This is a genomic window from Streptomyces sp. NPDC001153, assembly GCF_053598315.1.
Genome location: NZ_JBSFJZ010000024.1, coordinates 11,280 through 67,434 on the forward strand (window position 1 = coordinate 11,280; position 56,155 = coordinate 67,434).

Sequence of the window (56,155 nt, forward strand, 5' to 3'; positions counted from 1 at the left end):
CGGGAGGACGGGGCTGCCGTCCCGACGGGAGGGCCGAGCCACCTTACCGGCAGGAGAAAACCGGCTACCTCACCGGCGAGCAGCCCGGGCTACCGCCACGATGCGCGGGGCGAGTTGCCTCACCGGCGGGCGGGCCGGGACACCGTACCGGCAGGAGGACCGGGCTACCGTCCCGACGGGAGGACGGGGCTGCCGTCCCGACGGGAGGGCCGAGCCACCTTACCGGCAGGAGAAAACCGGCTACCTCACCGGCGAGCAGCCCGGGCTACCGTCCCGATGCGCGGGGTGGGTTGCCTTGCGGGCGCGGCCGCGCGGAGGAGTCCGACGGCACATCCACGTCGAGGGGCAGGGCGGCGCCGCGGTGGTGCGCAATGAGCCGGCCGCCATGTGCGGGCCGGTCGGCACGCTTCCTGCCGAGGCGACCGCGGGTTGCGGCCTGGGCGTGTCCCGCGCCTTCGTGTCCCGGCATCCCGAGCGCGTCATCTGCCTGCCGTGCCGCGGACACGCCCGGGAACGGCGCCGGTGGCTCGCCGGCCGGCCCGGAACGACCGTCGACCGGGCCCGGGTGGAGCGGGCCGCCGCCCATCACCGCGACCTGGCACGGCCGTTCGCCGCGCCGTGAGAGGCCGGACCGGCCGAAATACGCTGGTCCGCCGTTGGGTGGGGCCGGTATCGTCCGACATCCCGACCTGCCCGCCCGGCGCGGCAGGCCCTGAATGGAAACGCGACATCATGACCAGCCCGCCCCTGACCACGACCCTCTGGCGCCCCACGGGCCCCAAGGAGTTGGAACTGGTCCGCGCGCTCGACTGGCGGGCCTGGCCGCCCCGGCTCCCCGAGCAGCCGATCTTCTACCCGGTCCTCAACGAGGACTACGCGATCCGCATCGCCCGGGACTGGAACGTCCAGCACGACGGCGCCGGTTTCGTGACCCGGTTCGAGGTCGACACGGAGTTCCTCGCCCGGTATCCGGTCCGGCAGGCCGGCGGCGAGACGATCCTCGAACTGTGGGTTCCGGCCGAGGAGTTGGACGAGTTCAACGCCCATATCGTCGGACGGATCCAGCTTGTGCGGGAGTTCCGGTGAACGGACTCCCGGTCTTCCGCGCCGGAGCCGGTCGCACCGAGGACGTCGTACGCTCGGGCGACCGGCTCGTACGGGCCGCGGCCGGCCTGTCCGACACGGGACTCCGGGCCCCGTCGGGGCTGCCGGGGTGGACGCGGGGCCATGTGCTCGCCCACGTCGCCCACAGCGTCGACGCCTACGTCTGGCTGCTGCGGCTCGCGCACACCGGCCACGCACCGGGCCCCCGCGCGGACGCGGCGACCCTGGCCGCGGCGATCGAGCGGGACGCGGCGCTGTCCGCCGAGCGACTGGCCACCCGACTGCGCGGGAGCCTCGAGCGATTCGCGGCACAGGCACGCGCGTTGCCCGCCCCCGCCTGGGACCGTCTGGTCCCCGCGCTGGCCGGCTGGCGGCACCCGGCCTGGTACCTCCTGCTGCGCTGCCTGCGGGAGCTGGAGACGCACCACTTCGACCTGGGCGTCGGCCACGGCACCGCGCAGTGGCCCGACAGCTATGTCTCCTGGGCCCTGGACGACACCCTCACCACGCTGCGCGCCCAGGGTTTTCCGGTCGCCTCGGTGGAGACCGTGGATCTCGGTCGGCGCTGGTCCGTGGCGTCGGAGGGACCGTCGGTCGCCGGGGCCGGGCACGAGGTGCTCGGCTGGCTCAGCGGACGAACTCCGGCCGCCGTACTGACGACCGACGGTCCCGCCCCTCTCCTCCCCGCCCCGCCGGCCTGGCCGCAGCCTCCGCTGCCCGGCTGGGGTCGCGTCGACGACGAGGCGTGAGCCCCGGAAGCGAACACATCCGAACGCCCGACAGCCAGTCATTACGTCAAACCCCCCTGTTGTCAACGCTTCTGACGACATATCGAACGGTCGGGGTCACCTCTCTTCCAACATAGTCCGACACGTCCTACCGTAAACGCGCACAGCTGACACATACATGACGCCCAGGCGCCGCCCTGCCGTCAGCCACCTTTCGCGAGTCGGAGGAACGTCAACGATGCGTCACCCTCACACCCGCACGACCCGCCACGCCCGCACACCCCTGCGAAGAGTCGTCGGCGCACTCACCACAGGCCTGCTGTGCGCGGCGAGCCTGGCCGGCCCCGCCCTCGCGGCTCCCGCCCAGCGCCCGGCCGCCCCGGCCCTGGCCGACGGTCTCGCCCTCACCCCGCCCATGGGCTTCAACAACTGGAACTCCACGCACTGCCGCGCGGACTTCAACGAGAGCATGGTCAAGGGCATCGCCGACCTCTTCGTGGCGAAGGGCCTGAAGGACGCCGGCTACCGGTACGTCAACCTGGACGACTGCTGGGCCCTGCCGCAGCGCGACGCCGACGGCAAGCTGGTGCCCGACCCGGCCCGCTTCCCGAACGGCATCAAGGCCGTCGCCGACTACGTCCACTCCAAGGGGCTCAAACTCGGCATCTACACCAGCGCCGGCACCAGGACCTGCAACAGCGCGGGCTTCCCGGGCGCGCTCGGCCACGAGTACAGCGACGCCGGGCAGTTCGCCGACTGGGGCGTGGACTATCTGAAATACGACAACTGCAACAACCAGGGCGTCGACGCCAAGCAGCGGTACACCACCATGCGGGACGCTCTCAAGGCGACCGGACGGCCCATCGTCTACAGCATCTGCGAATGGGGCGAGAACAAGCCCTGGCAATGGGCGGCGGACGTCGGTCATCTGTGGCGCACCACGGGTGACATCAGTGACGACTGGGGCTCGATGCTCTCCATCCTCAAGCAGAACCTGCCGCTCGCGCCGTACGCGGGACCCGGCCACTGGAACGACCCCGACATGCTGGAGGTCGGCAACGGCGGCATGACGGACACCGAGTACCGCTCGCACTTCTCCCTCTGGTCGGTCATGGCCGCGCCGCTGCTGATCGGCACCGACCTGCGCAAGGCCTCCCAGGCGACCTTCGACATCCTGGACAACAAGGACGTCATCGCCGTCGACCAGGACCCGCTGGGCAAGCAGGGCACGGTCGTCTCCTCGGCGGGCGGACGCTGGGTGATCGCCAAGGAGATGAAGGACGGCAGCCGCGCGGTCGCCCTGTTCAACGAGTCCGGCACCGCGCAGCGGATCGCCACCACCGCGTCCGCCGTCGGCCTGCCCGACGCCACCGCGTACACCCTGCGGGACCTGTGGCAGCACCGCAGCTACAACACCGCCGGCACCATCGCGGCCACCGTCCCCGCCCACGGCACGGTCCTGCTGCGCGTCTCGGCCGACCCGCGCTGGGCCGCGCACCCGCCCGCCGTGGAACTGGGCCTGGACGGCAGCCCGTTGCTGGAGGCGGCTACGCCCGCCACGCTGACCAGCACCGTCACCGACCTCGGCCGCACCCCCGCCCGCCGCGTGTCCGTGGCCCTGACCGGCCCCGACGGGTGGACCGTGCGGCCCTCGTCGCCGACCACGGCCACCGCCCTCGCCACCGGCCGGACCCTGCGCACCGGCTGGACCGTCACCGCGCCGGCCGGGACACCCACGGGGTCCTACGGCCTGACCCTCCAGACGCGTTACCTCTCACCGACCGGACAAGGCGTGATCAGCACCCTCCCGCTCACCGCGTCCGTCGTCGTCCGGCCGCCCGCCGGGGCGTCGTACCTCAGCGACCTGCCCTGGCTGTCGGCGACCAGCGGCTGGGGGCCGGTGGAACGCGACACCAGCAACGGGGAGAGCGCCGCGGGCGACGGCCACCCGATCACCATCGGCGGCGCCGTGTACGCCAAGGGCCTCGGCGTGCACGCCGCGAGCGACGTCTCCTTCTACACCGGCAGGGCGTGCAGCAAGGTCACCGCGGACGTCGGCGTCGACGACGAGAAGGGCACGAGGGGCACCGTGACCTTCGAGATCTGGGCCGACGGCACGAAGGTCGCCTCGACCGGCGTCCTGACCAACGCGATGCCCGCCCAGCCGATCAGCGCCGACATCACCGGCGCCCAGGTGGTCCACCTGGTCGTCACCGACGCGGGGGACGGCAACGACTCGGACCATGCGGACTGGGCGGATGCGCAAGTGAGTTGCTGAGGGTGCCCACCCGTCGGGGCGGTTGAGACCGTACGCGGCTGCGGGTGAGTCCGGGCTGGCCGTGCCCACGCGGCGGAGCCACGTGGCAATCCGGCCCCGCGCCCTTTCGGGGCGCTGACCCCGGCTCAGACCCCCGCCGTCGCGTCCGGCCGCCGGGCCAGCGCGGCGGCCGCCGCGCCGACCAGTCCCGCGTCCGTACCCATCTGCGCGGGCACGACCCTCAGGCGCTGGACGAAGGACAGGGTGGCGTAGTCGGTGAGTGCCTTGCGCAGGGGGGTGAAGAGGATGTCCCCCGCGTTGCCGACGCCGCCGCCGATCACGGCAATGTCGATCTCGACCAGGGTGGCGGTGGCCGCGATACCGGCGGCCAGGGCCTGTGCCGCGCGCTCGAAGGAGGCCACGGCGACCGGGTCGCCCTCGCGGGCGGCGGCGGCCACGGCGGCGGCAGAGGTGTCGCCGTCGGGACCGGGACGCCAGCCCTGGTCCAGGGCGCGGCGGGCGATGTTCGGCCCGCTCGCGATCCGCTCCACACAGCCGCGCGAGCCGCACGGGCACGGGTCGCCGTCGAGGTCGACGCTGATGTGACCGATGTGACCGGCGTTGCCGGTCGGCCCGGGGTGCAGCCGGCCGTTCAGGACCAGGCCGCCCCCGACGCCGGTCGACACGACCATGCACAGCGCGTTGTCGTGGCCCCGCGCGGCCCCCTGCCAGTGCTCGGCCGCCGTGATCGCGACGCCGTCGCCGATCAGCTCGACCGGGAGCCCGCCGGTGGCCGCGCGCACCCGCTCGACCAGCGGGAAGTCCCGCCAGCCCGGGACGTTCACCGGACTGACCGTGCCCGCCGAGGCGTCCACGGGGCCGGCACTGCCGATGCCGATGGCGCCTGCGCGTTCCCACAGCGGCGATCCGGCGAGGTCGTCGAGCACCTCCGCGACGGCCCGCATGACCGTGTCGCCGTCCTGCTGCGCGGGCGTGCCGCGCTGGGCCCGTGCCAGGATCCGTCCGTCGCCGTCCACCAGCGCGCCGGCGATCTTGGTACCGCCGATGTCCAGGGCCGCCACGAGGTCGGTGTGCATCAGAGTCAGATCTCCCCGTTGAAGCTTGAGAATCAAAGAGACGCGGGCCGGTCACACGGTGGGGCGCAGGCCGACAGACGACGGTGGACAGTGTCTCGCGCATCTGACAACGTTGTCCAGGCTCTATGCTCGACGCCACATCCTCATACGAACCACGGATCGGCGCATCACCCGGGTGCACCACCGTGTGCGCACCGGCGCACCACCCCGTACGCACCGGCTCCGTGGCCGAGCCGGACGACAGGACAGGACGCCGCATCGTGCCCGAGACCACCCGCCGCACAGACAGCCTTTCCGGCACCCGTTACGGCAACCGCCCGACCATGAAGGACGTGGCGGCGCGGGCCGGGGTCGGCCTGAAGACGGTCTCCCGGGTGGTCAACGGCGAGCCCGGTGTCACCCCGGACACCGAGCGCCGGGTGCAGGAGGCGATCGACGCGCTGGGCTTCCGCCGCAACGACAGCGCCCGGGTGCTGCGCAAGGGCCGTACGGCGAGCATCGGGCTGGTTCTGGAGGACCTCGCCGACCCCTTCTACGGCCCGCTCAGCCGCGCCGTCGAGGAGGTGGCCCGCGCCCACGGCGCCCTGCTGATCAACGGTTCCAGCGCCGAGGACCCGGAGCGCGAGCAGGAGCTGGCGCTGGCGCTGTGCGCACGGCGGGTGGACGGTCTGGTGATCATCCCGGCCGGGGACGACCACCGCTATCTCGAACCGGAGATCAGGGCGGGTGTGGCGACCGTGTTCGTGGACCGTCCGGCCGGGCGCATCGACGCCGACGTGGTCCTCTCCGACAACTACGGCGGCGCCCGGGACGGCGTCGCCCATCTCATCGCGCACGGCCACCGCCGGATCGGCTTCATCGGCGACATGCCGCGCATCCACACCGCGGCCGAGCGGCTGCGCGGATACCGGGCGGCCATGGAGGACGCGGGGATACCGGTCGAGGACGCCTGGATGTCCCTCGGGCAGACGAACCCGGAGCGGGTGCGCCGGGCGGCGGAGGAGATGCTCTCCGGTCCCGAGCCCGTCACCGCGATCTTCGCGGGCAACAACCGGGTGACGGTCACCGTGATCCGGGTCCTGGCCGAGCAGTCCCGCCCGGTCGCCCTCGTCGGCTTCGACGACATCGAGCTGGCCGATCTGCTCCAGCCGGGCGTCACGGTCGTCGCCCAGGACTCGGCAGCCCTGGGCCGTACCGCCGCCGAGCGGCTGTTCCGTCAACTGGACGGCGGGCTCGTCGCACCGGAGCGCATCGAGCTGCCCACCCGGCTGATCACGCGCGGCTCGGGCGAGCTGCCACCGGCCGACTGAGCCGCCCGTGACCGGCCGCACCCTGGCGGAGCTCGGCCTCGCCGACGCTCCCCGCGACCATCCGCTGACCTATCCCGGCGCCTGGCCCGCCGACTCCGGACTGCTGCACGGCGACCGCATGTTGCCACTGGAGCGCCTGGTGTACGACGACCGGGTGCCGGTGCTCGCCGTCGGCTCCAACGCGTGTCCGGGCCAACTGCGGTACAAGATGGCCGAGTCCGGGATCGGCTCGCCCGTACCGATGGTGCGGTCGCGGGTGTCCGGGCTCGGCGTGGGCGTCTCGGCGCACGTCAGCCGCCTGGGCTATGTCTCGGCGTCTCCGGTCAAGTCACCGCGGGAGTCGAGGGAGTTGTTCGTCATCTGGCTGGACCGGCGCCAGCTGGAGGTGATCGACGCCAGCGAGCCCCACTTCCGGCGGGCCTGGCTGCCCGCGCCTCAGGTGCGGATCGAGCTGCCGGACGGTTGCGCGCTCACCGGGGCGTACGCCTACGTCAACCGGCACGGCGTGCTGCGCAACGGCACCGGTGCGCCGCGCCGCCATCCCGGCGACCAGCGGATCCTGCTCACCGAACTCCTCGCGGGGTCCGCTGCGTTACGCGCGCTGTTCGGCGTCACGCCGGAGGAGTTCTGCGCGCGGGCCCGCCGCGACCCGGGGCTGTGCGCGCGCGGCACTCGGCTGTTCGCCGAGCAGAAGTGGGTGACGGAGTCGGGTTTCGAGCCGTACGCCGACGGTCAGCAGACCGGGAGCCCGGGCACAGGTTCGTCGTTGTTCCCGCCCTTGAGGTAGACGTCGCTGACGTAGACGCCGGTGTTGCCGCTGTCGTCGTCGGTCTTCGCCCACCACACGTTCGTCCACCGGCCGTAGGTCTCCCGGCGGCCCGGATTCGCCTGGCAGTAGAAGTAGTCGGTGCCCGCGTTCAGGGTCCCGGCCGGGGTGCCGGAGGCCGTGTAGGACGTGGCGGTGTGCCAGACCCGGCAGTCGTACTTGCCGCCGCCGACGGCCCGGCAGGCGGCCGCCGGCCCTGAGGCTGTTCCCGAACTCCCGGTCGGGACGGGGCCGTTGGAGGACCTGCTCTCGCTGCCGCGCCCATGCGACTTCTTCGGTTGGGTGGACCACCCGGTGCCGGCCCGTTTGGTGGCCGCGGCCCCGGAACGGGAAGCGGCCGGTGCGCTCTTCGGCGCTCCCTGGTCGTGCACCAGGGCGACGGTGACCCCGGCCGCGCCGAGGACGACGGCGACGGCTTCGGCGGCGAGGAGTGCGCGGCTCCTGCGGCGGGGCGAGCCGGTTGCCGTGCTCATGGGCCCGGTGGGGGCGCCGGGGGCGTGGGCGGACGCCTGCCCGGCCGGGCCCGGCTGCGGCGGGCCGAAGCCCGGCGGCACGGGCGGCGCGGTGCGTTGCGTCGGTTCGGGGGTACGGGGCGGCGTCGGGCGCAGGGTGGCCGTCGGCACGTCGGGGGTCCGCGCCTGAGCCACCCGGCGCAGCGCCTCGCATGCCTCCTCGGCGTCCGGGCGGGCGTCCGGGCGCTTGTCCATCAGGCATCGCAGGACCGGCGCGAGCGGCCCCGCCCGGTGGGGTTCGGGCAGCGGCTCGGAGACGATCGCGGTGAGCGTCGAGTAGGTGGACGTACGGCGGAAGGGCGCGGCGCCCTCGACGGCCGCGTACAGGGTGGCGCCCACGGCCCAGACGTCGGCGGGCGGGCCCGGCGCGGCGCCCTGGGCGCGCTCGGGGGCCAGGTAGTCGAGGGAGCCGACGAGTTCGCCGCTGCGGGTGAGACGGGTGGCCGAGCCGTCGCCGGGGTCGTCCATCGTGGCGATGCCGAAGTCGGTCAGGACGACTCGGCCGGAGCGCTCGAGGAGGATGTTGCCGGGTTTGACGTCGCGGTGCAGGACGCCGGCCCGATGGGCGGCGGCCAGGGCGTCCGTCACCGCCGCGCCGATGCGCGCCGCCTCGTACGGGTCGGGGGTGCCGTGCTCGCGCAGGACGTCGTCGAGGGAGGGCCCGTCGATCAGTTCCATGACGATCAGGGGGCGTCCGTCGACCTCGGTGACGTCGTGCACGGCGACGACGCCGGGGTGACGGACCCGGGCGGCGGCCCGGGCCTCGCGCTGCATGCGCAAGCGCAGTTCGGACAGTTCCGGTCCGGCCGTGTCGGTGTAGGTGCGCAGCTCCTTGACCGCGATCTCGCGGCCGAGGACCTCGTCCACGGCCCGCCAGACCACGCCCATGCCGCCGCGCCCGAGCCGCGCGGTGACGCGGTAGCGCCCGGCCAGCAGCCGGCCGGCCCCGTCGTCCGTGTGCCCGTACTCCTCCGGTCCCTGCTCCCCCGAAGACACCGCCGCCCCGTTCCTGTGCCGTCCCGTGTCGCGTCCGCCTGGCCGATGCGTGGCGTCCAGCGTACGGGGGCGGCGGTGCCGGCGTACTCCCCCGGCGGGGGGCTGTGACCGGCCCGCGACCTCTACTTCGCGGAGGCCGTCAGGTCACCGCGCCGGGGTGCGGCGAAGCCCTCCAGGTCGGTGCGGGTCAGGCCGGTGAGGCGGGCGACCTCGGCGATGTCGAGGGCGCCGCAGTCCAGTCCGCGCAGCAGATAGCCGCTGAGGGCCTTGGCGGTGGCGGGCTCGTCCATCACGTCGCCGCCGGCCCGGTTGGCGTAGCGGGCGAGGCGGGCGGCGGCCTGTTCGAAGCCCTCGCGGTAGAAGGCGAAGACGGCGGCGTAGCGGGTCGGGATGTGGCCGGGGTGCATGTCCCAGCCCTGGTAGTAGGCGCGGGCCAGGGCGCGGCGGGTGAGGCCGTAGTGCAGGCGCCAGGCGTCGTGGACCTTCTCGGTGGGGCCGACGGGCAGGACGTTGGTCGAGCCGTCGGAGACGCGCACCCCGGTGCCCGCGGCCGCGACCTGCATGACCGCCTTGGCGTGGTCGGCGGCCGGGTGGTCGCTGGCCTGGTAGGCGGCGGAGACGCCGAGGCAGGCGCTGTAGTCGAAGGTGCCGTAGTGCAGCCCGGTGGCGCGGCCCTCGGCGGCCTGGATCATCCGGGCGACGGTGGCGGTGCCGTCGGTGGCGAGGATGGACTGGCTGGTCTCGATCTGGATCTCGAAGCCGAGGCGGCCGGCGTCCAGGCCGTGCACCTTCTCGAAGGCCTCCAGCAGCCGCACGAACGCGGTGACCTGCTCGGGGTAGGTCACCTTGGGCAGGGTGAGGACCAGGCCGTCGGGCAGGCCTCCGGACTCGATCAGGCCGGTGAGGAAAACGTCGAGGGTGCGGATGCCCCGGTCGCGTACCGCCGCCTCCATGCACTTCATGCGGATGCCCATGTACGGGGCCGCCGTGCCGTTCGCGTACGCGTCCGCGATCAGCCGGGCCGCGCGGGCCGCCGCCCGGTCCTCCTCGGCGTCGGGGCGGGGGCCGTAGCCGTCCTCGAAGTCGACGCGCAGGTCTTCGATCGGCTCGCGTTCCAGCTTGGCGCGGACGCGGGAGTAGACGGGCTCGGCGAGCTCGTCGGACAGGCCGAGGACCGCGGCGAGGGAGGCGGCGTCCGGAGCGTGCTCGTCGAGGGCGGCGAGGGCCTGGCCGCCCCAGGAGCGGATGGTGTCGGCGGCGAAGGCGTCACCGGGAACGTAGACGGTGTGGACGGGCTGCCGGGTGCCGGGATCCCCGGGGTAGCGGCGCTCCAGCTCCGCGTCGACCGGCGCGAGGGAGGCGCTGATCTCCTCGCTGACGGCACCCGCGAGGCTCGTCGCCACCTTCTCCTGCTGACCCATCCCACACCCTCCAATTTTCCGCTGTACGGAATCAACAATCCGTAGAATGAAGTTATCCGGGAGGTTCTTGCTGGTCAACACCCCGTCCGGAGCCTGGTCGGGCGCCCGGCGGATCGTCACCAGGATGCACCGAGGCCCCGGTGACCGCGTCGGTCACCGGGGCCTCGGGTGTGCCGGGTGAGGCTCAGCCCTTGCGGGTCTTGATCTCCTCGGTCAGCTGCGGGACGACGTCGAACAGGTCGCCGACCACACCGAAGTCGACCAGCTCGAAGATCGGGGCCTCGGCGTCCTTGTTGACGGCCACGATCGTCTTCGAGGTCTGCATACCGGCACGGTGCTGGATGGCGCCGGAGATGCCGTTGGCGATGTACAGCTGCGGCGAGACCGACTTACCGGTCTGGCCGACCTGGTTGGTGTGCGGGTACCAGCCGGCGTCGACGGCGGCACGCGAGGCACCGACGGCCGCGCCGAGGGAGTCGGCCAGCGCCTCGATGATCGAGAAGTTCTCGGCGCCGTTGACGCCACGGCCGCCGGAGACCACGATCGCGGCCTCGGTCAGCTCCGGACGGCCCGTCGACTCACGCGGCGTACGCGCGGTGACCTTCGTGCCGGTCGCCTGGTCCGAGAAGGAGACGGACAGGGCCTCCACCGCACCCGCGGCCGGGGCGGCCTCCACGGCGGCCGAGTTCGGCTTGACCGTGATGACCGGAGTGCCCTTGATGACGCGGGACTTGGTGGTGAAGGACGCGGCGAACACCGACTGGGTGGCCACCGGGCCCTCGTCGCCGGCCTCCAGGTCGACGGCGTCGGTGATGATGCCAGAGCCGATGCGCAGCGCCAGGCGGGCGGCGATCTCCTTGCCCTCGGCGGAGGAGGGGACCAGCACGGCGGCCGGGGAGACGGCCTCGTAGGCGGCCTGCAGGGCGTCCACCTTCGGCACGACCAGGTAGTCGGCGTACTCGGAGGCGTCGTGGGTGAGGACCTTCACCGCGCCGTGCTCGGCGAGGGTGGCGGCGGTGTCGGCGGCGCCGGCACCCAGCGCGACGGCGACGGGCTCGCCGATGCGCCGGGCCAGGGTCAGCAGCTCGAGGGTGGGCTTGCGGACGGCACCGTCCACGTGGTCGACGTAGACGAGGACTTCAGCCATGGGATTGCTCTCCTGCGTAACGAAGTTGAGGGGCGGTCAGCGGGGGCGAGCCCTTAGATGAACTTCTGGCTCGCGAGGAACTCAGCGAGCTGCTTGCCGCCCTCGCCCTCGTCCTTGACGATGGTGCCGGCCGTGCGCGCCGGGCGCTCGTTCGCGACCTCGACCTTGGTGAACGCGCCGTCCAGGCCGACCTCCTCGGCCTCGATGTCCAGGTCGGACAGGTCCCAGGACTCCACCGGCTTCTTCTTGGCCGCCATGATGCCCTTGAAGGACGGGTAGCGCGCCTCGCCCGACTGGTCGGTCACGGAGATGACGGCCGGGAGCTGCGCCTGAAGCTGCTCGGACGCGGCGTCGCCGTCGCGGCGGCCCTTGACCGTGCCGTCCTCGACGGAGACCTCGGACAGGAGGGTGACCTGCGGGACGCCCAGGCGCTCGGCGACCAGCGCGGGGACGACACCCATGGTGCCGTCGGTGGACGCCATACCGGAGACGACCAGGTCGAAGCCGGCCTTCTCGATCGCCTTGGCCAGGACCAGGGAGGTGCCGATGGCGTCGGTGCCGTGCAGGTCGTCGTCCTCGACGTGGATGGCCTTGTCGGCACCCATGGACAGGGCCTTGCGGAGCGCGTCCTTGGCGTCCTCGGGGCCGACGGTCAGGACGGTGACCTCGGCGTCGTCCGCGTTCTCCGCGATCTGGAGGGCCTGCTCGACCGCATACTCGTCCAGCTCGGAGAGCAGACCGTCCACGTCGTCGCGGTCGACGGTCAGGTCATCGGCGAAGTGCCGGTCGCCAGTGGCGTCGGGCACGTACTTCACAGTGACAACGATCCTCAAGCTCACGCCGGCTCTCCTACTGCATCGTCATTTCCGGGCTGCCTCTTGCAGGCAGCATAGGCGCCTCAAGCGGCCGATCCCGGTCGGGGCGTCCGCGCGCTCCGACCGAAATATTACTCGTCAGTACACCCAGTTCATGCCCGCTAAGCAAGCGCTTTGAACTGTGACCTTCGCAACGCAGCGTAACCGGAACTCGACGCGCGCGCAGGAGACGACGGCGTGATCAATCCCGCAGGCCGTTGAAGCGGCCCTGGTGGTAGAGGAGGGGGCGGCCCGCGCCCGTGGGGTCGCCCAGGACGACCTCGGCGAGCACGATCCGGTGATCACCGGCCGGGACCCGGCCGACGATCCGGCAGACCAGCCAGGCGAGCACGTCGTCGAGCACCGGTACGCCTTCCGGGCCCTCGCGCCAGGCCGTCGGCGCGCCGAAGCGGTCCGCGCCGCTGCGGGCGAAGGTGGCGGCCAGCTCACTCTGGTGCTCGCCGAGTATGTGGACGCCGACGTGGTCCGTCTCGGCTATCGCGGGCCAGCTGGAGGCGCCCGTACCGATGCCGAAGGAGACGAGCGGGGGCTCGGCGGAGACCGAGGTGAGGGAGGTGGCGGTGAACCCGACCGGGCCGGAGGCACCACGCGCGGTGATCACCGCCACACCGGCGGCGTGCCGGCGGAAGGTGGAGCGCAACAGATCGGGAGAGGCGAGCTGAACAGTGCCGAGGTCGGGCGAGGCCGTCATGGAGTTGTCCTTCTGCTGGAGGTCGCGATCTGGGCAGTCGGGTCTCAACAGCCCGGACAGATGGCGCTCGCGGTGCGGGCGAGGTCGACGTGGACCCGCCCGTGGAGAAGGAGTTCGGTCGGCATACGGTCAGGCTGACGATAGTTGGTGTGCCCAGTCAAGCACGGTCCGGGATGCGGAAGGTACCGCGCCGTCTCCTGAGGCCCCCTCACACGGCCTCGCCCAGTGCCGCGATGACGTCGGCCTTGCGGGGCTGTCCGGTGGCACGCCGTACGACGCGTCCTTCGGCGTCGAGCACCAGCACGGTGGGCGTCTTGAGGATCTCGAGTTCACGTACGAGGTCCAGACGGGCCTCGGCGTCGATCTCGACGTGGGCCACCCCGGGGACCATTCCGGCGACCTCGCCGAGGACCCGCCGGGTGGCCCGGCAGGGCGCGCAGAAGGCGCTGGAGAACTGGACCAGTGTGGCCCGCTCGCCGAGCTCGCCGCCCAGCTCGGCGGCGCCCAGCCGCTTGCCCTCGTCCCGCCCGCGCACCCGTACTCTCCCGCTCCGCCGCCTGTGCAGCACTCCGGCGGCGCTCGCCACGACGAGCACCGCCACGCACACCACCACTCCGGTCATCACCTGCCCAAGCATTCATCAGACTGAAAAGATTCCCGCCTCCCGCGGGAGTTTCCGTTGCGGAATGCTGGATTCATGGACATCGACGTGAGAGGGCCGCGCTTCGGGGCGGCCGTGACGACGGGCGTTCTGGCGGTGGCACTGAGCCTGGAGAACGCCTGGGTGCTGGGCTGGCAGACGCTGGCGTTCGCGCTCGGAGCGGCCGCGGGTGTGCAGCACTCGCCGTACGGCTGGGTCTTCCGCACCGCCGTACGGCCCCGGCTCGGGCCGCCGAAGGAGTTCGAGGCTCCGGAACCGCCGCGGTTCGCGCAGGCCGTGGGCCTGGTGTTCGCGGGGCTCGGTCTCGTGGGGTTCACCGTGGGACCGCAGTGGCTGGGGCTGGCCGCGACCGGCGCGGCACTCGCCGCCGCCTTCCTGAACGCGGCGTTCGGCTACTGCCTGGGGTGCGAGATGTTCCTGCTTCTGAAGAGGGCCACCGTACGGGCGGAGTAAAGGGTACTCAAAAATCCGAGGTGGGATGTAGGCCGACGTGACGAGAATCTCGCCGCCACCGGGCACCAGGGCTGGCTACCCGTCCGTTCTTCGGGCACGATCTGCGAGACGCCGTAAACCTACGGCTGCGTAACTTACCCGCCGGGAGCCCCCTTTCCCGAGCAGAGCAGAAAGGGTCCGTCCCGCCCATGGCAGAGCTGGTCTACCGTCCCGTCATCGGATTCGCCAAGACGTTGTTCAAGGTCTGGGACCTGAAGATCGACTGCCAGGGGTCGGAGAACATCCCGCGCTCGGGCGGCGCCGTGCTGGTGAGCAATCACATCAGCTATCTGGACTTCGTCTTCAACGGCCTGGCGGCCCTGCCGCAGAAGCGCCTGGTGCGCTTCATGGCGAAGGAGTCCGTCTTCCGCCACAGGATCTCCGGTCCGCTGATGCGCGGCATGAAGCACATCCCGGTGGACCGCAACCAGGGCGAGGCGGCCTACGCGCACGCGCTGGACTCGCTGCGCTCGGGTGAGGTCGTCGGGGTCTTCCCGGAGGCCACCATCTCCCAGTCGTTCACGCTGAAGAGCTTCAAGTCCGGTGCGGCCAGGCTCGCCCAGGACGCCGGCGTTCCGCTGGTCCCGATGGCGGTGTGGGGCACCCAGCGGCTGTGGACGAAGGGCCACCCCCGCAACTTCAAGCGCAACCACCTGCCCGTCACCATCCGGGTCGGCGAGGCGGTCGAGGCACCCCGCGACCAGTACGCCGGCGCCATAACCCGCCGGCTGCGCGAGCGCGTCCAGGAACTGCTGGACGCCGCCCAGCGCGCCTACCCGGGCCGCCCCAGGGACCCCGAGGACTCCTGGTGGCTGCCTGCGCATCTGGGGGGTACGGCACCGACGGTGGAGCAGCTGCGGGCGGCCGAGGCGAGCTGACCCGCGGCGCTTTGGCCGATGCCGGGCACTCAGCGGGTAGTTCGGCTGCGGGCCGGTGCGGGCTGGGCGCGCCCCTGGGGAGCACAGGCACCCCACGGTAGGTGATGGCGACCGATGGCTGATGGCGCACCGCCTGCGACGACGCCCTCCCTTCCGGGTCGTTGCGCCAACTCGCGGACACTGGCGGCCACTTCAGCAAGGCCGACGCGACGGCACCTCCCCGGCTGGGCCTGATCTCTCCCGCCTGTGTCCCGCGCCGCAGCATCTCCCCGGCTGCGTCGACCACCTGACCGAGCGCCCGGCCACCGTCGCCGCCCGCGCGCCGGACGGCAGGAGGCCCGCCACGGCGTCGTAGCGGGACATGTCGTTCCAGGGTGCGAGGGCGCGGGCCGCCATCGCCCGGGCGTTCGCCAACGTGTGTGTGGTGCCGGGCGGTTCCTCGCGCCAGTCGTCCGGCACGCCGAGCGCGAGCTCGTCCGCCGAAGCGCCGGCACCTGCCTCCCGAGGACCGGGGGATGCCTGTTCCCCTGGCGAACTGCCGCCCTCAGCCTCATTCTTCGAGCTTGTCCGGCGTCGGGCGGGGTGCTCACTGCCCTCAGAGCGCGTCGGGCAGCGTCTTCCACAGGTACGGCCGGTCCGGGGCGGCCTTCAGGGCGTCGAGGACGACCGGGTGCGGTTCGGCGTACAGGACGGGATAGTCCAGCTCACCGGCCGCGGGGTCGGGGATCCAGGCCAGCCGCTCGCCGTCCAGGGAGAACCGGGCGTCCACGCCGGGCTTGTTGCCGCGCGGGTCCTGCCGGTGCCAGGCGCCGTGGAAGCGGACGGCGACCAGTCCGTGCACGGCGTGGCCGCCCTCGTCGTCGGTCAGCCGCTGGTAGCACAGGGCCGTCGGGATGTCCTCGGCGCGCAGCAGGGCGGCCAGGGCGTGGGCCTTGGCGTAGCAGATGCCGGTGCCCAGAGCGAGCACGTCCGAGGCGCGCCAGGTGACGCGCGGGTCGCCGGAGTCCTGGGAGTGCGGGATGGTGTCCCGCACGAATTCATAAGCGGCCCGCGCATAGGCATACGAGTCGGCGGCCTCAGCGGCCAGCCTTTCGGCCGTTTCCCGGACCACGGGATGATGATGGTCGATGGCCTCGTCCGCCGCCAAGTAAGCGGACAGGTCAGGGGTGTTCTGGATCAGCTCCATGCCCGCAGAGCATAGGAATGCGATCACTCGCCAGTCAATGACTTTTCGAGTGACCGCATACCTATGCACATCGGGGGCCTAGCGCGCCATCTCCTCCTTGAGCGCGGCCACGAAGGTGTCCACGTCCTCCTCGGTGGTGTCGAAGGAGCACATCCAGCGCACCACTCCGGCCGCCTCGTCCCAGAAGTAGAACCGGAAGCGCTTCTGCAGCCGCTCGCTCACGTCGTGCGGGAGCTTGGCGAAGACGCCGTTGGCCTGGACCGGGTAGAGGATCTCCACGCCGTGCACCGCGCGCACGCCCTCGGCGAGCCGCTGGGCCATCTCGTTGGCGTGCCGGGCGTTGCGCAGCCACAGGTCCTTCGCCAGCAGCGCCTCCAACTGCACCGAGACGAAGCGCATCTTCGAGGCCAGCTGCATCGACATCTTCCGCAGGTGCTTCATCTTCCGCACCGCGTCCTGGTTGAGGACCACGACCGCCTCGCCGAAGACGGCGCCGTTCTTGGTCCCGCCCAGCGAGAGGATGTCGACGCCGACCGCGTTGGTGAACGTCCGCAGGGGCACGTTCAGCGAGGCGGCCGCGTTGGCTATCCGGGAGCCGTCCAGGTGCACCTTCATGCCGCGCGCATGGGCGTGCTCGCAGATCGCGCGGATCTCGTCCGGCGTGTAGAGGGTGCCGAGCTCGGTGCTCTGGGTGATCGAGACGACCTGCGGCATGGCGCGGTGCTCGTCCTCCCAGCCCCAGGCCTGCCGGTCGATCAGCTCGGGCGTGAGCTTGCCGTCCGGTGTGGCCACGGTGAGCAGCTTCAGCCCGCCCATGCGCTCGGGCGCGCCGCCCTCGTCCACGTTGATGTGGGCGCTCTCGGCGCAGATCACCGCGCCCCAGCGGTCGGTGACCGCCTGGAGCGCGACCACGTTCGCGCCGGTGCCGTTGAAGACCGGGAAGGCCTCCGCGGTGGCCCCGAAGTGGCTGCGGATGATCCGCTGGAGGTTCTCGGTGTACTCGTCCTCGCCGTACGCCACCTGGTGGCCGCCGTTGGCGAGGGCCAGGGCGGCCAGCACCTCCGGATGGGCCCCGGCGTAGTTGTCACTGGCGAAACCGCGGACCGTGGGGTCGTGATGGCGACGCGCGTCGGTCTTGGGGGGGTTCACGGCTTCTCGGTCAGCCACAGACGGTTTCCGTTCACTTCCGCGGCGGACTTGCTCCAGACGCCCTCGATGGCCTCGGCGAGATCCTTGACGTCCGTGAAGCCCGCGAACTTCGCGTTGGGGCGTTCGGCGCGCATCGCGTCGTGCACCAGCGCCTTCACCACCAGGATCGTAGCCGCCGCGTGCGGTCCGGCCTCGCCGCCCGCCTTGCGGAAGCCGTCGGCCATGGCCAGCGTCCACGCCTCGGCGGCGGCCTTGGACGCGGAGTACGCCGCGTTGCCGGCGGTGGGCTTCGACGCGCCGGCGGCGCTGATCAGCAGGTAGCGGCCGCGGTCGCTGCGCTGCAGGCCGTCGTAGAAGGCCAGGGAGGTGTGCTGCACCGTGCGGATCAGCAGCTTCTCCAGCAGGTCCCAGTCCGCGAGGCTCGTCTCCTCGAAGGTCGCGCTGCCGCGCCAGCCGCCGACCAGATGGACCAGACCGTCGATCCGGCCGTGCTCCTTCTCGATGCGGTCGGCCCAGGCCCGGGTCGAGTCCAGGTCGAGCAGGTCGACCGTCTCGCCGGTGACCGTGGCACCGCCGCGCGCGTAGCGGGCCGCGTCCACGGCCTCCGCCAGGCGCTCGGGGTTGTTGTCGGCGCCGACGACGACCGCGCCGGCCTCGGCGAGCCGGACCAGCGTCGCGTGTCCGGCGGGTCCGCCCGCGCCGGCCACCGCGATCACCGCACCGCTGAGAGACCCGTTGTTCGCCACGTTCTTCCCCTCTGAAGCAGTCTTCTCGTTGAGGCGGTCGCTCACGCGGCGATCCGCTCGGCGCCGTCCGCCGTGATGCCCTTGGTGGAGGCGATCACATTCTTCAGCTTCTTGGACAGGGCCTCGTAGAACATGCTCAGCGGAAACTCGTCCGGAAGCACGTCGTCCACGAGCTTGCGCGGGGGCTGGGTCAGGTCCAGGGCGTCCGGGCCCTTGGCCCACTTGGAGCCGGGGTGCGGGGCGAGGTAGGTGGAGACCAGCTCGTAGCCGGCGAACCAGTGCACCAGCTTCGGGCGGTCGATGCCGTCCTTGTAGAGCTTCTCGATCTCGGCGCACAGCTGGTTGGTGACCTGCGGGGCGCGCTCCCAGTCGATGGCGAGCTTGTTGTCGGTCCAGCGGACGACGTCGTGCTTGTGCAGGTAGGCGAAGAGCAGCTGGCCGCCGAGGCCGTCGTAGTTGCGGTTGCGGTCGCCGGTGACCGGGAAGCGGAACATCCGGTCGAAGAGCACCGCGTACTGCACGTCACGGGCCTGCGGGACGCCGTCCGCCTGGAGCTTGACGGCCTCCTTGAAGGCGGTGAGGTCGCAGCGCAGCTCCTCCAGGCCGTACATCCAGAACGGCTGGCGCTGTTTGATCATGAAGGGGTCGAACGGCAGGTCGCCGTGGCTGTGGGTGCGGTCGTGGACCATGTCCCACAGCACGAAGGCCTCTTCGCAGCGCTTCTGGTCGTGGACCATCGCGGCGATGTCCTCGGGCAGCTGAAGGCCCAGGATGTCGACGGCGGCCTCGGTGACCCGGCGGAAGCGGGCGGCCTCGCGGTCGCAGAAGATGCCACCCCAAGAGAAACGTTCCGGCGCCTCACGGACGGCGATGGTCTCCGGGAAGAGGACGGCCGAGTTCGTGTCGTAGCCGGACGTGAAGTCCTCGAAGGTGATACCGCAGAAGAGCGGGTTGTCGTAGCGGGTGCGCTCCAGCTCGGCCAGCCAGTCCGGCCAGACCATGCGCAGCACGACCGCCTCCAGGTTGCGGTCGGGGTTGCCGTTCTGCGTGTACATCGGGAAGACGACCAGGTGCTGCAGGCCGTCCGCGCGCCGCGCCGCGGGCTGGAAGGCGAGCAGGGAGTCCAGGAAGTCCGGCACCTCGAAGCCGCCCTCGGCCCAGCGGTGCAGATCCTTCACCAGGGCCTGGTGGTAGGCCTCGTCGTGCGGGAGCAGCGGGGAGAGCTCTTCGACCGCGTCCACGACACGCCGTACGACGGCCTCGGCGTCCACCCTGGACGGGGCGCCCTCGGCGCCGAAGTCGATCGATCCGTCCTTGGACTGCCATGGCCGGATCTGCTCCACGGCATCCTTGAGCACGGGCCAGGCCGGGTGCTCAACCACCCTGGTCAGCGAAGAAACCTGTCCCTCCGCGCCCGCCTGCACAAGAATTTCCGTCATGTCCCATCCTCCACGGGAGAAGCTCACGTAGGGACACCGTATGCATACCCCGATTCAGCCATCAAGAGGCAGCTCGGGAAATTTTTCTGCCCAATGCCTTGGTCGCCGATATTTTTCCTGCCGTAAACCGTGACGGCGCTCACTTTCACCGAGGAGGCTGGACACCCGCGCCGCGTGCCACCGAGCGGTCAACGACACGGAGACTCGCCCACGAGAGGGTGACGCGGGGGCGGATACCGGCCAGTCGGCGACCCGGCACGCACCCGGATGCCTCACGCACGTGCGGGTTCATCGCGGGGCCCGGCCATTAGGCTGCGACTCTGCCCGCGCGGACGACGGCGTCCGCCCGTTCCGCGCGCGCCGAGCCGCCGTCGACGGAACGGAGTCGAACCTTGAACTTCCTTACCATCGGTCACCGCGGGGTCATGGGTGTCGAACCCGAGAACACCCTTCGTTCCTTCGTCGCCGCGCAGGACGCCGGCCTCGATCTGATCGAACTCGATCTGCACCTGAGCAAGGACGGCGCCCTGGTCGTCATGCACGACGCGGAAGTGGACCGCACGACCGACGGCACCGGGCCGATCGCCGACAAGACACTGGCCGAGCTGCGCTCCCTGGACGCGGGCCGCGGGGAGCGGGTACCGGTGTTCGAGGAGGTCCTGGACACGGTGCGCACGCCGCTCCTGGCCCAGATCAAGGACGTGGCGGCGGCCAGGGCACTTGCGGCGGTCATGCAGGACCGCGACCTGGTCGGGCGGGTGGAGGTGTCCTCGTTCCACGACGACGCGGTCGCCGAGATCGCCCGGCTGGTACCGGGCGTGCGCACGGCACTGGTCGACGGCCTCCCCCACTTCCGAACGGGCTCCAGCGGGGGGACCCCCGTCGGCACGGACATCGTGGAGCGTGCGGTCGCCGTGGGCGCGGCGACCGTCTGCCTCAACATCCGCAGGCTCACCCTGGAGATCGTCGAACACGCGCGCAAGTCCGGGCTGCGGATCATCGGCTGGGTCGTCAACACCCAGGATCAGCTGCGGCTGGTCCGCGCGCTGGAACTGGACGGCGCGACGACCGACTTCCCGCAGATCAAGCGCACGGGGCGCTTCACCGCCTGACGGTCACCCGAGCTTCTTCACGAGCAGCTCGAACTGCAGGTCGTCGCGCTGCGGGATGCCGAAGCGCTCGTCGCCGTACGGGAAGGGCGACATCTTTCCCGTACGGCGGTAGCCCCGGCGCTCGTACCAGGCGATCAGGTCGTCCCGTACGGAGATCACGGTCATGTGCATCTCGGTGACGCCCCAGGCCTCGCGGACCTGGCGTTCGGCCTCCGCCATGACCGTCTTGCCGAGACCCGCGCCCTGCAGGGTGGGGCTGACCGCGAACATGCCGAAGTAGGCGTGGTCACCGCGGTGTTCCAGCTGGCAGCAGCCGATGATCCGGCCGTCCTGCTCCACGGTCAGCATCCTGCTCTCGGGCGACTTGATGACCTCCAGCACGCCCTCGGGATCCGTCCGCCGCCCCTGCAGGATGTCCGCCTCGGTGGTCCACCCGGCCCGGCTGGAGTCCCCGCGGTAGGCCGACTCGATCAGCGCGACCAGCGCGTCGACGTCGGCGTCGGTGGCGTCGCGGAAGGTGAGGCCGGCGGCGGGGCTTTCCATGGAACGGTCTCCGATCTCGGGCGTGGCTGAGCCAGGGTCGAGGGTAACCCTGCCACTAGGCTCCGCCTGCATGGTGCACGTACTCAGCAGCCGGACCCTGCTCACCCCCACCGACCCCGAGCGCTCCCGGACCTTCTACGGCGAGCGGCTGGGGCTGGCCGTCTACCGCGAGTTCGGTACGGGGCCCGAGCGGGGCACGGTCTACTTCCTCGGCGGCGGCTTCCTGGAGGTCTCCGGGAGGTCCGAGACGCCGCCGTCGCCCGCGGTCCGGCTGTGGTTGCAGGTCGACGACGTGACGGCCGCGCACGAGGAGCTCAAGGCCAAGGGCGTCGACATCGTCCGGCCGCCGGTGAAGGAGCCGTGGGGCCTGATCGAGATGTGGATCGCCGACCCGGACGGCATCCGCATCGCCCTGGTGGAGGTCCCGGAGGACCACCCGATGCGCTACCGGCCGGGCATCTAGCGTCCGGACGTGCGCGAGGGGCGGGTGCCGGCGGTGAGCACATGACCGCTGATGCCCAGCAGCGAGGGCACGGACTCGGTCCGCCGCATCGCCGCCAGGACCAGCGCCCGGCGCTCCGGATCCTCGAGCCAGGAGCCGACGTCACCCATGAGCCAGGCGGCGCCTTCGAGGCCGTACTGCCCCTGCGGCGTCAGACCGGCGTCCGCGAACTCGGCGGGGACGTCCTCCGGCGCGTGGAAGTAGGCGGTGGTGAACATCGCCGTGGGCCCGCGGCCCGGACGCAGCCACCCGTCCGCGGCTGCCGCCTCGATGTGCGGGCGCCGGTCGGCGTCGAAGTACACGCCCTTGGCGAGGGTGTCGTGCAGCCCCGCGAACCGGTTGATCGTGGCCGCGACCACGAGGCCTCCGGGCCGCAGCACCCGGCGCGCCTCGGCCAGGGCCCGTACCCGGTCCGGGCGCTCGGGCAGGTGGTAGAGCGGGCCGAGGAGCAGCACGACGTCCACGGACGCGTCCGGCGCATCGAGGGCGCGGGCGTCCCCGTGCCGTGCCCGCACACCGGGCAGCCGGGCCGCCCGCTCGACGTGCCGGGGGACCGGGTCGAGGAGTTCCACCGCGTGGCCGTCGGCGGCGAGCCACTCCGCGTGGACGCCGCTGCCGCCGCCCACGTCCAGGATCCGCGCCGGAGCGGGCGGCAGGAGCCTGCGCAGGACGTCCTGGGTACGCCAGAACTCCAGCCGTCCGGCACCGGTGCGCAGCCGGGCGTCCTCCTGGTCGCGTCCGTAGTACGCGGCGATCTCCTCGGCCAGCGCGGGCGCCGTGGTGTCCTCGGTGTCCATGGCTGGAACCCTTCCGCAGCCCGCTCCGGGCGGGCAAGCGAATTCCCCGCCCGCCCCGGGGACCGTCCCGGATGGCCGGGGCGGGAAGCCGGGGTTAGCGTGCCGGGAGAGCGCTCTGTGCGGCGCGGCAGGCCCGCCCCGGCCGGAAGGAACCCCCATGAAGTTCGACAGGCCGGTGACCGGCGGACCGTGCTGGACCGAGCTCGGGACCAGCGATCTGGAGGGGGCCAAGCGGTTCTACACCGAGTTGTTCGGCTGGCGGCCGGAGACCGACCCGCGGCAGGAGGCGGGCGGGTACACGGTGGCGCACCTGGGGGACGCGGCGGTCGCCGCGCTCACCCCGCTCTACCAGGAGTCCCAGCCGGTGGCGTGGAACGTCTCCTTCGCGGTGACCGACGCGGACGCGGCGGCACGGCGGGTGGAGGAGGCCGGCGGGACGGTGATCCTCGGCCCGATGGACGTGTTCGACGTGGGCCGGTTCGCGGTGGCCCTCGACCCGACCGGCGCGGCGTTCCAGCTGTGGCAGGCGCGGTCCTTCCCCGGCGCCGGGCTGTTCAACGCGCCCGGCACCCTCGGCTGGGTGGAACTGGCGACCCGGGACACCGAGCGGGCCCGGGACTTCTACACCACGGTGTTCGGCTGGAGTGTCAACGCCTCGGAGTGGTACACGCAGTGGGGCATCGACGGCGACGACTTCGGCGGCATGGCCGACATGGGCGACCGGTTCCCGCCCGAGGTGCCGCCGCACTGGATGCCGTACTTCGCGGTGGACGACGTGGACGCTGCGGCCGAGGTCGCGCAGCGTGCGGGCGGGGACATCGTCATGGCACCCGTGTCGGTGCCCGACGGCCCGCGCATCGCGGTACTGCGGGATCCGCAGGGCGCGGCGTTCGGGGTGCACCGGGCCGGCGAGGAGGGCTGAGGCGCTGCGCTCACCCGCGCTTGTTGCCGGAGCAACCGGCGGACAACGTTGTGAGCACCGAGGTCCGGCTGGACGCGGACGTGGACCGGGTGAAGCGTCTGGACGAGGGTGACGCTCCCTCCCCCTACGTCCGCAGCGCCCCCATCCGGCCCTCCAGGCGGCCGAGCAACTCGGCGAGCAGATGCGCCAGTTCACCCTGCCCCTCGGGAGCCAGCACGTTCAACACGGCTGTCTCGTAGGCGAGTTGCTCCGGAAGGATGCCGTCGACCAGGTCGCGGCCCGCGTCGGTGAGGCGGAGGTGGGCGACGCGGCGGTCACGGGTGTCGCCGCGCCGCTCGACCAGTCCGCGTTCGGTCAGCTGCTTGAGCCGCTTGGTGACGGCGGCCCCGGAGGAGAAGGTCTCGCGGACCAGCTCCCCAGGGGTCAGCTCGTGGCCGGTGCGGCGCAGCGCGCCCAGCAGGTCGAACTCGGGACGGCTGAGCCCGGCCCGGCGCAGCGGCGCGTCCTCGGCCTGCTGGAGCAGCGCGGCACACCGGTTGATCCGGCCGATGACCTCCATGGGCCCGGTGTCCAGCTCGGGATGAACGGCCCGCCACTGCCGGACGACGGCGGCGACGGTGTCACGGTCAGCGGCGGGGGCGGGGGCGGGAGCGGGGACCGGATCAGTTCCGGTCCCGGTCCCGGTTCCGGTCCCGTTCGCGGGCCTGCCGGGGTGGCCTGGCCGGCGGGCGCCGCTGTCCCCGCCGGCGGGCCGAGGATCGCCCGCCCGACCCGCAGCGGCCGTGTCGCCACCGTCCCCCGGGCGGGCACCGCCGGGACTACGACCGTCCGCCGACTCCGCGTCCGAGTGCCGAGGGGCGCCCGCCCCGCCCGCACCAGCCGTGTCCTCACCGTCCCCCGGACGTGCACCAACGGGACTACGACCGTGCCCCGGACGTGCACCACCGGGACTACGGCCGTCCGTCGGCTCCGGCCCGGCAGGCGGCCGGTGGTCGCCCGCGCGGCCCGCGTCGGCCGTGTCGTCCGCCGGCGTGTGTCCGCCGTTCGTCGCCGTCATGGCCGTATGTCCTCCGTCGTCCTGCCCGGGGTCCGGTCCTGGTCCCGCTCCTGGCGCCGGCCGGGCTCTTGCGGCGCCTGATCGTGGTTCCGCGGTACCAACCCCTGGCGTCGTACCGTCGCCGCGAGCGTACGGTGTCCGGACTGTTCGGCGAGCACGACCCGCTCCTCGGGCAGGGCGCGCTGCCACCACTCGCCGGACGCGGCGTCGGCCGTGGCGCGCAGGTCGGCGAGGGCGGCGGCGAGGGTACGGCGGGCCGACTCCAGGGCGCGGGGTGCCGGGTGCGGCTCGGCCAGCAGCCGGGCGGCGTGCTCGCGGGTGCGTTCCACCGCGGTCAGGGCGTGTTCGAGGCGGTCGCCCGCACGCCGGTTGGTGACGGCGACGGCCGCGCCGAAGCCGACCAGCGCACCGACCAGGGTGTCGGCGACCCGCTCGGTGATCAGCTCGGCCGGGTTCTGGGCGCGGGCGAACTCGGTGACGAGCAGGGCCATCGGGGTGACGCAGACGGTGCCGAGCCAGTAGTTGCGGGCGATCAGCGCTTCGGCGCCGAAGTTGAAGGCGAGGCAGCACAGCACCAGCGCGACCGGGTGGAGACGAGCCAGCGGGGCGACGAGGGCGAACACGAGGACACCGAGCACGTTGCCGACGACTCGCTGGACGCCCCGGTTCCAGGTGAGGGTGATGTTGGCCTGGTAGAGGGAGGCCGCGGTGACCAGCGCCCAGTAGGGACGGCCCACCCCGAGCGCGAGGGAGGCGTAACCGGCGAGGGCACAGCCGATCGCGGTGCGCGCGGCGATCGGGGCGAGGGGGGCGAGGTGTTGCCGCAAAGGCCTTTGGGGGAGGGCGAGTTCGGTTTCGATGCCGAGGAGTTCGTCGGCGGACGCGCGCGGGGACTCGACGCGCGGTATCCGTCCGGTGCCGCGCAGCTCGCGGGCCCAGGCGCGCAGCCGTGCGGGGTCGGTGTCGGCGGGGGCGGCGAGGGCGACCTCGGCGCGGACGAGGAGCCGTTCGAGGGCGCACCGGGTGCGGTCGGGGCGAGAGCCGGCGGCGAGCAGCGACTGCCAGGCCGCGTGGATCGCCGCGGCGCTCGTGGCACGGGCCCGGGCGTGCCCGTCGGTGGTGCCGCGGGTGTCGGCGTAGGCGGCGGCCGCGTTCAGGGCCTGGGCGGTGGCGCGGCGCTCGGGGCCGTGCGGGCGGAGCAGCCCGGGCGCCATGCCGACCAGCCAGGCCCAGACGCCGGCCGCCAGCGCCATTCCCACATGTCCGGGCACCTGGCCGAGGGCCTGCGGCGCGAACAGCGAGGCGGAACTGATGAAGGTCAGGACCACGTTCCCGGGCGGTCCGAGCCGGGTGGCGTCGCTCACGGTCTTCTGGACGGCCGCCATCACGGCGCCGACGGTGACGAGGGCGACGGCATCGCTCGTGAGTGACGCGGCGAGCAGGGAGAGCGCGAGGCCGCCGACCATGCCGAGCACCACCCCGGCCAGGACGCGGGCGCGGGCGGCGTAGGGCCGGTTGTGGCCGTAGAGGGCGCACAGCGACCCGGCCATCGTGTACATCGCGAGGTCGAGGCGGCCGAGCGCCAGCAGGACCAGGTTGGGCGGCGCGACCGCGGCGACCACGCTCAGCGCGGGCTTGAACCAGATGTCGGAGGGCCGCCCGAGGCGGAGCACTCCGGCAAGGGGGAGTCGAAGTCGGTGGAGGGTCGCACTGCTCATAGCATCAATTTAGCATGTGTTTTACTTGTAAAATTCTCGCCGCAGCGGCGATCCCGCGGGGCGCGCTCGCCTGCCGCGCTCCGCCCAATGCTCCCCGTGTACACCCTTGCGCTCGCGTGCGCTCCGCATCGCGTGGGCATCGCATCCCTCGACCGACGTCGAACGGGGAGGTGCGCGTGCACGGACCGGTACCGGCAGCGTGGCTGCTGGTCGCCCTGTGCGCGGCGACCGGGGCCTACTGCCTGCTGCGGATGCGCAGCCGCGTCGAGGAACAGCGCCGGGCCGCGGGCGGCGAGGCGCTGATGGGCTTCGGCATGGCCGTGATGGCCGTGCCGGCGGCGGCGTTCTCGCCCCCGAGGTGGGCATGGCCGGTGTACGCGGCGGTGTTCGGCGCGGCGGCACTGCGCGCGCTGTGGTCCGCGCGCACCGCCCCGCATCACGTGCACCACCTGGTCGGCACGTCCGCGATGGTCTACATGTCGGTGGCGATGGCCGCGGCGCCACCCGGCGCCCACCACTCCCACGGCGGCTCGGGGGTGCCGCTGCTGACCAGCCTGCTGCTGCTGTACTTCGCGGCATACGTGCTGCTCGCCGGCGCCCGTCTGGTACCTGCCGCCGTCGCGGTGGCCGGGGCCGGGGCCGGCGGCGGCCCGGTCGGCTGGGGCGACCGGCCGGAGCTGGCGCGGGCCTGCCGGCTGTCGATGGGAATCGGCATGGTGGCCATGCTGCTGACCATGTGAGCGGGGTCTGTACGGGTGCGTTGTCTGCGTCACTTCGGTGGCACGGACCGTACCCGTGGGCGGCCCCGCGCTCATAGGGTGCTGACCATGATGGTCCCCGTGACCCTGCTGCTGCTCGGTGCCCTGACCGCCGTCGTCGCCCCGCGGCTGCTCGCCCGGGCCGACTGGCCGGACCGCGAACCGGTCCTCGCCCTCTGGGTGTGGCAGTGCGTCGTGGCGGCCGTCCTGCTGTGCTGCGTGCTGTCGATGGCGCTCAGCGCGTCGGCCGCCTGGCAGGAGGTGCGCGGACCGTTGTTCGCCCGGGCTCCGCGCGCGGTCGTGGATGCGTACGCCCTCGGCACGGCCGGTCCGTGGGCGGCGCCCACCGCCGTACTGCTCGCTGCGGGCGGCCTGTGGAGCCTGGCCATGCTGGTGCGCGAGGTCGTACGGGCCCGGGCGCGGCGGCGCACACGGCGGGCCGAACTCCTCGTGCGGGCCCCGCTGTTGCCGGGCGAGGAACCGGCGAGCGGCCGGCTGGTGGTGCTGGAGGGCGAGCGTCCCGACGCCTGGTGGCTGCCCGGTACGGCACCCCGCCTGGTCATCACGACGGCCGCGCTGCGCCGTCTGAAAGGGCGTCAACTGCACGCACTGCTCGCCCATGAGCAGGGCCACGCGCAGGCCCGGCACGACTGGCTGCTGCACTGCTCGGCGGCACTGGCGGGCGGGTTCCCGCAGGTGCCGGTGTTCGCGGCGTTCCGCGACGAGATGCACCGGCTGGTCGAGCTGGCCGCCGACGACATGGCCTCCCGGCGCTTCGGCCGGCTGACGACCGCGCTGGCGCTGGTCGAACTCAACGAGGAGCGGGGCCTGTTCGGCCCCTGCCCCACCCCGCAGGCCCATGTGCCGCAGCGGGTGCACCGGTTGCTGACTCCCCCGGACCGGCTCCCCGCCCTGCGCCGGCTGCGTCTGACGGCCGCCGCGGCACTGGTGCCGGTGATCCCGGTACTGGTGGCCCTGGTTCCGGGCCTGCGGGCCCTCGGCTGACGGCCGGCTGTCGATTGTCGGCTGGCAGCTGGCGGCCGGCGGGAGCACGCCGTGCTGGGTTCGGCGCCGGCCGCGGTCTCGCTGCTGGGTGAGGGCGTGACCCGGATGTGGCCGGGCGTCCACTGGCCCCGGGCCGTGGTCGTGTACGACTGGCCGCGGCCCGGACACGCCGACACCGTCGAGCACCGGCCCGGATAGGGTCAGGTGCATGACTGCAGTGCTGTTCGACTTCTCCGGAACGCTGTTCCGCGTCGAGTCCACCGAGTCCTGGCTGCGGGCGGTGCTGGCCGAGACGGGGCACACCCTGCCCGAACCCGAACTGAAGGCGGCCGCACGGGCCTTGGAGGCGGCCGGCGCGCTGCCGGGCGGCGCGAACCCGGTGGAGCTGCCCGCGGACCTGGCCGGGGTCTGGGCGGTGCGGGACGAGAGCGCGGAGCGGCACCGGGCCGTCTACACGGGCCTGTCCCGGCTGGTGCCCTTGCCCCACCCCGGGCTGCACGACGCGCTGTACGAACGGCACAAGACCCCGGCCGCCTGGGCCCCGTATCCCGACGCCCCCGAGGTGCTGCGCACGCTCCACGAGCGCGGGATCGGCGTGGGCGTGGTCAGCAACATCGGCTGGGATCTGCGCCCGGTGTTCCGCGAGCACGGGCTCGACCGGTATGTGGACGCGTACGTCCTGTCGTACGAGCACGGCGTGCAGAAGCCGGACCCGCGGCTGTTCTCGGTCGCCTGTGCGGCGCTGGGCGCCGATCCGCAGCAGGTGGTGATGGTGGGTGACAGCAAGGAGGCCGACGGCGGTGCGGCCGCGCTCGGCTGCCGGGTGCACTTCGTCGACCACCTGCCGGTCACGGACCGGCCCGACGCGTTGCTGCCCGTACTGGACCTGGTGGGCTGAGACCCGACGCTCTGCTGCCCGCGCTCGACCGGTGCTGGGACCTGTTGCGGCAGCGTCGCGCCAAGGCCGAGTGGGCTACCGGGGCTGACCGCCGCGCGGAGTCCGACCTGCGACAGCAATGCGAGGTACGGAGCGGGCGCGACCGAGCACGGCGCCGGAAAGGGCTCGCTACCGCGCCGTCCGCCTGAGACGATCCCCCGCGTCGCCCCAGACGGACGGCAGCCCTGGACAGGGCCCGCGCATGGCGGTGCCCACTGCGATGAGTATAGTTGGCTGGCAGCCAGTCAACGCAGGAGTTTCAGGATGTCCCCGCGCAGCGCCTCGGTCAATGAAGAGTTGCGGCGGCGTTCCCGGGAGCGGTTGCTGCAGGCCGCCGTGGAACTGGTCGACGAGCACGGCTTCGAGGCCACCACGCTGGGCGACATCGCGGACCGCGCCGGTTCGGCGCGCGGACTGGTGTCGTACTACTTCCCCGGCAAGCGCCAGCTGGTGCAGTCCGCCGTGCACCGGCTGATGCACCGCACGCTGGAAGAGGCGCTGGAGCGGGAACCGCACACCGAGGACGGCCGGGAGCGCCTCGCCCGGACCATCGACGCGATCCTGGGGCTGGCCCGCGACCGGCCGGTGCTGATGCGGCAGCACATGGCGGGGCTGCTGCAGGCGGAGGGCTTCGTGCAGTGCCCGGAGCAGCGCCGGCTGTCGGAACTGCTCAGCGACACCGTCGCCCGGTACGGCTCGCAGGACGTCGCCGCCGACTACCCGATGCTGCGGGCCCTGTTGATGGGCGCGGTGTACGCGGCGCTGGTGCCGGGGGTGCCGATGCCCGTTCCCACGCTGCGGGCGGAACTGTTCAAGCGGTACGGCCTGGACTGGGAGTCCGGGGTGCCGCCGGAGAGCGACAAGTGCAAGGAGGCGCGGGAGCGGGACCTGTCCCGGTTCTTCGCGACGGAGGAGCGTCCGAGCAGTCCCTGAGGGACGCGCGGGGCCGCTTGGGACGGCAACTCGCCTCAGGTGCGGCGGGCGTGACGAGGGGGCAGGAACCCGGCGTCGCGCGCCTGCGCGATCAGCCTCAGGGAGCGGCGGCGGCTGTATCCGGTCGCGCTCATCACGGCGAGCACCGGGTCACACCCCTGCTGCTGCGCGGCACGGTACTCCTGCGCGACCCGCCGACGCCCCTCGATGCCGCGCGGCCAGACCGGCCGTGCCCGCCGCGGACCCGCACAGGGCGCGGTCACCTCCGCACTGACCTTGTCACCGACCTCACTGCCCTCGCCACCGGCCTTGTCGTCACCGGCCTTCTCCTCGCCGGTCTTCTCCGCGCAGACCTCCTCCTCACCGGCCTTCTCCTCGCCGGACTCCTCGTCGCCGGCCCCCTCACCGGCTTCCGGTTCATGCCGCTCCGCCAGGTGCTCGTCGCCGTCGGTCCCGTACGGCCGCTCCACCCCGCAGGACTCGAACAGCGGCCCCTCGATCCAGCCCGCGAGCACCGTCAGGTCGGGGAGGGACAGGGCCGGCTGGGCGCTGACGTCCTCGATGGACACGCATCCCTCGCGCACGACGGCCAGGGCGTCGACGCGTGCGCCGTCCGGGAAGGCCAGCCGCACATGGAACCAGGACGTGGTGTCGCAGTGCTCCCGCACCTCCCACGCGGGCCACACGGACACCGCGCCGTCCTCCGCGTTCCGGTCGGAGAGGTGAAGAAAGGATGCTTCTGGCACACACGCAACGTAACCTCATGATCACATTCCATACGAACGGACACGCTTCGTAGTCACCCCGCCGGCCCCTGCCGTCACGGGACCGTCGGTGCCATGCTGGAGCCGTCCGCACACCACCTCCTTCGGCCGAGGAGTACCGCTGTGCTGCGTGTCGCCGTCGTCGGTTCGGGACCGAGCGGGTGTTACACCGCTCAGAGCCTGGTTCAGCAGGATGCCGGGGTGTCCGTGGACGTCCTGGACCGGCTGCCGTGCCCGTACGGCCTGGTCCGCTACGGCGTCGCCCCGGACCACGAGAAGATCAAGTCCCTGCAGGGCAGCCTGCGGACGGTGCTGGAGCACGAGCGGGTGCGGTTCCTCGGCGGGGTCCGGGTGGGCGGCCCCGGCGGGCTGCCCGTCGAGCGGCTGCGGGAGCTGTACCACGCGGTGGTGTACTGCGTGGGCGCCGCCACGGACCGCCGGCTCGGGATTCCGGGCGAGGAGTTGCCGGGCAGCTGGTCGGCGACCGACTTCGTGGCCTGGTACAGCGCGCATCCGGACGCGGCCGACGCGGGCTTTCTGCGCGGAGTGCGGTCGGCCGTGGTCATCGGCGTGGGCAACGTGGCGGTGGACGTCACACGGATGCTGGTCCGGGGTGCCGCGGAGCTGCGCCCGACGGACATGCCGCAGGCGGCGCTGGACACGCTGACGGCGAGCGGGATCACCGAGGTGCACATGGTGGGCCGGCGCGGCCCCTCGCAGGCCCGCTTCACCACCAAGGAGCTGCGCGAGCTGGGCGCGCTGCCCGGCACCGAAGTCACCGTCGACCCCGCCGACCTGGCGCTGGATGCGGCCGACCCCGCCGCCCTGCCCGCCGTACAGCGTCGCAATCTGGAGGTGCTGCGCGGCTGGGCCGCCCGTTCCTCTGCCGATGCCGCCCGGCGTATCGGCCTGCGGTTCTTCCTGCGCCCCGTGGAATTCCTCGCGGAGGCCGGCCGGGTGGGTGGCGTGCGCCTCGAGCGGACCGCGCCGGACGGGCGGGGCGGGGTGACGGGCACGGGCCGGTTCGTGGACGTCCCGGCCCAGTTGGTGCTGCGCTCGGTGGGCTATCGCGGGGTGCCGCTGGACGGGCTGCCGTTCGACGCGCCGAGCGGCACGGTGCCGAACACGGCGGGGCGTGTCGTGCGCGAGGGTGTCCCCTCCCCCGGCGAGTACGTCGCCGGGTGGATCAAGCGCGGTCCGACGGGTGTGATCGGCACCAACCGGCCCTGTGCCAAGGAGACAGCGGCCTCCTTGCTCGCGGACGCTCCGGCGCTGCTGGGCCGGCAGGTGCCCGAGGATCCGGTGCCCGCGCTGCGGGCGGCCGGGATCGAACCGGTGCCGTGGGCGGGGTGGCTGGCGATCGAACGGGCCGAGGCCGAGCTGGGCGCGCGGCTCGGACGGGGTGTGGTCAAGCTGGCCGACTGGGACGCACTGCTCGGGGCGGCCCGGTCGGCATAGGCCGCCAGGGATTCCGGTGCCCGGGGATTCCGGTGGCCAGGGATTCCGTATCGGCCGGGCGGGCACGACACATGGCGGCAACAGACCGGAAATCAACAAACTGTTCAAGAGGCTTACGGTCTCGTCCTGTTCGGATGCCACTCCCCGCTCGCGCACCGTTGGAGTCCCCATGGCCACCACCGCAGCCGTCCACCCCGTCGACGAGATACCACCGGCACGGCAGCTGGCGGCCTTCGGGCTGCAGCACGTGCTCGCGATGTACGCGGGTGCCGTCGCCGTGCCGCTGATCGTGGGCGGCGCCATGAAGCTGCCGCCCGCCGACCTGGCGTATCTGATCACCGCCGACCTGCTGGTGTGCGGGATCGCCACGCTGATCCAGTGCGTCGGCTTCTGGCGGTTCGGCGTCCGGCTGCCGATCATGCAGGGCTGTACGTTCGCGGCGGTGTCGCCGATGGTGCTCATCGGGACGACCGGTGGCGGGCTGCCCGCGATCTACGGCTCGGTGATCGTGGCAGGTCTGGCGATCATGCTGCTCGCGCCGGTCTTCGGCAGGCTGCTGCGTTTCTTCCCGCCGCTGGTGACCGGCACGGTGATCCTGATCATTGGGGTCTCGCTGCTGCCGGTCGCGGGCAACTGGGCGGCGGGCGGTGCCGGTGCGAAGGGCTTCGGGGAGCCGAAGAACCTGGCGCTGGCGGCCTTCGTGCTGGCGGTGGTGCTGGCCGTACAGAGGTTCGCGCCCGCCGCCCTCGGCCGGATCGCCGTTCTGATCGGCATCGCGGTGGGTCTGGCGGTCGCGGTGCCGTTCGGGTTCACCGACTTCAGCGGGGTCTCCGGCGCCGAGTGGGTGGGCATCAGCACGCCGTTCCACTTCGGGGCGCCGCAGTTCAAGGCCTCCGCGATCATGTCCATGCTGGTGGTCGCCCTGGTGACGATGACCGAGACGACCGGTGACCTGATCGCCGTGGGAGAGCTGACCGGGCGGAAGACCGAGCCGCGCTCGCTCGCCGACGGGCTGCGCGCGGACGGCCTGTCGACGGTGCTGGGCGGGGTGTTCAACACCTTCCCGTACACGGCGTACGCGCAGAACGTGGGCCTGGTCGGGATGACCCGGGTGCGCAGCCGCTGGGTGGTGGCGGCGGCCGGCGGGATCCTGGTGGTGCTCGGTCTGCTGCCGAAGCTGGGCGCGGTGGTCGCGGCGGTCCCGGCGCCGGTGCTGGGCGGCGCCGGGCTGGTCATGTTCGGCACGGTCGCGGCGAGCGGGCTGCGGACGCTGGCGGGGGTCGACTTCAAGGGCAACCACAATCTGACCGTGGTGGCCGTGCCGGTGGCGATCGGCATGCTGCCGGTGGGTGTGCCGACGGTCTACGAGAAGTTCCCGGACTGGTTCCAGACGGTGATGAACAGCGGGATCAGCGCGGGCTGTCTGTCCGCGATCGTGCTCAACCTGCTCTTCAACCACCTTCCGGGGAGGGCGGGTTCAGGCTCCGTCGCCGAGGCGGACGGACTGCCGGTCCGCGGCGGCGAGGAGACTGTCCAGCAGTCCGGGGAAGAGACCGTCTAGGTCGTCCCGGCGCAGCCCGTTCATCTTGGCCGTGCCCCGGTAGACCTGCCGGATGACCCCGCTCTCGCGCAGCACCCGGAAGTGGTGCGTGGTGGTGGACTTGGTCACCGGCAGTTCGAACTGCGAGCAGGTCAACTCCGCTTCCCGGGCGGCGAGTTCGCGTACGATCTGCAGCCGCATCGGGTCGGAGAGCGCGTGCAGCACCGCCTCCAGGCGGATCTCCTCCCGCTCCGGGTGCGGCAGCGCACGGCCGGCGGTGGCGGTCTCGGTCACGGCGGCTGCCCTTCGTCACGGAACTCCTCGGCTGCGACTCATTGTACGAGAGGCGTCGTAGTTTGACACATCTCGTAGTACGAGGATTATCGTATGAGCCGCCCCATGGTCCCGTGACGAACGGAGTCTGACGTGAGCGCGCTCTTCGAGAGCATCACCCTGCGTGGAGTGACCATCCCGAACCGGGTGTGGATGCCGCCGATGTGCCAGTACTCGGCCGAGCCGGAGGGCCCGCTCGCGGGCGCCCCGCACGACTGGCACTTCGCGCACTACGCGGCGCGTGCCACGGGCGGCACCGGCCTGATCATCGTGGAGGCCACCGCGGTCTCACCGGAGGGCCGGATCTCCCCCTACGACCTCGGCCTGTGGAACGACACGCAGGTGGAGGCCTTCCGCCGGATCACCCGCTTCCTCTCCGCCCAGGGCGCGGTGCCGGGGATCCAGCTGGCACACAGCGGCCGCAAGGCGTCCACCGACCGGCCCTGGAAGGGCGGCGCTCCGCTCGGACCTGAGGCGCAGGGCTGGCAGCCGGTCGCCCCGAGCGCGGTGCCCTTCGACGAGCACCACCCCGTGCCGACCGAGCTGACGGTGGATCAGATACGGGACATCGTCGGCCGGTTCGCCGCGGCGGCCCGCCGGGCGCTCGCCGCCGGCTTCGAGATCGCCGAGATCCACGGCGCCCACGGCTACCTGATCAACGAGTTCCTGTCCCCGCACTCCAACCACCGCACCGATGCCTACGGCGGCTCCTACGAGAACCGCACCCGGTTCGCCCTCGAGGTCGTGGACGCCGTACGGGAGGTGTGGCCCGAGGACAAGCCGGTGTTCTTCCGCATCTCGGCCACCGACTGGCTCCAGGACGGCGGCTGGACCACGGAGGACACCGTCCGCTTCGCCCGCGACCTGCACGCGCACGGCGTCGACCTGCTCGACGTCTCCACCGGCGGCAACGCCTCCGGCGTGACCATTCCGACCGGACCCGGCTACCAGGTGCCGTTCGCCGCCCGGGTGAAGTCCGAGAGCCCGCTGCGCGTCGCCGCCGTGGGCCTGGTCACCGAGGCCGAGCAGGCCGAGAAGATCGTCACGAACGGTGAGGCCGACGCCGTCCTGCTGGGCCGCGAGCTGCTGCGCAACCCGTCCTGGGCCCGACACGCGGCCCGCGAGCTGGGCGGCGAGCTCCGGGTACCGGACCCGTACCACCGCTCGGTCTGACCGCGACCACCGGCCGCCCTGACCGCGGCCCTCCGCGACCACCGGCCGCCCGGCCGCGACCCTCCGCGACCACCGGCCGATCCGATCACGGCCACCCGCCCACCGACCAGTTTGAGCCCGGGCGCCGGCAACCACCGGCCGATCCAGCACGTCCATCCGCGACCGCGGGCCGGTCCGATCACGTCCACCCGCCCACCGACCGGTCCGAGCCCGGGCGCCGGCAACCACCGGCCGATGCAGCGCGCCCGCCGACCACGACCGGCCGGTCTGAGCGGCGCCACCCACCACCACGGCCGGTCCGCACGGCGCCCACCACCGGTCGATCCGGCGCAGGCACCAGCCACCACCGGCCGGTCCAGCGCGCCGACCGCCACCACCGGCCGGTCCGACCACCACCACCGACCAGTCCAGCGCGCCGATCCAACTCCCGCCGCCCCCACCCACCGGCCAACGCGAGCGCGGGTGTCCGGCGGTCAGACGGGGAGCAGTCGGCCGATCGTCTCCTCCAGGCGGGGCAGTACCCGCTGCCCGGCGAGGGCCAGGGCGATCGCCGCCAGGACACCGGTCCAGGCGACCGGGCCGAGCGGGGTGCACCCGACGGCGTGGCTGACGCCCGGGATCTGCACGGCCGCGACCAGCGCCACGGCGGAACCCAGGCAGGTGATCTGCACCAGGCGGCTCTCGCGCCGGTCCAGCCACGTCTGCACGAGCTGTGTGCCGACCACCCCGCACAGCGCCATCGTGCTGCAGCGGCGCGTGGTCCCCGGTGTGAAGCGGCCGATCAGCCAGGCCGTCACCGCGCCCAGGGTGGTGGTGAGTGCCCGGTGCCGGATCTGCCGCAGCAGGGGCGCGCCCAGGACGGCGGAGGCGTCCTCCGGCGAGCCGCCGCGGGCCCGTACGGTGCCGGGCTCGTCGTCGCCGTCGGCCGCTGTCGGCGCGTCCTCCCGCTCGGTCACCGCCACCGCCATCGAGGGGAACAGGTCGGTGAAGAGGTTCACCATGAGCATCTGCCGGGTGGACAGCGGCGCCCGGCCGGACAGCAGCGTGCCGAGAATGCCGAAACCGACCTCGCCCGCGTTGCCGCCGATCAGGATGGCGATGGCGTCGGCCACGCTGTGCCACAGGGCTCGGCCCTCGCCGACCGCGTCGATCAGGATCGTCAGATCGTCGTCGGTGAGGACGATGTCGGCGGCGTTGCGCGCGGCGGCCGAACCCCGCGCGCTGATCCCGACGCCGATGTCGGCGGCGCGGATGGCCGCGGCGTCGTTGGCACCGTCGCCGACCATGCCGACGACCCGGCCCGCGTCCCGCAGCGCCTCCACGACCTGGAGCTTCTGCTCGGGCGCCACCCGCGCCACCACGCCCGCGTCCCGCAGCATCCGGGCCCTGGCCGCCCGGTCCGCCGCCGCCAGCTCGTCGCCGGTGACCACGACGGTGTCCTCGGGCCAGCCCAGCTCGGCCGCGATGGCCCGCGCGGTCTGCGGATGGTCCCCGGTGAGCATGACCGGTCGTACGCCCGCCTCGAGCAGCCCCGCCACGAGCGCCGTGGAGGTCTCGCGCGGTACGTCGGACAGGGCGAGCAGCCCGGTGAACTCCAGCCCCTGAAGCGGCTGTTCGACGACGTCGGCCTCCTGCTCGTCCGCTCCCAGCCGCCGTTCGGCCACGGCCAGCACCCTGAGGCCGTCCCCCGCCAGCGCCTGGGCCGCGTGGGAGGCGTGCTCGGACAGCCCGGCGCAGGCGGGCAGCACGGTCTCCGGGGCGCCCTTGACCACCAGCACCACCGGGCCGTCCCCGCTGCGGCCGACGGCGGCGGCGTATCCGCGGGCCGCCTCGAAGGGCAGGTCCGCCAGCTGTGTCCACTCCGGGTCGGGACCGGCCGCCGCCAGTACGGCCTCGTCGGTGGCGTGCACCGGCTGCTCGGCATCGCCGTCGACGCGCGGGCAGGCGCGGGCGGCGGCCCGCACGGTGTCCGCGGAGCCGGCGTCGTCGACCGGGCGCACCGTGCCGTCGGCGTCGGAGGTGCGCACCAGGCGCAGCCGGTTCTCGGTGAGCGTGCCGGTCTTGTCGAAGCAGAAGGTGTCCATGCGGCCCAGCGCCTCCAGGGTGCGCGGGGTGCGGACGAGGACTCCGCCGCGGCTCAGCCGCCGTGCGGCCGCCAGCTGCGCGACGGTGGCCACCAGCGGCAGCCCCTCCGGTACGGCCGCCACGGCCACCGCCACCCCGCCGCTGACCGCCTCCCGGACGGCGGTGCCGCGCACCAGCGCCAGACTCGTGACCGCGGCGCCGCCCGCCAGGGTCAGCGGCAGTGCCTTGCGGGTGAGTTCCTGCAGCCGGGCCTGTACGCCGCCGGCCGGGGGCGTACGCGCGGCCAGGTGGACTGCGCGGGCGGCCTCCGTGTGCTCACCGATGTCGACCACCAGGGCTCGGGCCTGGCCCGCCACCACGGTCGTACCCTCGAAGACCATGCAGCGCCGGTCGGCGACCGGGGCGTGCGGGGTCGGGTCCGTCTGTTTCTCCACCGGCAGGGACTCGCCGGTCAGGGCCGACTCGTCGACCTCCAGACCGTCCTGCCACAGCAGCCGGGCGTCGGCGGGCACCACGTCGTCGCCCTTCAGCTGGATCACATCGCCCGGATGCAGCTTGCCCGCCTCCACGGTGCGCGTGCCGCCGGCCGGTGCCTCGGTCTCCGGTGGGACGAGGCGGGCCTTCTGCTGCTGGTCAGCGAGCAGTCCGGACAGCGCCCGTTCGGCGCGCAGCCGCTGGATGCCGCCGACCAGGGCGTTCAGGTCCAGGGCGCCGACGACGAGCAGGGCGTCCACGACCGAGCCGAGGATCGCCGAGGCCGCCGAGCCGACCGCGAGGACGGGGGTGAGCGGGTCGTGGAGTTCGCCGCGTACGGCCCGCCCGAGCCGGTAGGACCAGCGCACGGGCGCGGCGGCCGGGTGCCCGGTGACACCGGCGGCGGCCTTGCGTGCGCGGGCGGTCAGCGCCTCGAACGCGCCGCCCTCGGCGGGCGGTTCGTGCTCCAGCCGGTCCTTGGCCTGCTCGGGGTCCAGCTCGTGCCAGTGCACGCGCGCGTGCGGGTGCGGGGGCCTGGCCGCAGCGACTCTGAGCGCGGCCCGGCCCCCGGAGAACAGGGCCGACACGGCGGCCGCGTCGACGGGGGCGTGCCTAAGCCCCGGCAGCGCGGCGAGGCGTCCGCGGCCGCCGCCCGACTCGCCGACGGCCACGAGCAGCCCGGACAGCGCGGCGCCGGAACGAGCCAGGGTCTGGGCATGCCCCCCGACCGTGCGGGCGGCCGGAATCGCGGTGAGCACCCGCCATACGTCGGGCAGCCCGTGCAGGGCGAGGAGGTCCGCGCCCCAGACCACTGCGCCGTCGCGGTCGGTGAGGGCGACCGCGATGTCGGCGCAGCGCAGCCCCGCCAGCACGTCACGCTCGTCGGCCGTGCGGACCCGGGCGACGGCGAGCACCGCGCCGGCGTCGCCGCGCGCCTGGTACACCACGTCGTCCAGCGGCCGGCGCGCGTCGACGACCCGGTCGGCGAGGCCGGTGAAGTCCTCCAGGGCGGGGTCGTCCACGAGCACCACGCGCAGGCGGGCGCGGCGGGCCGCGTCCAGCACCGGTTCGGCCCACGGGTCGGCCTCGCCCTCGTCGGTGCGCAGTGCGCTGGAGTGCAGGACGACCGTGCCGGCCATCTCCAGCCGGCGCAGCCGGTCGGGGTCGCGGACCAGGACCCCGGTGCGCGCGAGCGCGGCGCTCAGCAGCGCGTGGAAGGCGGCGGGGCCGTAGCGGGCGGCCTTCGGCGAGCCGGCGAGGACGGCCTCCGCCGCCTCGGTGATGTCGTGCTTGACCAGCAGGGTGGCCGCGGCGCCCAGCACGCTGCCCGCGGAGGCGTGCTCGGCGTACTCCTGGGCCGGGGACTCCCGCAGGGGCGGGCGGGGAGCGCCGTCCGCCGGGAGGCTGACCCGCCCGGGCGCGCACAACTGGTCGTGCACCGCGTCGAAGGCGGCGGAACGGGCCACGGTCTCGGCGACCTGGCAGGCCCGCAGGGCGCCGTCGAGGACGAGGGAGGTGGGGGTCTGTCCGGCTCCGTGGACCGTGGCGTTCGCGCAGGCCAGCAGGAGGTCCATGCCGGTGTCCCCGAGCCGGGCGCGCAGCAGGGCGCGGAAGCGCGGGTTCTCCCGCAGCAGCGTGACCACCGCGGTGGCCAGGCGCGGCGCCGGCGGCAGCCGGAGCGCGTACGCGGTGACCGCGCCGGCGATGCCCACCGTGTCGGCGGCGAGCGTGGCCGCGGCCGCGCGCACCCCGGCCGGGTCGGCCGGATGCGTGGTCTCCTCCACGTCCCCGGCGGCCAGGAGCAGTCCGTGCCCCTCGGCCAGTTCGGCGGCGTGGTCCATGATCTGGTCGGTGGCCTCCTCCTCGGTCGCGGTCACCACCAGACGCGCGATTCCCTGGTCCCAGTACGCGACGAGCACGTCGGGCCGCTCGGCCAGGGCCTCGGCCACCCGGCGCGCCAGATGGGCGGTGCCGCCCGCGCGCCGCACCTGCTCGTGCTCCACCGGCCGCAGGGCGAGGTGGGTGCGGGCGCCGGCCCGCCAGTGGTCGCCGGTGCCGGGCAGCGCGTTGCGCGCGACCCGCGCCACCCGTACGGCGGCGTCCGCGCCGCGCACTCCGGCGCGCGCCGTCCCCGCGGCTGCGCCGGCGGCCGCTCCGACCGCCGGCGCGAGCAGCCGTGGTGCGGCGGGCAGCAGCCGTGCGGCCGCCGAGGGCACCGTCAGCAGTCGGAGCGCCATGGCCCTCCTCAGAGTGTGGTGCGGTCGGGCCGCGCCGTGGGTCCGAGCGGCCCGGTGGACGGCTTGCCCACCGCGTCCTCGGCGCTGCCGGAGGTCCGCGTGGTCCCGGATGTCCCGGCGCCGCCGGACGACCCCGTGGTGCCGGACGCACGGCTGGTCCGGGATGCCTGGGCGCCGCCGCCCGTCCCGGCACGGCCGGTCTTCCCGGCGGTGCTCGGTGTCCGGCCGGTCCGGGATGCGGTGGCGCTTCCGGGCGTGGCGGTGCCGCGGGCCGTCCGGCTGCTTCCGTGTGCCCCGGTGGTGCTGCCGGACGTGCGGCCGCTTCCGTGCGTCCCTGTGCCGCCGGCGGTCCGGGTCTCTCCGGAAGCCTCGGCCGCCCCGGCAGCCTCGACCCCGGCCTCGGCGGCCCCGGCGTCCCAGGCCCCGCCGGAAGGCCCGGTATCCGCGGCGGCCTCCGCCCGACCCCTGCCGCCGGCGCCCCGGGACCGCCCGCCGTGGCCGGACCGCAGGGCCGCGGTGCCGAGGTCATGGGCGGGCTCGGGACCCTGCCCGGCCCCGTTCCCGCCGTCCGCCGGATGCTTGGGCCGGGGTTGGGTGAGCCAGGCCACGGCCGCGCCGGTGAGGGCCACCGGCCACTCCACCACGCCCGCCGCGCCGAGCACTCCGGCCCCCGCGTACACCGCGATGCGCCGCCCGCGGGGCGAGACCGCGCCGACCTTGTCCAGGGTTCCCTCGGCGGCCCTGCTCACCATCCCGGCGCCGGGCACCCTGCGCAGTACCGAGGCGGCGCCGCGCAGGGGCGCCGTGAGGGCCGACGACGACTTCTGCTCAGCCATGACTCTCCTCGGGTGAGATCGTCTTGCGTGCTCCACCGAGTGCCCGCTACCGCGCTGGTCATCCCCGTTTCTCCCCCGGGGGTGCCCATTTCCCAGGGAACGCCTCGCACCGCGCCCGCGCCACCCGCACCGCGTGAACACCTCGCCCCCGACGCCTCGGCGACCGCCGCGGAACAAGCCCCCGGGCACGGCCTGGACGAGGACGTGGTGGCCCTCGGGGTTCAGGTGCGGCCGGTCCTCGGCCTGGAGGGCGGGCGGCAGCCGGGCCGGTGCCGAGGGGTCGCGTACCGCACGGCCGCAGTCGATCACCGCGTCGGAGTGGCCGGGGCTGTGGATCCGGGCGATCACCCGCGGCCGGGAGCCCTCCCGCTCCCCCGCCGGGTCGTCGTACAGCGCGTTGCCGCCGAAAGGCGTGCGGGTCGCGCCGGGGTGGTGCCGGTGTCGTCGACGCCCTCGAAGAGGATGGTGGAGATGCCGCGCAGGAAGGTCCGCCTGTGCGACGCCTGTGCCCGCCGCAACGCGGTGGGGCGGGGTCGCCCCCGGACGCCGTCGGAGCCGAGGTCGCTCGAACGCCGGACCACCGGACTAAGGGCGCCAGGAGTCGTTGTATCCGGGATGGCCGGCGTACGGCACGGCGAGCAGGCGCAGCGTGGTGCAGGGCGAACGAGGAGGACGGCCCTGGTGGCAGGTGCGGCACGTGCCGTCGTCCATCATGCGGTGCTCGTCCAACAGAGCCTGCTTCGCCTCGAGTTCGCGCAGCACCCGGGCCGGATCGTGCCGGGCCACATGGGTGAGCAGCTGCACGGGATCGTCGGCGCCGAACTGCACCATGGGTGTGTGCGTGGTCCTGCCGTCCCAGGACGTGAGCACCTGCTCGATCTCGTCGGCCATGACACCCCAGACCGCGCCGGGTGCACCGGCGATGGCGTCCCGGGCCACCCGTTCCTCCTCCTGGAACCGGGTGCGCAGGAACCGTTCGAGAGCCACGGCCGTCATGCGGCACGCTCCCTTCGCCCCACCGAGGCGGCCAGCTCCCGCTGATAGCCCGCATAGGCGGCGCGCAGGGCCTCCCCGGGCCAGTCGGCGGGGAGGAGTCCGGGGGGCAGGACGGGGTCGGTGAGCAGGTGGCGTACGGCCGCGGCGTACGCGGCGAGGCGGTCCGCCGGGGTCCGGGCGGCCGCGGTGCGAGCGAGCAGTGTCCGCGCGGTGGCCGCCCAGGCGTCCACCGGCCAGAGCCGGGCGACCAGCTCGGGCGCGGGCTCGTCGGGCCGCGCGGCGTACGTCCGGGCGACGGAGCCCAGCATGTCCGGCAGAGCGCGGTCGAGGTTGGCCGGGCGCAGCCATACGCCCTCGCGGAGTTCCGCGAGGCGCAGGGCGGCCAACCGGGCGCGCAGATCGGCGCGTTCGGCGGGACCGCGGCCGCTCGCCGTGATCACCACCATCTCCCAGTCGCCGTCCCACGCGCGCGTGCCCGGGCGGAGCGCCTCGTCCTGGCGCCGCTGGCGTGCCAGCAGCCGGTCGCTGAGCCGGTAGACGGCGTCGGTGCGGCGCAGGTCCCCCGCGGCCACCATCCGGCTCAGCGCGGCCCGCAGCGTGGAGCCGCCGACACCGAAGGGCTCCACCAGCCGGACCAGGTCCTTCACCGGCAGCTCCGCCGGGTGCGCGCCGAGGAGCAGGCTCAGCACGACCGACCGCGCGGACAGCGGCCGCAGGCCTGCCTCCTCCGGCTCGGACGAGACGTTCATGGGCATGGACACGTACTCTACGTGCCCCCTCTTATTGCAGTATTGCTACGATCGCAGCGAGAGTGCAACATGCTGCTATGGTCTCGATTCCCGCCCCGTCTCAGTCGCAGGCGCAGTCACCGGCACAGTCGGCGTCGCCGTCCCAGCCCCAGCCTCGGTACGCCACGCACGAGGTCACCAACCAGGCCCCGCCCCTGGCCCCGTACGACACCTCCGACGATCCGGTCCTGCTGGAGGGGCTGCGCCGGGAGGGCGCCGGGTGGGCCGAGGACGGCATCCGGCGCCTGGGGGTGCGCGCCGGCAGCGCCGAGGCACAGGAGTGGGGTGAGCTGGCGAACCGGCACGAGCCGGTGCTGCGCACCCACGACCGCTACGGCCACCGGGTCGACGAGGTGGAGTTCCATCCCAGCTGGCACCACCTGATGCGGACGGCGGTCGCCGAGGGCCTGGCCGGCGCCCCGTGGGCGGACGAGCGGCCCGGCGCGCATGTGGCCCGTACCGCGGGCGGGCTGGTGTGGGGGCACACGGAGGCCGGGCACGGCTGCCCGACGTCGATGACGTACGCCGCCGTGCCCGCGCTGCGCGCACAGCCGGATCTGGCCAAGGTCTACGAACCGCTGCTCACCAGCCGGGAGTACGACCCGGAGCTGCGCGTGCCGACCGAGAAGCCGGGTCTGCTCGCGGGGATGGGCATGACCGAAAAGCAGGGCGGGTCGGACGTCCGGACGAACACCACCGTGGCCACGCCGACCGGGGAGCCCGGTGTGTACACGCTGCGCGGGCACAAGTGGTTCACGTCGGCGCCGATGTGCGACGTCTTCCTGGTCCTGGCACAGGCCCCGGGCGGTCTTTCGTGCTTCCTTGTGCCGCGGGTGCTGCCGGACGGCAGCCGCAACACCTTCCGCATCCAGCGGCTGAAGGACAAGCTGGGCAACCGTTCCAACGCCTCCTCCGAGCCGGAGTTCGACCGGACGGTGGCCTGGCTGGTCGGGCCGGAGGGGCGAGGGGTGAAGACCATCATCGAGATGGTCAACTGCACCCGGCTGGACTGCGTGATGTCCTCGGCGACGCTGATGCGCAAGACGCTGGTCGAGGCGGGGCATCACGCCCGGCACCGCGGCGCGTTCGGCGCCCGGCTGATCGAGCAGCCGCTGATGCGCAACGTCCTGGCCGACCTGGCGCTGGAGTCGGAGGCGGCGACGACGCTCACACTGCGGCTGGCCGGCGCGGCCGACCGCGCGGTGCGCGGGGACGCCGGGGAACGGGCCTTCCGGCGGATCGCCACCGCCGTCGGCAAGTACTGGGTCACCAAGCGGGGCCCGGCGTTCACCGCCGAGGCCCTGGAGTGCCTGGGCGGCAACGGCTATGTCGAGGATTCGGGCATGCCCCGGCACTACCGGGAGGCTCCACTGCTGTCGATCTGGGAGGGCTCGGGCAACGTCAACGCGCTCGACGTACTGCGCGCCTTCGGCCGCGAACCGGACACCGCCGAGGCCCTGTTCGCCGAACTCGCCCTCGCGCGCGGGGCGGACGCCCGCCTGGACACGGCGGTGGCCGCGCTCAAGGACCAGTTGGCCGAAACGGACCAGGTGGGCGCCCGCCGGCTGGTCGAGCGGATGGCGCTCGCGCTGCAGGCCTCCCTGCTGGTGCGGCATGCCCCGCACCCGGTCGCGGACGCCTTCTGCGCGAGCCGGCTGGGCGGCGACTGGGGGCACGCCTTCGGCACGCTGCCCTCCGGGACCGACCTCGGCACGATCCTGGAGCGGGCCCTGCCCGGCCTGAACTGATCCCCTCCCCCGGGCGGCGGCGCTCCACTCGGCGGGCGGGCGCGGGCGGTTCGCACCCTGGCCGGTGACAGCCGACGGATCGCACACAGTCAGCGCCCCGCTCCGGACCGTTGTCAGTGCCGTGGTGCACACTCGCGATCAGGTGGCACTCGCCCGGGGAGGACAACGTGTTCACGGGGATCGACGAGGTCGACTGGGCCTCGCTGCGGCACGCGTACGGCAGCGCGGAGGACGTGCCCGGCTGGTTACGGGCGCTGGCGTCGGCGGACACCGCCGAGCGGGCGACCGCGCTCGACGGGATGTACGCCGCGCTGCACCACCAGGGGTGCGTGTACGACTCGACGCTGGCCTGCGTTCCGTTCCTGCTCTCGCTCGCGGCCCGCGAGGAGGTGCGGGACCGGTGCGGCATCGTGGAACTGCTGGTCGGTATCGGCGCGGAGAGCGCGGACGGGGACCCACGCGCGCGGGAGGCCGTGTGCGCGGGCGCCGAGGTGTTCGTCCGGCTCGTCGAAGACCCGGACCCGGCGGTGCGCCGGGCGGCCGCCTCTGCCCTCGTGCACTTCCTGGCCGCCCCGGCCCGGGTCCTGGACCTGTTACGACAGCGGCTGCGGGCCGAGCGGGAGGAACGGGTCCTGCTCGCCCTCCCGGAGGCGCTCGCCCTGTTCGTCCGCCGGCACCCCGCGCACGCCGACGCCGCGGTGGACCTCCTGGCCGAGCAGAGCGCGCCGCCGTACGCGCCGGGGCTGCGGCTCGCCGCGCTCGGTCAGCTGGCGCTCGTCGCGCCCGCCCGGCTGCCCGCCGGCCTGGTCCCGACGGCGGTCCGGCTGCTGCGGGAGCGCTCCGCGCACCGCGCCCGCGTCCCCGAGCCCTGCGCCGCCGGCTCCCTCGTCGGACGCATATGGCGGCTGCGCCCGTCGGACGAGGAGGGCTCCCGGCTGCTGCGCACCCTGCACACCGCGCTCGGTGACCGCGTGGACGACCGGATCGCGCTGCTCGGCGGGCAGTTGACCGGTGCGGACCCGGTGGACCGGCGCCATGGCGTGTGGATGGCGGCGACGCTGCTGCGCGGCTGGCGCGGCGAGCACAGCGGCACGGTCCGGCTGCTCGGCGCCCAACTGGCGGCGGATCAGGACTGGTTGCGGGACGCGGCGGCCGCCGTGCTGGCGGAGCTGTACGCGCTGGCCGCGCCCGCCGCCGGCGACCTGCACACCCTGGTGTGCGCCCGGCCCGACCTGTGGACGCACCGCGTGGAGCGCGGCTCCTGCGCGCTGGGCGATCCGCTCAAGGCGCTGGCCAGGACCGGCGATCCGCGGGCGGTCCCCGCCCTGGCCCACCTGCTGGCCGGCCCGGCCGCCCCGGTGGACCTGGGGTTCGCACTGGCCCACCTGGGCGCCGCCGCGGCCCCGCTCGCCCCCGCGGTGCGGCACCGGCTCGGGCGGATTCCGCAGGCCTCCCCCGCCGCCGCCCGGCTCGCCGCCCCGCTGCTGGCGGCGGTCGGCGCCATCGGGGACGAGGAGGCCGTTCCGGAGCTGCTGCGGCTGCTGTCGGGCACCCCCGGCGGACCGGGGGCGCGGGACGACGCGGTCGCGGGCCAGGTCATCGCAGCGCTGGAGGTGCTGGGCGCCACCGCGCGGGCGATACCGGCCCTCCGCGCGCTCCTGGGCACCCGGCATGCCGCCGCGGCGGCCGGTGCGCTCTGGTCGGCGCAGCAGGACGCCTCCGCCGTACTCCCCGTGCTGCTGCGGGAGTTGACCCAGGGTGATCCGGCGAGCCGGCGCCTGGCCGCCGTTCAGCTCGGCCGACTGGGCCCGGCCGCGCGTGCCGCGCTGCCCGCGCTGCGCCGCATGGCCCGGTCGCGGTCCGTGCCGGACCGGGTGCCGGCCGCGTGCGCGCTGTGGCGCATCGACGCGGATCCGGAGCCGGTCCTGCCGGTGTTCCAGGAGGCCTGGGAAAAGGCCCCGCACACCCGTCGTCCGATCGCCCGGTGCCTGACCGCCATGGGTCCGTCCGCAGCGCCGCTACGGCATCTGGCAGAAGCGGAACTGTCCGCTCCGTGCCGCCACCTGACCCATGGGGCCGGAGGCGGCGGGCAGGGCATACCGGAGGACGAGGCACTGCTGAGCGCGTGCCGGGAGGTGCTGACGAGGTGCTAGCGGATTGAGGGCAGGCACTCTCCCGATCGCACGGGTACGGAATCATCGCACGGGTCCGGAACCGGAGCCGTCCGGCTCGAAGACGGCGACGCTCCAACGCACGTGGTTCCACCACGGGTTGCGGCGGAACTCGGCCATGTTGGCCTCGTCGGCGGCGTCGGCGAGCGATCCAGCCGTGGTCAGACCATCCGGCCCCACTGCGGTCCGAGCCGTGCCCACTCCGTGTCCCAGGCGCGCATGCGGCGGCGTTCCAGACGGCCGCGCAGGGCGAGGCCGCCGACGAAGGGGACGGCCGCCGCGCTCACGCCCACCAGGCAGCCGATCAGGGTGCCCCGGAAGGCGCCCTCGGCGACGGAGGCGGGGCGGCCGACGAGCCGGCCCTGCGGGTCGGTCCAGACCGTGACCGGCGTGCCCGACTTGCTGCCGGGCGGCACCCGGACCTGGCCGGTGTGCGCGGAGCCGTCGGCCATGGTCCAGCCCACCTTGGCCCAGACGCGTTCACCGGCGGAGGCATGGCGGTGCATGGGGGAGGTTCCGGGGGCCCGTCCCCTCACATGGGCGACGACGGGACGCCAGGCCGCCCGCTCTCTGGCGAGTCCGTGCTCCACCGACCCGGTCGCCACGAGGCCGGCCGAGATCCCCGCCAGGACGGTCAGCAGCCAGGCGCCGAGCAGCACCCAGGCCTCCACCACGTCGGCCCGGCGTTTGAGCGGGTTGCGCCGCCAGCGCCACAGCCACACCTTCGGACCACGGAACGCCTTCAAAGGCATCCTCCTCACGAGCGCACCGACCGGCCGGACCGCCCTCCCATACGCGGGAGATCGCTCCGATGCTCACGACGAGCCGTCTCCCCGACGGTCGCACGAGACGCCTCTCGCGCGCAGGCGCATGCCGCAACGGGCCCGGGCGGATCTTCGTCACAGGCCGACGACACCGCCGTGACCTGCGTAAACGTGCACCCCGGGGGTCACTGTCAGTGGTGGGGTGCAGACTGGCCGATAACTGACGACTACGTGTCTCACGACTACCTGGACGAAGGCGTCCCGGAGGTGATCGGCATGACCGAGGTACTGCTGGCGGTGGGCACCCGCAAAGGCCTTTTCATCGGGCGGCGCAGGGGCGGCGGCGCCTGGGAGTTCGACGACAGTCCGTATTTCAACGCGCAGGCGGTCTACTCGGTCGCGATCGACACCCGCGGGGACCGGCCGCGACTGCTGGCGGGCGGCGACAGCGCCCACTGGGGCCCGTCGGTCTTCCACTCCGAGGACCTCGGCCGCACCTGGACCGAACCGCCGCAGCCGGCCGTCAAGTTCCCCCAGGACACCGGCGCCTCCCTGGAGCGCGTCTGGCAGCTGCACCCGGCCGCCGCGGAGCCCGGCGTGGTGTACGCGGGCACGGAACCGGCGGCGCTGTACCGCTCGGAGGACCGCGGCGAGAGCTTCGAACTGGTCCGGCCGCTGTGGGAGCATCCGACGCGCTCGCGGTGGGTGCCGGGCGGCGGCGGTGAGGGCCTGCACACCGTGGTCACCGACGCCCGCGACCCCCGCGCGGTGACCGTCGCCGTCTCCACGGCCGGGGTGTTCCGCTCCACCGACGGCGGTGCGAGCTGGGCGCCGTCCAACTCCGGGGTGTCCGCGGTGTTCCTGCCGGATCCGAACCCGGAGTTCGGCCAGTGCGTGCACAAGATCGCCAAGGATGCGGGCGACCCGGACCGGCTGTATCTGCAGAACCACTGGGGTGTGTACAGAAGCGACGACGCGGGCGCGCACTGGACCGACATCGGCGCGGACCTGCCGTCCACCTTCGGCTTCGCGGTGGCCACCCATCCGCGCCGGGCCGACACGGCGTACCTGTTCCCGATCAACGCGGACGCGGACCGGGTCCCCGCCGAGCACCGCTGCCGGGTCTTCCGCACCACGGACGCGGGCCGGACCTGGGAGCCGCTGGCCAAGGGTCTGCCGGAGGAGGACCACTACGGCACGGTGCTGCGGGACGCCCTGTGCACCGACGACGCCGACCCGGCGGGTGTCTACTTCGGCAACCGCAACGGCGAGGTGTTCGCCTCGGCCGACGACGGCGACAGCTGGCAGCAGCTGGCGTCGCATCTGCCGGACGTACTGTGCGTGCGGGCGGCGCTGATCGGCTGACACGGGCCGATCCGGCCGCAGGGGCGTCTCCGTCGGGCTTCGGCCATCGGTTGATCAGCGGGCCGCGTCCGGCAGTAGGGTGACGCCCGTGGCACCACGACCCTTGCATGAAATCGTCGAACCGGGCTGGGCGAAGGCCCTCGAACCCGTCGCGGAACGGATCGCCGCGATGGGCGACTTCCTCCGCGCGGAGATCGCCGCGGGACGCACCTACCTCCCGGCCGGACCCCATGTCCTGCGGGCCTTCCAGCAGCCCTTCGACGACGTACGGGTCCTGATCGTCGGTCAGGACCCGTATCCGACCCCCGGGCACGCGGTGGGCCTGTCGTTCTCGGTCGCGCCCGAGGTACGCCCGCTGCCGCCCAGCCTGATCAACATCTTCCGCGAGCTCAACACCGACCTGGGGCTGCCCCAGCCGTCCACCGGCGACCTCACTCCCTGGACCGAGCAGGGCGTGCTGCTGCTCAACAGGGCGCTGACCACGGCTCCGCGCAGCCCGGGCGCCCACCGCGGCAAGGGCTGGGAGGAGGTCACCGAGCAGGCGATCCGGTCTCTGGCGGCGCGCGGCAAGCCGCTGGTGTCCGTCCTGTGGGGCCGGGACGCCCGCAATCTGCGTCCGCTTCTGGGCAGTCTGCCGGCGGTGGAGTCCGCGCATCCCTCACCGATGTCGGCCGACCGTGGCTTCTTCGGCTCGCGCCCGTTCAGCCGGGCCAACGACCTGCTGATCCAGCAGGGCGGACAGCCGGTGGACTGGCGACTGCCGTGACCGTCCCCGGTTTTCTGGCGGTGGACTCCGGAGGCTCCGGTCTCCGGGTCGCCGTCGGCATGCCGGGCCGGGCGCCCGCCGCCCAGCGGGAGTCGCGGGAGCCGGTCCGCACCGGTGAGCGGGGCATCGATCCCGCCCATCTGATGGCCCAACTCGTCCCGCTGGCCCGCGCGTCCGCAGCGGAGGCCGGAGTGGAGGGGCTGGACACGGCTGTCGTAGGCGCCGCAGGGTTCGCCACCCTGGGCGACGCCCTGCGTGCCGAACTGCCGGGCGCCCTGGCCCGCGAGCTGGGCGTGAGGCGGGTGGCGCTCGCCGCCGACGCCGTCACCGCCTACGTCGGTGCCCTCGGCCCACGTCCGGGCGCGGTGCTCGCCGCCGGTACCGGGCTGATCGCGGTCGGCACCGAGCTCAAGGCCTGGCGCCGGGCCGACGGCTGGGGTCATCTGCTCGGCGACTGCGGCAGCGGCGCCTGGATCGGGCGGGCCGGCCTCGAGGCGGCGCTGCGCGCCCACGACGGCCGGGACGGCGGCTCCGCACCGCTGCTGGCCTGCGCGGAGGAGCAGTTCGGGCCGGTGCGCGGACTGCCGGGGCAGCTCTACCCGCGCTCCGACCGGCCGGCCGTACTGGCCTCGTTCGCCCCCCGGGTGGCCGCGTGCGCCGCCCACGACCCGGTCGCCGCGGGCATCCTGCGCGCCGCGGCCCGGCACATGGCCGAGTCCGTCGCGGCCGTGTGCCCGGCGGACGGGGAGCCTCGAGTGGCGCTCACCGGCGGCCTGTTCCGGCTGGGCGAGCCCCTGCTCACACCCCTGCGGGAGGAGTTGGCGAGCAGGCTGCCGCACGCCCGGCAGGTACCGGCCGAGGGCGATCCCCTGCATGGCTCGGTACGGATCGCGGGCGACCTCGCGGCCGGCCGGCTCACCCTGCCGGGTGAACCGACCATGCTCCACGTGGTCCCCGCGCCGGGTGACTGAGGTGCCGCAAAAGCGGATTGTTCCTCCTTGTGGTCACTTTGTCAGCCCATGTTCCCGGCACGTGCCCGCAACACATGTCAACGGCTCGTAACTCATCAGACAAAACCGGACGGATACCGCTCACCTGCACCCTCCCCGAACGGAGTAACCCAGGAAGCCAGTAACATGCGGCGCCATGAGCACCCCCACTGGGCCCGAGTCCGGCCTGCCAGTACGAATGCCGCGACCCCGCCAGCCCGGACGGCACCGCCGACCGGAACCGCTGGTGGCTCCCGAGGGTGCGCCCGCGCTCGCCCTCGCGGTGCCCGGTGCGCCCAGCGCCGCCACGCGCGCCCTCGCCGAGGAGGTCGTGAGCATCGCCCGCTCCGAGCTGCCCGGCCTGGACGCCCGGATCGGATACCTGGACGGGGACGATGGCGAGTTCCCCACGCTCCGGTCCGTGCTGGTGCGCGCGGCCGAGGAGCGCACGGCCCGTTACGAGCAGGCCGTCGCCGCCGGGGTCGAAGGGGTCAAGGAGCCCGACGGCCCGGTCGCCGTCGTCGTCCCGCTGCTGGCCGGTCCGGACAGCTCCCTGCTGCGGCAGATCCGCCAGTCCGTGATGGACAGCCGGGTCGCCGCCGATCTGACCGACGTGCTCGGCCCGCACCCGCTGCTCGCCGAGGCGCTGCACGTGCGGCTGTCCGAGGCGGGGCTGGCCCGCGCCGACCGGGCGCGCCTGTTCACCGTGGCCACCGCCGCCGACGGCATCATCCTGGCGTCCGTGGGCGGCGAGGAGGCCGTGCAGGCGGCCGGGATCACCGGCATGCTGCTCGCCGCGCGCCTCGCCGTGCCGGTGATGGCGGCGGCCCTGGACCAGGAGGGCTCGATCTCCTCCGTCGCCGAGCAGCTGCGTTCCTCGGGCTCGCAGCAGCTGGCCCTGGCGCCGTACCTGATCGGCCCGGAGATCGACCCGGCGCTGTTGGCGGCGGCCGCCGAGGAGGCGGGCTGCGCCACGGCCGAGGCGCTGGGCGCGTACCCGGCGATCGGCAAGCTCGCCCTCGCCAAGTACACGACGACACTGGGCATCGCCCCGCCGCAGCCGCAGGGCATGCCGGTCCGCTGAGCCAGGCCGACCCCCTCGGCACCCGTACGTCACAGGGCCCGCTCCCCCACCCGGGAGCGGGCCCTTCGCCTTGCCTGACGCCCTGTTCTCGCGGGCCGTTCAGCCGCTCAGCCGAAGACGACGCAGGAGGCCGCGGCGACCCGCACGCAGCCCTCGTAGCGGGGCAGCCCCGTCGCCTCGTCCACGGCGAACCACGTCACGTCGCCGGAGCGCTCGTTGGCCGCGTAGAGGAAGCCGTCGTGCTCGGCGAGTGCGCGCGGCCATTGCCCGCCGCAGGGCACCGTGCCGATCAGCCGGAGCGCATCGCCTTCGACGGCGAGGATCGACAGGACGTCCTCGCCACGGGTCGCGGTCCACACGAAACGGCCGTCCGGCGAGACCACGATCCCGGACGGATAGGCGTCGCCGGCCGGGGCGCCGGGCAGCACGGGGACCTCGGCCAGCGGTTTGAGGGAACCGGCCTCGGCGTCCCAGCGGCACACGGTCACCGTGGGGGTGAGTTCGTTGACGACGTAGGCGTGCGCGCCGTCCGGATGGAAGGCCAGATGGCGCGGGCCGGAGCCGGGACGCAGGGCGAACTCGCGGTGCAGGGCGGGAACGCCGTCCTCGAGGGTGCAGATCCGCACCGAGTCCGTGCCGAGGTCGACGCTGACGGCCCATCTGCCGCTCGGGTCGGGCTGCACCTGGTGGGCGTGCGGACCGCGCTGGCGCCGGTCGTGCGGGCCGGAGCCGGTGTGCTGGAGCCGCCCCGAGGGCTTGACGGCGAGAGAGCCGTCCGGACGTACGGGCACGGCGGTGACGCTGCCGCAGCCGTAGTTGGCGGTCAGCACGTGCCCGGCGTACAGGCCGAGGTGGGTCGGTCCGCTGCCGTCGACCCGCACGGGCGGCCCGGCGAGTTCCGGCCGGTCGCCTTCGACGCGGTAGGCGGCGACGGTCCCCTCGGCCGTCTCGCTGACGGTGTACAGCGTGGCCCCGTCCGGCGACAGGAGCAGGTAGGAGGGGTCGGGTAAGTCGTTCACCGCGGTGCCGAGCAGGAGGCGGCCGCCCTCAGGCGCGACCTCGGCGGTCACGAGTCCGGGACCGCCCGCTGCCGTGAACGAGCCGATGAAGGCCCGGCGCCTGCCGGGCCTGCCGTCCTGTGCCACCGCTGTCCCCTCTCGGTCGACTCCGTCCGGGGCCGACGGTAGCAGCCGATCACGGCCGGTCTAGACCAAGGGGCGGGGCTTGTCGGCGGTTCTTTTGAAACGGGGCCGTGTCATCGCCGTTGCCGTGCGGTCCGCCTGATGGGCCACGGGGCCGTGATCACCGAGCGGCTCTGTGCCGTCGCCGCCCGGCCCGGTATCTGCCTCGGGCCCGTGTCCATACCTTGAGTGCCCGCCCGTGCCACCACAACCGTGCCCGGCTCAGGCCCCCACCAGTCGCGACCCCGTCGGGGCTCGCAGGGGTTCGGCCAGGTCGGCGAGGGCGCGTTCCAGGCCGTGCAGGTGGGCCAGGGCGGGCTCGGCGGGCGGTTCGGCGGCGCTGCGGACGGGCTCCCACCGGCCCTCGGTGAGCGCCTCGACGGCCGACTCCACCCGCCAGCAGGCCGCGGCAAGGCGGGCGTCGTGCGAGGCCTCGGGATCGGCGGCGACGGCGACCAGGCCACGCACCTCGCGCGCGCAGTCGTCGAGGAGCGCGAGGACCCGGCGGGCGCGCCGCTTGCGGGCCGGCATCGGGTTCAGCGGGTGCACCAGCGGGGCCACGGCGAGCCGGACCCGGCCGAGCAGCTGCTCCAGTTCGGCGACGCGGGGCGCCGGGTCCGCCGTGGCGGACCCGGCGAGCCGGGCGGCCGCCTCTGCCGTACAGGCGTGGACGCAGCGCAGGGCGCGCTGGATCCAGGCGTCCGTGATGGCGTGGGTGGTGACCGGCAGGAGGAACAGCACGGCGAGCGCGGCGCCGAGCGCACCCACACCGGTCTCGGCGAGGCGCAGCGCGAGCAGGCCGGGGCTCAGGACGCCGAGCAGGCCGTAGAGCAGTTCGGCGAGCAGGGTCACGCAGAGCATCATCCAGGTGTAGGACACGGCGGCCGTGTAGAAGATGCCGAAGACGGCGACGGCGAGCAGGACGGCCGTCGGGACCGGCGCGCCGCCCACGGGGACGGCGACGAGGAAGCCCAGGCAGATGCCGATCACCGTGCCGAGGACCCGGCGAAAGCCGCGTACCAGGGTCTCGCCGCGCGAGGCGGTGTTGACGAAGATCCACCAGGTGGCGCCGACGGCCCAGTACCAGCGCTGCCCGGAGACCAGCTGGCCGACGAGCAGCGCGAATCCCGCGCCGGCGGTCGCCTGGACGGCCTGCCGCGTGGTGACCCGGGCCAGGCCGCGCCCGGCGGGCGGGGAAGGTACGGCGGCGGGGGGCAGCCAGCGCTCGTAGCACCACACGCCGAAGCGGACCGCGGCCGCGCTGAGCACCGACAGCAGGACGGCGGCGTACAGCTCGGGCAGCTGCGCCGGGGTGGCGTGCAGGAACTGGGCCACGAAGAAGGTCATGAAGGCGAACACGCCGAGGCTGTGCCCGCGCGGACCCCAGCGGCGCGCGTACACGCCGGCGCCGACGACGGCCAGGAAGACGAGGTCGCGCGCGACGGGCACGGCGTGCAGCTCGGCCGCGGCGGCGAGCACCGGCACCCCCACGGCGGGCAGCAGTGCGGTGGTGACGGCCTGTCCGCGCACGGTCGGGTCGGCGACGGTGAACAGGGCGAGGAGGGCCGCGAGGCCGCCGGTGACCGCGCCGATGACGGACTGACCGGCGAGGAAGCAGACGACGACCGCGAGGCCGATGCCGAGGACGGCACGCGCGGCGAAGCGCAACCGCGCCCGCCCCGGGTCCGGAGCCACGAACATCCTCTTCAGCACTGCTGCCCTCCCCTGTAAACCGGACGGAACACCGGCACAGAAAAGGCGCCACGGGTCTCCGCAGCGCCATCGACGTCTCCATGAGAGCATCACCGAGGTCACTGGCTCAAGCGAGACCCGAATTACTGGACCATTGGCCCAGCCATGCGGACGCGGCCGCGCCGGACGGAGGGCCAACGGACCAGGTCGGGCGGCACAGGCGGAGGTACGCCCGCTGGGCCATTGGTACAGTCGAACATCATGGCCGTGGACGAACTCGACACCCGCATTCTGCGACTGCTCCTGGAACAGCCGCGCACCAGCGTGCGCGAGTACGCCCGCATCCTCGGCGTCGCCCGCGGCACGCTCCAGGCCCGGCTGGACCGGCTGGAGCGGGACGGCGTGATCACCGGCACCGGGCCCTCCCTCTCCCCCGCCGCCCTGGGCCACCCGGTGCTGGCGTTCGTGCACATCGAGGTCACCCAGGGCCACCTGGACGACGTGGGGGACGCGCTGGCCGCCGTACCGGAGATCGTGGAGGCGTTCTCGATCACGGGCGGCGGCGATCTGCTCGCCCGGGTGGTGGGCCGGGACAACGCCCATCTGGAGGACGTCATCCAGAAACTGATCAGCCTGCCGGGCGTGGTACGCACGCGTACCGAGGTGGCGCTGCGCGAGCGCGTCCCGCACCGGCTGCTGCCCCTGGTGGAGTCGATCGGCCGGGCGGCGCGCACCTGACGCTCGGCATGGTGGAGCGCACGAGCGACCTGCGTACGCGTGGCCGCGCGCCACGGTGCGGTCCCACCGAGCAGCACCTGCACCGGCCGGCCCCGTCCTGCTTGGGCGTTCCTGCCGTGCGCGGGAGGCGGTGGCTGCCTAGCGTGATCCCATGACCACAGACCGGGCCGGGCCGGCCCCGCACGACCGACGCTGGAAAGCGCTCGCTGTCTGTCTGACCGCGGCCTTCATGACCCTGCTGGACACCTCGATCGTGAACGTGGCGCTGCCTTCCCTGGAGCGCGGACTGGACGCCACTACGGCCGAGCTGTCGTGGGTGATGTCCGGCTACGCCCTCACCCTCGGTCTCACCCTGGTCCCGGCAGGGCGGCTCGGTGACATGCGCGGGAGGCGCCAGACCTTCCTGACCGGGCTCGCGCTGTTCACGCTCGCCTCGGCGGCCTGCGGGCTGTCCGCCGGTGCCGCGTGGCTGGTGCTGTTCCGGCTGGTCCAAGGAGCGTCCGCGGGCCTGATCGCGCCACAGACCTCCGCGCTGATCCAGCAGATGTTCCAGGGCGCGGAGCGGGCCCGCGCGTTCGGCATCATGGGCAGCACGATCGGCATCTCCACAGCGGTCGGCCCGCTCGCGGGCGGCCTGCTGATCCATGCGGCCGGCGGCCCCGACGGCTGGCGCTGGGTGTTCTACGTCAACCTGCCCATCGGGGTGGCCGCCTTCTGCGCGGCCCTGCGGCTGCTGCCCCCCTCCCCCGGCTCACCGGGCAGGCGCGAGTGCTTCGACGTGCCGGGCGTGCTGCTCCTCGGCTCGGGTGTGCTCGCCCTGATGCTGCCCCTGGTGCAGGAGCAGCAGTGGCACGGACAGCTGAAGTGGGCTCTGCTCCCGGTGGGCGCGGGGCTGCTGGCCGCGTTCCTGGCGTGGGAGCGGCGCCAGGGGCGGCGGGGCCGGGCACCACTGGTCGACCTGCGGCTCTTCTCGCTGCGCTCCTTCTCGCTGGGCGCGCTGCTGAGCCTGGTGTACTTCGGCGGCTTCACCACGCTGTTCTTCGTCTACACCCTGTTCCTGCAGAACGGCATGGGCTACGGCGCGCTGGCGGCCGGCCTGTCCTCCATGCCGTTCGCGGCGGGCTCGGCGGCCGGCGCCGCTGCGGGCGGCCGTCTGGTGGTGCGCTTCGGGCGC

General features: G+C 73.6%; 52 protein-coding genes and 1 pseudogene (1 of these 53 running past the window's edge). 28 read left to right on the plus strand and 25 right to left on the minus strand.

What is annotated here, in order from left to right; all coding sequences use genetic code 11:
• The first annotated feature begins 295 nt into the window (after positions 1–295).
• The 4 genes from ACWDEN_RS26105 to ACWDEN_RS26120 all read left to right on the plus strand — a co-directional run bounded on the left by ACWDEN_RS26105 (position 296) and on the right by ACWDEN_RS26120 (position 4,110).
• A complete protein-coding gene (locus ACWDEN_RS26105; RefSeq protein ID WP_450860237.1) occupies positions 296–622 on the plus strand; it encodes a hypothetical protein in 327 nt (108 codons plus the stop codon).
• A 110-nt stretch (positions 623–732) separates the two neighbouring features.
• Positions 733–1,086 carry an ADP-ribosylation/crystallin J1 gene (locus tag ACWDEN_RS26110; RefSeq protein WP_450860238.1) on the plus strand — a complete coding sequence of 118 codons (354 nt, stop codon included), beginning with the start codon at positions 733–735 and terminating at the stop codon, positions 1,084–1,086.
• Complete coding sequence (locus ACWDEN_RS26115; RefSeq protein ID WP_450860239.1) at positions 1,083–1,853, plus strand: maleylpyruvate isomerase family mycothiol-dependent enzyme; 771 nt, start codon at positions 1,083–1,085, stop codon at positions 1,851–1,853. The genes ACWDEN_RS26110 and ACWDEN_RS26115 overlap by 4 nt, the downstream gene beginning before the upstream one ends.
• Before the next feature lie 217 nt (positions 1,854–2,070).
• On the plus strand, positions 2,071–4,110 hold the full coding sequence (locus ACWDEN_RS26120) for an NPCBM/NEW2 domain-containing protein (protein ID WP_450860240.1): 2,040 nt from the start codon (positions 2,071–2,073) through the stop codon (positions 4,108–4,110).
• Between the two features lie 125 nt (positions 4,111–4,235).
• On the opposite strand, the gene ACWDEN_RS26125 is transcribed toward ACWDEN_RS26120, so the two are convergent.
• Positions 4,236–5,186: an ROK family protein gene (locus ACWDEN_RS26125; protein WP_450860241.1), complete on the minus strand. Its 951-nt coding sequence runs from the start codon at positions 5,184–5,186 to the stop codon at positions 4,236–4,238.
• Between the two features lie 260 nt (positions 5,187–5,446).
• Between ACWDEN_RS26125 and ACWDEN_RS26130 the strand changes: the two genes are divergently transcribed.
• Positions 5,447–6,496: a LacI family DNA-binding transcriptional regulator gene (locus tag ACWDEN_RS26130; RefSeq protein ID WP_450860242.1), complete on the plus strand. Its 1,050-nt coding sequence runs from the start codon at positions 5,447–5,449 to the stop codon at positions 6,494–6,496.
• Positions 6,497–6,503: 7 nt separating this feature from the next.
• The gene (locus ACWDEN_RS26135) at positions 6,504–7,283 is read left to right on the plus strand and encodes a hypothetical protein (protein ID WP_450860243.1); all 780 of its coding nucleotides are present in this window, start codon (positions 6,504–6,506) and stop codon (positions 7,281–7,283) included.
• Here ACWDEN_RS26135 and ACWDEN_RS26140 read toward each other — a convergent pair.
• From ACWDEN_RS26140 to ACWDEN_RS26170, 7 genes are all read right to left on the minus strand, one after another.
• A complete protein-coding gene (locus ACWDEN_RS26140; RefSeq protein WP_450860244.1) occupies positions 7,229–8,830 on the minus strand; it encodes a serine/threonine-protein kinase in 1,602 nt (533 codons plus the stop codon). The two genes, ACWDEN_RS26135 and ACWDEN_RS26140, sit on opposite strands and share 55 nt — an antisense overlap.
• 122 nt (positions 8,831–8,952) lie before the next feature.
• Positions 8,953–10,251 (minus strand): DUF6986 family protein, encoded by a 1,299-nt coding sequence (locus ACWDEN_RS26145; protein ID WP_351617894.1) that lies wholly within the window; start codon positions 10,249–10,251, stop codon positions 8,953–8,955.
• Between the two features lie 184 nt (positions 10,252–10,435).
• Entirely contained in the window at positions 10,436–11,398 is a 963-nt protein-coding gene (locus ACWDEN_RS26150) for an electron transfer flavoprotein subunit alpha/FixB family protein (protein WP_351617891.1), read from the minus strand.
• Between the two features lie 53 nt (positions 11,399–11,451).
• The gene (locus ACWDEN_RS26155) at positions 11,452–12,237 is read right to left on the minus strand and encodes an electron transfer flavoprotein subunit beta/FixA family protein (protein ID WP_351617888.1); all 786 of its coding nucleotides are present in this window, start codon (positions 12,235–12,237) and stop codon (positions 11,452–11,454) included.
• 217 nt (positions 12,238–12,454) lie between these two features.
• On the minus strand, positions 12,455–12,964 hold the full coding sequence (locus ACWDEN_RS26160) for a flavin reductase family protein (RefSeq protein WP_351617885.1): 510 nt from the start codon (positions 12,962–12,964) through the stop codon (positions 12,455–12,457).
• Positions 12,965–13,008: 44 nt separating this feature from the next.
• Complete coding sequence (locus ACWDEN_RS26165; protein ID WP_351617915.1) at positions 13,009–13,089, minus strand: putative leader peptide; 81 nt, start codon at positions 13,087–13,089, stop codon at positions 13,009–13,011.
• An 83-nt stretch (positions 13,090–13,172) separates the two neighbouring features.
• Positions 13,173–13,586 (minus strand): TlpA family protein disulfide reductase, encoded by a 414-nt coding sequence (locus ACWDEN_RS26170; RefSeq protein ID WP_351617912.1) that lies wholly within the window; start codon positions 13,584–13,586, stop codon positions 13,173–13,175.
• A gap of 75 nt (positions 13,587–13,661) precedes the next feature.
• On the opposite strand from ACWDEN_RS26170, the gene ACWDEN_RS26175 reads away from it, so the two are divergent.
• Positions 13,662–14,078 carry a DUF4395 domain-containing protein gene (locus ACWDEN_RS26175; RefSeq protein ID WP_351617883.1) on the plus strand — a complete coding sequence of 139 codons (417 nt, stop codon included), beginning with the start codon at positions 13,662–13,664 and terminating at the stop codon, positions 14,076–14,078.
• 188 nt (positions 14,079–14,266) lie between these two features.
• Positions 14,267–14,995 (plus strand): lysophospholipid acyltransferase family protein, encoded by a 729-nt coding sequence (locus ACWDEN_RS26180; RefSeq protein WP_351617880.1) that lies wholly within the window; start codon positions 14,267–14,269, stop codon positions 14,993–14,995.
• Positions 14,996–15,590: 595 nt separating this feature from the next.
• Here ACWDEN_RS26180 and ACWDEN_RS26185 read toward each other — a convergent pair.
• The 4 genes from ACWDEN_RS26185 to ACWDEN_RS26200 form a co-directional block, all read right to left on the minus strand.
• On the minus strand, positions 15,591–16,181 hold the full coding sequence (locus tag ACWDEN_RS26185) for a transglutaminase family protein (protein ID WP_351617877.1): 591 nt from the start codon (positions 16,179–16,181) through the stop codon (positions 15,591–15,593).
• A 78-nt stretch (positions 16,182–16,259) separates the two neighbouring features.
• Positions 16,260–17,330: a threonine aldolase family protein gene (locus ACWDEN_RS26190; RefSeq protein WP_351617874.1), complete on the minus strand. Its 1,071-nt coding sequence runs from the start codon at positions 17,328–17,330 to the stop codon at positions 16,260–16,262.
• Positions 17,327–18,121, minus strand: coding sequence for an SDR family oxidoreductase (locus ACWDEN_RS26195; protein ID WP_351617872.1), 795 nt, complete (start codon positions 18,119–18,121; stop codon positions 17,327–17,329). Before ACWDEN_RS26195 ends, ACWDEN_RS26190 begins: the two co-directional genes overlap by 4 nt.
• Positions 18,118–19,515 (minus strand): DUF6421 family protein, encoded by a 1,398-nt coding sequence (locus ACWDEN_RS26200; protein WP_351617869.1) that lies wholly within the window; start codon positions 19,513–19,515, stop codon positions 18,118–18,120. The genes ACWDEN_RS26195 and ACWDEN_RS26200 overlap by 4 nt, the downstream gene beginning before the upstream one ends.
• Positions 19,516–19,907: 392 nt before the next feature.
• Here ACWDEN_RS26200 and ACWDEN_RS26205 point away from each other — a divergent pair, with 392 nt between their 5' ends.
• Positions 19,908–20,627: a glycerophosphodiester phosphodiesterase gene (locus tag ACWDEN_RS26205; protein WP_351617866.1), complete on the plus strand. Its 720-nt coding sequence runs from the start codon at positions 19,908–19,910 to the stop codon at positions 20,625–20,627.
• Positions 20,628–20,630: 3 nt separating this feature from the next.
• Here ACWDEN_RS26205 and ACWDEN_RS26210 read toward each other — a convergent pair whose 3' ends face one another.
• Entirely contained in the window at positions 20,631–21,170 is a 540-nt protein-coding gene (locus tag ACWDEN_RS26210; RefSeq protein WP_351617864.1) for a GNAT family N-acetyltransferase, read from the minus strand.
• 70 nt (positions 21,171–21,240) lie between these two features.
• On the opposite strand from ACWDEN_RS26210, the gene ACWDEN_RS26215 reads away from it, so the two are divergent.
• Positions 21,241–21,633, plus strand: coding sequence for a VOC family protein (locus tag ACWDEN_RS26215; protein ID WP_351617862.1), 393 nt, complete (start codon positions 21,241–21,243; stop codon positions 21,631–21,633).
• On the opposite strand, the gene ACWDEN_RS26220 is transcribed toward ACWDEN_RS26215, so the two are convergent.
• A complete protein-coding gene (locus tag ACWDEN_RS26220) occupies positions 21,630–22,469 on the minus strand; it encodes a class I SAM-dependent methyltransferase (RefSeq protein ID WP_450860245.1) in 840 nt (279 codons plus the stop codon). The genes ACWDEN_RS26215 and ACWDEN_RS26220 overlap by 4 nt on opposite strands.
• Positions 22,470–22,626: 157 nt before the next feature.
• On the opposite strand from ACWDEN_RS26220, the gene ACWDEN_RS26225 reads away from it, so the two are divergent.
• On the plus strand, positions 22,627–23,391 hold the full coding sequence (locus ACWDEN_RS26225) for a VOC family protein (RefSeq protein WP_450860246.1): 765 nt from the start codon (positions 22,627–22,629) through the stop codon (positions 23,389–23,391).
• A gap of 124 nt (positions 23,392–23,515) precedes the next feature.
• Here ACWDEN_RS26225 and ACWDEN_RS26230 read toward each other — a convergent pair.
• A pseudogene (locus ACWDEN_RS26230) lies at positions 23,516–24,016 on the minus strand (MarR family winged helix-turn-helix transcriptional regulator); the annotation flags it as partial.
• 428 nt (positions 24,017–24,444) lie between these two features.
• Entirely contained in the window at positions 24,445–26,166 is a 1,722-nt protein-coding gene (locus tag ACWDEN_RS26235; RefSeq protein WP_450860247.1) for an FUSC family protein, read from the minus strand.
• Positions 26,167–26,342: 176 nt separating this feature from the next.
• On the opposite strand from ACWDEN_RS26235, the gene ACWDEN_RS26240 reads away from it, so the two are divergent.
• The 6 genes from ACWDEN_RS26240 (at position 26,343) to ACWDEN_RS26265 (ending at position 29,799) form a co-directional block, all read left to right on the plus strand.
• Complete coding sequence (locus ACWDEN_RS26240) at positions 26,343–26,906, plus strand: DUF5134 domain-containing protein (RefSeq protein WP_351617850.1); 564 nt, start codon at positions 26,343–26,345, stop codon at positions 26,904–26,906.
• Between the two features lie 87 nt (positions 26,907–26,993).
• Positions 26,994–27,929: a M56 family metallopeptidase gene (locus ACWDEN_RS26245; protein ID WP_351617848.1), complete on the plus strand. Its 936-nt coding sequence runs from the start codon at positions 26,994–26,996 to the stop codon at positions 27,927–27,929.
• Positions 27,930–27,980: 51 nt separating this feature from the next.
• On the plus strand, positions 27,981–28,127 hold the full coding sequence (locus ACWDEN_RS26250) for a hypothetical protein (protein ID WP_450860248.1): 147 nt from the start codon (positions 27,981–27,983) through the stop codon (positions 28,125–28,127).
• Positions 28,128–28,137: 10 nt separating this feature from the next.
• A complete protein-coding gene (locus ACWDEN_RS26255) occupies positions 28,138–28,827 on the plus strand; it encodes an HAD family hydrolase (RefSeq protein ID WP_351617842.1) in 690 nt (229 codons plus the stop codon).
• 14 nt (positions 28,828–28,841) lie between these two features.
• Positions 28,842–29,015: a DUF2630 family protein gene (locus tag ACWDEN_RS26260; protein ID WP_450860275.1), complete on the plus strand. Its 174-nt coding sequence runs from the start codon at positions 28,842–28,844 to the stop codon at positions 29,013–29,015.
• A gap of 115 nt (positions 29,016–29,130) precedes the next feature.
• Positions 29,131–29,799 carry a TetR/AcrR family transcriptional regulator gene (locus ACWDEN_RS26265; protein ID WP_351617839.1) on the plus strand — a complete coding sequence of 223 codons (669 nt, stop codon included), beginning with the start codon at positions 29,131–29,133 and terminating at the stop codon, positions 29,797–29,799.
• 35 nt (positions 29,800–29,834) lie between these two features.
• On the opposite strand, the gene ACWDEN_RS26270 is transcribed toward ACWDEN_RS26265, so the two are convergent.
• Positions 29,835–30,491: a DUF6214 family protein gene (locus tag ACWDEN_RS26270; protein ID WP_450860276.1), complete on the minus strand. Its 657-nt coding sequence runs from the start codon at positions 30,489–30,491 to the stop codon at positions 29,835–29,837.
• 195 nt (positions 30,492–30,686) lie between these two features.
• On the opposite strand from ACWDEN_RS26270, the gene ACWDEN_RS26275 reads away from it, so the two are divergent.
• Positions 30,687–32,021, plus strand: a complete 1,335-nt coding sequence (locus ACWDEN_RS26275; RefSeq protein ID WP_351617836.1) for an FAD-dependent oxidoreductase — start codon at positions 30,687–30,689, stop codon at positions 32,019–32,021.
• 169 nt (positions 32,022–32,190) lie between these two features.
• Entirely contained in the window at positions 32,191–33,582 is a 1,392-nt protein-coding gene (locus ACWDEN_RS26280) for a nucleobase:cation symporter-2 family protein (protein ID WP_450860249.1), read from the plus strand.
• Here the strand turns inward: ACWDEN_RS26280 and ACWDEN_RS26285 are convergent.
• Positions 33,499–33,855, minus strand: coding sequence for an ArsR/SmtB family transcription factor (locus ACWDEN_RS26285; protein ID WP_351617830.1), 357 nt, complete (start codon positions 33,853–33,855; stop codon positions 33,499–33,501). The two genes, ACWDEN_RS26280 and ACWDEN_RS26285, sit on opposite strands and share 84 nt — an antisense overlap.
• Before the next feature lie 132 nt (positions 33,856–33,987).
• Between ACWDEN_RS26285 and ACWDEN_RS26290 the strand changes: the two genes are divergently transcribed.
• The gene (locus ACWDEN_RS26290; RefSeq protein ID WP_450860250.1) at positions 33,988–35,067 is read left to right on the plus strand and encodes an NADH:flavin oxidoreductase/NADH oxidase; all 1,080 of its coding nucleotides are present in this window, start codon (positions 33,988–33,990) and stop codon (positions 35,065–35,067) included.
• 473 nt (positions 35,068–35,540) lie between these two features.
• On the opposite strand, the gene ACWDEN_RS26295 is transcribed toward ACWDEN_RS26290, so the two are convergent.
• From ACWDEN_RS26295 to ACWDEN_RS26310, 4 genes are all read right to left on the minus strand, one after another.
• Positions 35,541–39,863, minus strand: a complete 4,323-nt coding sequence (locus ACWDEN_RS26295; protein WP_450860251.1) for an HAD-IC family P-type ATPase — start codon at positions 39,861–39,863, stop codon at positions 35,541–35,543.
• Between the two features lie 8 nt (positions 39,864–39,871).
• Complete coding sequence (locus tag ACWDEN_RS26300; RefSeq protein ID WP_450860252.1) at positions 39,872–40,699, minus strand: hypothetical protein; 828 nt, start codon at positions 40,697–40,699, stop codon at positions 39,872–39,874.
• A gap of 585 nt (positions 40,700–41,284) precedes the next feature.
• Positions 41,285–41,695: a DUF6221 family protein gene (locus ACWDEN_RS26305; RefSeq protein WP_450860253.1), complete on the minus strand. Its 411-nt coding sequence runs from the start codon at positions 41,693–41,695 to the stop codon at positions 41,285–41,287.
• A complete protein-coding gene (locus ACWDEN_RS26310; RefSeq protein WP_450860254.1) occupies positions 41,692–42,450 on the minus strand; it encodes a PaaX family transcriptional regulator C-terminal domain-containing protein in 759 nt (252 codons plus the stop codon). The genes ACWDEN_RS26305 and ACWDEN_RS26310 overlap by 4 nt, the downstream gene beginning before the upstream one ends.
• A 71-nt stretch (positions 42,451–42,521) precedes the next feature.
• Here ACWDEN_RS26310 and ACWDEN_RS26315 point away from each other — a divergent pair, with 71 nt between their 5' ends.
• Complete coding sequence (locus ACWDEN_RS26315; protein WP_450860255.1) at positions 42,522–44,231, plus strand: DNA alkylation response protein; 1,710 nt, start codon at positions 42,522–42,524, stop codon at positions 44,229–44,231.
• Between the two features lie 167 nt (positions 44,232–44,398).
• Positions 44,399–46,384 carry a HEAT repeat domain-containing protein gene (locus tag ACWDEN_RS26320; RefSeq protein ID WP_450860256.1) on the plus strand — a complete coding sequence of 662 codons (1,986 nt, stop codon included), beginning with the start codon at positions 44,399–44,401 and terminating at the stop codon, positions 46,382–46,384.
• A gap of 179 nt (positions 46,385–46,563) precedes the next feature.
• Here ACWDEN_RS26320 and ACWDEN_RS26325 read toward each other — a convergent pair whose 3' ends face one another.
• Positions 46,564–47,154 (minus strand): Rv1733c family protein, encoded by a 591-nt coding sequence (locus ACWDEN_RS26325; protein ID WP_351620152.1) that lies wholly within the window; start codon positions 47,152–47,154, stop codon positions 46,564–46,566.
• A gap of 288 nt (positions 47,155–47,442) precedes the next feature.
• Here ACWDEN_RS26325 and ACWDEN_RS26330 point away from each other — a divergent pair, with 288 nt between their 5' ends.
• From ACWDEN_RS26330 to ACWDEN_RS26345, 4 genes are all read left to right on the plus strand, one after another.
• Entirely contained in the window at positions 47,443–48,531 is a 1,089-nt protein-coding gene (locus ACWDEN_RS26330) for a WD40/YVTN/BNR-like repeat-containing protein (protein WP_450860277.1), read from the plus strand.
• Between the two features lie 88 nt (positions 48,532–48,619).
• Positions 48,620–49,297 (plus strand): uracil-DNA glycosylase, encoded by a 678-nt coding sequence (locus ACWDEN_RS26335; RefSeq protein ID WP_351620155.1) that lies wholly within the window; start codon positions 48,620–48,622, stop codon positions 49,295–49,297.
• A 59-nt stretch (positions 49,298–49,356) separates the two neighbouring features.
• Positions 49,357–50,268, plus strand: coding sequence for an N-acetylglucosamine kinase (locus tag ACWDEN_RS26340; RefSeq protein WP_450860278.1), 912 nt, complete (start codon positions 49,357–49,359; stop codon positions 50,266–50,268).
• A 175-nt stretch (positions 50,269–50,443) separates the two neighbouring features.
• The gene (locus ACWDEN_RS26345) at positions 50,444–51,370 is read left to right on the plus strand and encodes a sirohydrochlorin chelatase (protein WP_450860257.1); all 927 of its coding nucleotides are present in this window, start codon (positions 50,444–50,446) and stop codon (positions 51,368–51,370) included.
• Between the two features lie 107 nt (positions 51,371–51,477).
• Here the strand turns inward: ACWDEN_RS26345 and ACWDEN_RS26350 are convergent, their stop codons facing one another.
• The gene (locus ACWDEN_RS26350) at positions 51,478–52,515 is read right to left on the minus strand and encodes a lactonase family protein (protein WP_351620164.1); all 1,038 of its coding nucleotides are present in this window, start codon (positions 52,513–52,515) and stop codon (positions 51,478–51,480) included.
• A gap of 258 nt (positions 52,516–52,773) precedes the next feature.
• Positions 52,774–54,264: an FUSC family protein gene (locus ACWDEN_RS26355; RefSeq protein WP_450860258.1), complete on the minus strand. Its 1,491-nt coding sequence runs from the start codon at positions 54,262–54,264 to the stop codon at positions 52,774–52,776.
• A gap of 240 nt (positions 54,265–54,504) precedes the next feature.
• Here ACWDEN_RS26355 and ACWDEN_RS26360 point away from each other — a divergent pair, with 240 nt between their 5' ends.
• Together ACWDEN_RS26360 and ACWDEN_RS26365 are read left to right on the plus strand one after the other, a co-directional pair.
• Positions 54,505–54,981: an Lrp/AsnC family transcriptional regulator gene (locus ACWDEN_RS26360; RefSeq protein WP_351620170.1), complete on the plus strand. Its 477-nt coding sequence runs from the start codon at positions 54,505–54,507 to the stop codon at positions 54,979–54,981.
• A gap of 151 nt (positions 54,982–55,132) precedes the next feature.
• Positions 55,133–56,155 carry the 5' portion of an MFS transporter gene (locus ACWDEN_RS26365; RefSeq protein WP_450860259.1) on the plus strand. 441 nt of this gene lie beyond the right edge of the window, so 1,023 of the gene's 1,464 nt are visible here — the first part of the coding sequence; it begins with the start codon at positions 55,133–55,135; its stop codon lies off the right edge, out of view.

What these genes read in the sequence shown, in the direction of transcription:
- ACWDEN_RS26110 (WP_450860238.1), top strand. Translation starts at nt 733, where the DNA reads ATGACCAGCCCGCCCCTGACCACGACCCTCTGGCGCCCCACGGGCCCC.
- ACWDEN_RS26120 (WP_450860240.1), top strand. Translation starts at nt 2,071, where the DNA reads ATGCGTCACCCTCACACCCGCACGACCCGCCACGCCCGCACACCCCTG.
- ACWDEN_RS26125 (WP_450860241.1), bottom strand. Translation starts at nt 5,186, where the DNA reads ATGCACACCGACCTCGTGGCGGCCCTGGACATCGGCGGTACCAAGATC.
- ACWDEN_RS26145 (WP_351617894.1), bottom strand. Translation starts at nt 10,251, where the DNA reads ATGGGTCAGCAGGAGAAGGTGGCGACGAGCCTCGCGGGTGCCGTCAGC.
- ACWDEN_RS26150 (WP_351617891.1), bottom strand. Translation starts at nt 11,398, where the DNA reads ATGGCTGAAGTCCTCGTCTACGTCGACCACGTGGACGGTGCCGTCCGC.
- ACWDEN_RS26160 (WP_351617885.1), bottom strand. Translation starts at nt 12,964, where the DNA reads ATGACGGCCTCGCCCGACCTCGGCACTGTTCAGCTCGCCTCTCCCGAT.
- ACWDEN_RS26165 (WP_351617915.1), bottom strand. Translation starts at nt 13,089, where the DNA reads ATGCCGACCGAACTCCTTCTCCACGGGCGGGTCCACGTCGACCTCGCC.
- ACWDEN_RS26170 (WP_351617912.1), bottom strand. Translation starts at nt 13,586, where the DNA reads ATGACCGGAGTGGTGGTGTGCGTGGCGGTGCTCGTCGTGGCGAGCGCC.
- ACWDEN_RS26175 (WP_351617883.1), top strand. Translation starts at nt 13,662, where the DNA reads ATGGACATCGACGTGAGAGGGCCGCGCTTCGGGGCGGCCGTGACGACG.
- ACWDEN_RS26180 (WP_351617880.1), top strand. Translation starts at nt 14,267, where the DNA reads ATGGCAGAGCTGGTCTACCGTCCCGTCATCGGATTCGCCAAGACGTTG.
- ACWDEN_RS26185 (WP_351617877.1), bottom strand. Translation starts at nt 16,181, where the DNA reads ATGGAGCTGATCCAGAACACCCCTGACCTGTCCGCTTACTTGGCGGCG.
- ACWDEN_RS26200 (WP_351617869.1), bottom strand. Translation starts at nt 19,515, where the DNA reads ATGACGGAAATTCTTGTGCAGGCGGGCGCGGAGGGACAGGTTTCTTCG.
- ACWDEN_RS26210 (WP_351617864.1), bottom strand. Translation starts at nt 21,170, where the DNA reads ATGGAAAGCCCCGCCGCCGGCCTCACCTTCCGCGACGCCACCGACGCC.
- ACWDEN_RS26215 (WP_351617862.1), top strand. Translation starts at nt 21,241, where the DNA reads ATGGTGCACGTACTCAGCAGCCGGACCCTGCTCACCCCCACCGACCCC.
- ACWDEN_RS26220 (WP_450860245.1), bottom strand. Translation starts at nt 22,469, where the DNA reads ATGGACACCGAGGACACCACGGCGCCCGCGCTGGCCGAGGAGATCGCC.
- ACWDEN_RS26225 (WP_450860246.1), top strand. Translation starts at nt 22,627, where the DNA reads ATGAAGTTCGACAGGCCGGTGACCGGCGGACCGTGCTGGACCGAGCTC.
- ACWDEN_RS26235 (WP_450860247.1), bottom strand. Translation starts at nt 26,166, where the DNA reads ATGAGCAGTGCGACCCTCCACCGACTTCGACTCCCCCTTGCCGGAGTG.
- ACWDEN_RS26245 (WP_351617848.1), top strand. Translation starts at nt 26,994, where the DNA reads ATGATGGTCCCCGTGACCCTGCTGCTGCTCGGTGCCCTGACCGCCGTC.
- ACWDEN_RS26255 (WP_351617842.1), top strand. Translation starts at nt 28,138, where the DNA reads ATGACTGCAGTGCTGTTCGACTTCTCCGGAACGCTGTTCCGCGTCGAG.
- ACWDEN_RS26265 (WP_351617839.1), top strand. Translation starts at nt 29,131, where the DNA reads ATGTCCCCGCGCAGCGCCTCGGTCAATGAAGAGTTGCGGCGGCGTTCC.
- ACWDEN_RS26280 (WP_450860249.1), top strand. Translation starts at nt 32,191, where the DNA reads ATGGCCACCACCGCAGCCGTCCACCCCGTCGACGAGATACCACCGGCA.
- ACWDEN_RS26295 (WP_450860251.1), bottom strand. Translation starts at nt 39,863, where the DNA reads ATGGCGCTCCGACTGCTGACGGTGCCCTCGGCGGCCGCACGGCTGCTG.
- ACWDEN_RS26300 (WP_450860252.1), bottom strand. Translation starts at nt 40,699, where the DNA reads ATGGCTGAGCAGAAGTCGTCGTCGGCCCTCACGGCGCCCCTGCGCGGC.
- ACWDEN_RS26305 (WP_450860253.1), bottom strand. Translation starts at nt 41,695, where the DNA reads ATGACGGCCGTGGCTCTCGAACGGTTCCTGCGCACCCGGTTCCAGGAG.
- ACWDEN_RS26310 (WP_450860254.1), bottom strand. Translation starts at nt 42,450, where the DNA reads ATGCCCATGAACGTCTCGTCCGAGCCGGAGGAGGCAGGCCTGCGGCCG.
- ACWDEN_RS26315 (WP_450860255.1), top strand. Translation starts at nt 42,522, where the DNA reads ATGGTCTCGATTCCCGCCCCGTCTCAGTCGCAGGCGCAGTCACCGGCA.
- ACWDEN_RS26325 (WP_351620152.1), bottom strand. Translation starts at nt 47,154, where the DNA reads ATGCCTTTGAAGGCGTTCCGTGGTCCGAAGGTGTGGCTGTGGCGCTGG.
- ACWDEN_RS26330 (WP_450860277.1), top strand. Translation starts at nt 47,443, where the DNA reads ATGACCGAGGTACTGCTGGCGGTGGGCACCCGCAAAGGCCTTTTCATC.
- ACWDEN_RS26340 (WP_450860278.1), top strand. Translation starts at nt 49,357, where the DNA reads ATGCCGGGCCGGGCGCCCGCCGCCCAGCGGGAGTCGCGGGAGCCGGTC.
- ACWDEN_RS26345 (WP_450860257.1), top strand. Translation starts at nt 50,444, where the DNA reads ATGAGCACCCCCACTGGGCCCGAGTCCGGCCTGCCAGTACGAATGCCG.
- ACWDEN_RS26360 (WP_351620170.1), top strand. Translation starts at nt 54,505, where the DNA reads ATGGCCGTGGACGAACTCGACACCCGCATTCTGCGACTGCTCCTGGAA.